This is a genomic window from Seleniivibrio woodruffii (assembly GCF_029267515.1).
In the GTDB taxonomy this organism is placed as follows: domain Bacteria; phylum Chrysiogenota; class Deferribacteres; order Deferribacterales; family Geovibrionaceae; genus Seleniivibrio; species Seleniivibrio woodruffii_A.
In genome coordinates this window covers 1-55,935 of record NZ_JAJUIS010000008.1, presented here as the reverse complement: position 1 = coordinate 55,935, position 55,935 = coordinate 1, and the positions used below count along the sequence as shown (strand labels likewise).

Sequence of the window (55,935 nt, the reverse complement as noted above, 5' to 3'; positions counted from 1 at the left end):
CCCAAAGATGTGAGTGTTCACCGTAAGGAGGTTTACGAGGCTATCAAAGAGGAGAATCTTCAGGCGGTTAAGAAAGAGAACCTCGTCTCTCTTGTGGATTTCTTTAAACAGCACAATACATAATTTAATCTTCGTTTTTTTCCCGTCCGTGGAAAAAAACGCCAACGCTCCAGTCGGCAATAGCCTCCCTGCGCTCACGCTCTGCTCACTCAGTCTGCTGAAGCATCCTTCGCTTGCTCCGCGGACTTCATCCGTGAAGTCTTATAATCTTCGTTTTTTTTCGTCCGTGGAAAAAAACGCCAACGCTCCAGTCGGCAATAGCCTCCCTGCGCTCACGCTCTGCTCACTCAGTCTGCGAAGTCTTATAATCTTTGTTTTTTTCGTCTGTGGGGAAAAACGTCAATGCTCTTTCAGCTCTGCCCGATATTCTGTTTGAAATTATCTGCGTCCGTCTCTTCGCCCATAAGTATCAGCTCGTCTCTTTCGTTAAGAACGAAATCACTGCCGGGGTTGGATATGGTCTCAAGACCTCTGTTGACAGCCAGCAGGTTCAGTTTATAGCGGAATCTGATATCCACCTCCCGCACGGTTTTTCCAGCCGCATTGGAACCGACCGGAACAGTCACCTTGTTCACACTCATATTTGCTATGGTCATGTTGTCGTCCGGACCGCCGGATATCATTTCTCCGGGTTTGCCCATTATTTCAGTTCTGATGTTATTGGCGAGATCTTCTATCTGTTCGCGTGGAACTCTGTATTTTTTGAGCACCCTTGAAAAGGTTTCGATGGATGTTTCATATTCCTCAACAACGACTTCGTTTGCACCCAGAGCTTTAAGCGCGGTGAACTCCGTCAGGTATCTGGTTCTGGCGATAATATATATGGTGGGATTTTCCCGTCTTGCCGTCTCCACTATCTTGCGGACACCCACAGGATCCGGCAGTGTTATCACCATCACACGGGCGGTTTTCAGACAGGCGTGCTCCAGAACGGCGGTCTGTGAAGCGTCGCCGAAAAAGATGGGTGTACCGTTGTGCTTCTCTTTTCTCACGGTGTCCGGGTTCATCTCGATAACGATATATTCGATACCTGCCTCTCTTGCCGCTCTTGCAGTGTTGCGTCCGTTCATGCCGAAACCGGCTATGATGATATGGTCTATAAGCTCTTTCTCAGGTTCTTTCTGCTCTTCGGAAAGGTATCCTCCGCGGAATGTCTGAGGCATAGGGAATCTGGCAATCAGTTCCGCAACGTGAGGTGCGGATATTATGAGGAATGGGGTGGATGCCATTGAAAGCACTGTCACTGCAATGAAAAAAGAGTATTGTTCAGAAGTGAGCAGACCGGATGATGCGCCCACAGCGCCCAGAATGAATGAGAATTCGCTAACCTGCGCCAGCGACATGCCCGCCAGAACGGAGGTGCGCACAGGGTATCCTATTATATTCACAACAAAGCCTGTTACGGCGAACTTGATGAGGATGAGCAGTATCAGGCTTGATATGGTCATTATCGGGTTATTTATAACAACTTCGGGATTAAGAAGCATACCTATGGAAACAAAGAAGAATCCTGCGAAAACGTCTTTAAATGGTATAACGTCGCCCAGAGCCTGCTGACCGTAACCTGATTCGCTCACCACTATTCCGGCGAGAAAAGCACCAAGCGCAAGAGAAAGACCTGTTTTAGAGGTCATCCACGCAACAAGCAGACATACGAGAACCACTGTTATCATAAACAGCTCTCGGCTTCTTGTCGCCGCAACCTGATAAAGGAGTCTGGGTACGAGGAACCTTGCAAATGCGAACAGCAGTACGACGACGACGACCGCCTTGCCGAGGATTATGCCAACATCGGAAAAATTGCCGCCCTGTCCGGCAAGCAGAGGAACCAGAAGCATCATGGGAATAACCGCTATGTCCTGAAATATCGAAACGGCGAGGGATATGCGTCCGTACAGCGAGTCCACCTCGCCCCTTGCCGCAAACACTTTAAGCATAATTGCCGTACCGGAAACAGCAGCCATCATACCTATCACTGCGGCGGTGTTAAGCTGATATCCGCCCAGATACGCGGCGCCTGTGAAAGCCGCAACGCACGCCGCAACCTGTAAGCTGCCGCCTATCAGGGCGGGACGCTTCAGTGAAAGCAGCGTGGAGAGGGAAAACTCTATGCCTATGGTGAAAAGCAGGAGCACAACGCCTATCTCCGCCATTATATCAACCTGTTTAACGGCGTGTATCAGCCCCAGACCGTTGGGACCCACAAGAACCCCGGCGAGAAGATATCCCATGATCTCAGGTATCTTCAGCTTTCCGCAAATGAAAAGAGCGCCGGCTGCAAACAGAAAAATAATGGTAATATCAGTCAGAATCGGTATGTGCATAAATTATCCCCCGATTTCCCAATATTAACTATGTGAAATGCTAAATCAACATAAAATGTTTTAAAATGGTAATAAAGTGTATAGAATGGTACAGGAGAAAAATAATGAAGATTAAAAGCGGAATCGGTTTCGATGCCCACAGGTTTGCGCGGGGGCGAAGGCTGGTTATCGGCGGTGTTGAGATAGATTATGACCTTGGACTGGACGGGCACAGCGACGCGGATGTTCTTATACACGCCATAGTGGACGCGGTAGCCGGTCCGGCGCTGGGCAGGGATATCGGGAATCTTTTCCCAGACAGCGATATGGCGTATAAAGGCATAGATTCGAAAATACTCCTTGCTAAAGCCGTTGATATGATACGGCAGGCGGGGTTTGAGATATCAAATGTTGATGCGGAGATAATCGCCCAGAAACCTAAGATGGCACCCCATATCCCTCTGATGCGCAAGACAATTGCGGATGTTATCGGGATAGACGTGCAGGATGTCACCGTAAAGGCGACTACCACCGAAAAAATGGGCTTTACGGGCAGAGAGGAGGGCATAGCCGCCCTTGCTACCGCCATAATTATTAAGGAGCAATCATGAAGCTGCTTGTGCTTGGAATAGGCAATCTTGTTATGAACGACGACGCAGCGGGGGTCATTGCCGCACAGGAACTGATGAAAGAGTTTCCGGAAAGGGACAATCTGCGCGTTATGGACGGCGGAACCCTTGGGCTAGATCTTCTGGTATACATAGAGTGGGCGGACAGGCTTGTTATAGCCGATGCGGTGGATTTCGGACTGGAAGCCGGAACCGTTGTCCGTGTTGACGGAAACGATATAGACGCTGTTTTTGAAAATAAACTCTCCGCACACCAGATGGGGATGAAGGATATGCTGGCTACGGCACAGCTTATGGGTGTGCGTCCGGCAGAGGTTATGCTGTACGGTATCCAGACTGCTTCCGTGGATATGGATATGACTCTCAGTCCGCAGGTTGAGGCGAATATCCCTAAACTTATTGAGAACATAAGGAAAGAAATAACTGATTTTCTTGCAAATAACTGATGAACTTTTTTACTCTGATACATTCTTTGTTAAGTGTTCGGGGCTGGTGATGTGAATTTCGAACAAAAAGAGTCATTTTAAGTTGATTAAATTCTGAATATGCGTAAATATATACAGTTATTTTGCGGCGGGTTGTTTAATGGAATATAAAGTTACAGTTTCGATAGTCTATTATGATACGGATCTTAACGTTTTTGCAGAAACTGTAAAAAGCCTGCTGAACAGTGAGTGCATATCCAAAATCTACATTGTCAATAATTCCGGTTTACCCCTTCCTGATTACGAGGATGGCGGACGCATAGAGGTTATCGACACCGAGCGAAACGTCGGTTTCGGCGCAGGACACAACCTTATCCTCAGAGACAGATACGAAAGTCTTGCCGATTACCACATCATATGCAATCCCGACGTATATTTTGAAAACGACGTGCCGGCAAAGCTGGCGGATTATATGGCTCATCATCCGGAGGCAGGACTCATCGTGCCTAAGGTGCTCTCTGCAAACGGTGAGAACCAGTATGCCGCAAAGCTGCTGCCAACGCCTGTTAATCTTGCTGTGAGGATGTTCAGCCAGTACCTGCCGGAAAACGTCGTGGAAAGATACGACAGCAAATATGAGCTTCGCGCATATGAAAGTGCTGAAAGTCTCAGGGTTGCAAATCTTTCCGGCTGCTTTATGTTTATCCGCAAAACTTCTCTGGAAAAAGCAGGATATTTTGACGAGCGTTTCTTCATCCTTATGGAAGACGTGGATTTTTCCAGACGCTTCAATAAAACCGCAGGCAGCTATTATGTTCCTTCGGTTTTCATATACCACCACAGAGGACGGGGTTCATACAAATATTTCCGCCAGAGGATGATACACATCAACTCCGCCATCAAATATTTCAATAAATGGGGCTGGATATTCGACGGCGAACGCCGCAGAATAAACGGCGGACTCATAGCCGCTCTGGAACGGTTCTGACATCAATCTTAATTTCTTGTTAATTCGCTTATAGCAAAGCGGATATTTCTGTTTAAAAGCAATTATGCTTGATTGGGAAACTGATAAAGTGTAAGATTATGTGTGTAGAATAACTGATTTCTCAGAAGGTGATACGGTGATAGGAATAACAAATGTCGCTTCATATTACGCACCTGACAAAATATCCAACTACGACAGGATGGAGAAATTTGCCATAAACGAATCTTTTATAGAGAAGAAGATTGGTATAAAGAACGTAAGAGTCGTGGATAAGAGCATTTCTTCTTCTGACATGTGTGTACTCGCCTATGAGAATCTCGATAAAAAGGTAAAAATAGACAAAAACGCAGTGGACTGTCTTATCGTTGTTACGCAAAATCCTGATTACAACATCCCTCACACATCCGCAGTTGTTCACGGAAAACTTGACATGCCTGAAAGCTGTGCATGTTTCGACATATCGCTTGGTTGCTCCGGATTTGTATACGGGGCGTCAGTAATTAAATCATTTATGGAGGAGAACGGTTTCAGAACCGGACTTCTTTTCACATCCGACCAGTATTCCAGAGTCATAGATCCTGAAGACAAGAACACATCACTCCTTTTCGGAGATGCCGCCGCCGTCACCCTGTTCACCGACAGCCCTGTTTACACTCTCGGAAAAATGTCGTTCGGTACCATCGGTAAAAAATATGAAAACCTTATCTGCCGAGACGGGGTCCTTTTCATGGACGGATTCGAGATATTCAACTTTGCATCCGCATACGTTCCTTTGGACTTTGAAAAGGTTCTCGCGGTAAACGGAATATCGGCTGAGGATGTGGATTGCTTCATGTTTCATCAGGGCAGCAAATTCATCGTTGATACTCTCCGCAAAAAACTTGGTCTTTCTCCGGAGAAGGTGGTTTTTGATATTGAGGACTACGGCAACACAGTGTCCTCAAGCATCCCTGTTATGCTTGAGAAAGTTATTGATAACAAAAATATTAACACTATTTTTATTTCCGGTTTCGGTGTCGGTCTTTCGTGGGCATCGGGAATACTGAACAGAGTTCAAGGAGCATAATATGACTGAACAGCAGTTTATCGAGGAACTTAAATCCTTACTGGATACAGAATATGACATAGAGACAGGCACGGAGCTTGGAGATATCGACGAGTGGGATTCACTTGCCGCCATGGCGCTTTTTACATTTCTTAAAGACGAGTTTGACATTACGGTGAAAGTGGCTGATCTTATGGCGCTTAAAAAGGTTTCCGACCTGACAGCTCTTGTTGAGGACAAGCTGTCTTGAAACTTTTTTCCTCAGACGATCTTTTTCTTGTTTCCGGAGCCAGCAGAGGTATAGGCAAAGCCGTTGCTTACAAACTCCTCGGTGAAGGCGCAAAGGTTGCCGCCATTGCAAGAGATGCGCAAAAGCTGGCAGACATGAAAGAGAACTCTCCATGTCCTGAAAATGTTTTTGTTTATGAAACAGATCTGACGGACACCCCCTCAATAGTGCCTCTTGTTAAGAGAATAGCGGCAGAGAACGGTCTTCTGAAAGGTATGGCGCATTGCGCAGGGATATCTCAGACCATAGCTTTTAATTCACAAAGGAACAGGGACAAGGAACTTTTCAACATCAACGTGCACGCCGGAGCCGAACTTGCAAGAGGTGTCATGGATAAAAAATGCACCGTTGGGAATGGCGCATCAATCGTTTTCATCTCTTCCGTGGCATCGGTGAAGGCTTTTCCCGGTGCGGTTGCATATGCGGCTTCAAAAGGTGCCTTAAATGCGCTTACGGTTTCGCTTGCCGCTGAGGCTGCCGCCAGAAAGATACGCGTTAACGCCGTTTTGCCCGGTTTTGTGAAAACGGATATGCTGGACGAACTGGTATCCGTTCACGGTGAAGAAATAATTGATAAAATAAACTCGCAGTATCCGCTCGGTATAGGCGAGGCGGAGGACGTTGCCGAGACTGTGGCGTTCGTCCTTTCGGACAAAGCGAAGTGGATGACCGGTTCGCTGATAAAGATAGACGGCGGCGGAACACTTGTATGAATAAAATAGCTTCCTCTGCGGATATCGCCGATACTGTAAAAATAGGGAACAACGTCGAGATAGGCGAAAACGTTGTGATACACGATTACGCCGTTATAAAGGATAATGTCAGAATAGGGGACGGAGCGGAGATATTCCCGTTTTCTGTCATAGGACGTTTGCCGAAAAGCGCCGGTGCGACCTCAAGAAAGCTGAACGACGATTTCGGATCCGTCTCGATAGGCAGCGGCTGTGTTGTCTCCCCCGGTGCTGTGATATACGCAGACGTGAGCATCGGAAACAATTGTCTCGTGGGGGACAACGCATCAATAAGAGAGGGCGCCGTCATCGGCAGCCGATGTATAATCAGCAGAAACGTGACTCTTAACTATAACGTTACTATCGGAAATGAGACGAAGATAATGGATAATGCTCATATAACAGGAAACTGCCGTATCGGGGACAGAGTCTTTATCAGCGTCGGCGTTGTTACTGTGAACGACAATAATATCGGTCGTGCAGGATATTCGGATGGTGATATAACCGGTCCTGTTATCGGCGATGACGTTTCAGTCGGTGCGTCCGCAGTGCTCATGCCGTCTGTTGTTATAGGCGACAATTCCATTATTGCAGCAGGCTCTATCGTCAAAAAGAACGTAAAGCCGTATTCGGTTGTTGCGGGAAACCCTGCAAAATTTGTGACAAAGGTTCCGGATTACCTGATAAACGGGTGACGTTTTTTCTTTCATCTTTGCGGGGATGTCTCCGCGTTTTCGCAACTAATGCCTGTTAATTCTAATTTATTCTATATTTATAACGGGTATTATAGTATAGTCTTATGATATGTGAGGGGCGGCAGATGCTTAGGTTCTTTTTGGTTTCCTTTTCGTTCGTTGCGGATGTTTTCAGGTCATGGCGCCTGCTTGTTCAGTTTGCGAAGAGGGATTTCAAATCAAAATATTTCGGATCTTATCTTGGTCTTCTTTGGGCGTTTGTTCAGCCGTTCATTACGATTATGATTTTCTGGTTTGTTTTTCAGGTTGGGTTCAAGTCCAAGCCCGTAGGTGACGTCCCTTTCCTTGTCTGGCTTCTGGCGGGTATGGTTCCGTGGTTCTTCTTTTCCGAGGCATGGATGAATGCCACCAACTCTATCATTGAATATAAATTTCTTGTAAATAAAGTTGTTTTCCGCGTGAGCCTTTTACCTCTGGTTAAGATCATGTCATCGTTTGTTATTCATGTTTTTTTCATCTTTGTGCTGTTCTTTTTCATGGCGGTTTACGGCATAGGGTTCTCGTTTTATAACCTCCAGATAGTTTATTACATATTTGCTATGCTGGTTCTTCTTCTGGGTCTTTCGTTTCTGACATCGGCGCTGATGGTTTTTCTAAAGGATATCGGGCAGGTCATAGGCATGTTTATCCAGTTCGGTTTCTGGGGCACGCCCATATTCTGGTCGCTGCATATAATTCCTGAAAAATACAGAATATTTTTTAAGTTCAATCCTGTGTATTACATAACCGAGGGATTCAGAGAGTCTCTGCTCTACCGTGTCGGCTTCTGGGAGCACCCGTGGTTGACGCTGAACTTCTGGGTTGTAACACTTATAATACTGATAGCGGGCACGGTTATCTTTAACCGTTTGCGTCCCCATTTTGCGGATGTAATATGACGAACGATATTGTTATTTCCGTCAGAAATCTGACCAAAGTATACAACCTGTACGACAGAACGAGGGACAGGCTCCTTGAAACGCTTCATCCTCTTAGAAAGAAGTACCACAAGGAGTTCTACGCGCTGAACGACATCAGTTTCGACATCGGCAAGGGCGAAACTGTCGGGATTATAGGAAAAAACGGTGCAGGAAAGTCCACTCTGCTTAAAATACTGACGGGAGTGCTCACCCCAACCGCCGGCGAAGTGGATGTTAAGGGGCGCATCTCATCCCTTCTTGAACTCGGTGCAGGTTTCAATATGGAATATACGGGGGTTGAGAACATCTACCTTCAGGGATCCTTCATGGGATACACCGAAAAGGAGATGGAAGGAAGAATAGACGATATCCTATCTTTTGCGGATATCGGCGATTTCGTTTACCAGCCCGTAAAAATGTATTCCAGCGGTATGTTCGCCCGTCTGGCGTTTGCGGTTGCGATAAACGTGGAACCTGACATTCTCATCGTTGACGAAGCACTGAGCGTGGGCGATATCCTTTTTCAGGTAAAATGTATGGCGAGAATGAGAGCCATGATGGAAAAAGGTGTTACAGTGCTTTTTGTCAGCCACGATACCTATTCTGTTAAGTCGCTGTGCAAGAAGGCTATCTGGATTGAAAACGGAACCATGAAGCAATACGGCGACGCGGGAAATGTTGTAAACAAATACATAGAGGCGCAGCATCTGAACATCAACAGCGAGCTTGAAGGCGATTCCGCTGTTCAGTCTGCCGATGCCGCTGATACATCTGTTTCCGGAAACGTCATACCTGTTGTTGTGGAGTTTAAAGAGAAGACCCTCGACCTTGCTGTTTCCCAGAGATACGGGGACGGCAGAGGGGCAATCAAGGGCGCGGTTCTTCTGGATGAAAATTTTAAACAGGTACATGAACTTGTCAGCAATCATGAATATTATCTGCAGGCTGCCGTGGAGTTTTACGAATCCATGCCGACGTTTGTGATAGGTTTTTCTCTGTCCAGTCTCGACGGAATAATGCAGCTCACATGGACCAACGCTCAGGATGGTATAACCTTTCCTCCGGTTGAGAAAGGCGAAAGCTACATTGTCACGGCTAAAGTGAAAATTCCGCTGAGAGCCGGTGTTTACACTTTTAACGTCGGTCTGGAGTATCCCGTGGATATAAATCAGTATCACCAGTTTTTAGATGTTATAATGAATTATGAATCAATAAAGGTGGAATTTGAATCACCCAGAAAGTGTTTCGCTTCCATGTTTTATAACGAAGGGACTTACTTTCTTGACAAGGTTGAAAGGTTATGAACGGCTATTCATTGATAGATCTCAGAATCATCGGGGATGAAAACGGTTCCCTGATAGCTCTGGAAGAGAACGGAAACGTTCCGTTTGATATAAAGCGCGTATATTACATTTTTAATACGAAAGTCGGTGTCAGGCGTGGTTTTCATGCCCATCTTAAACTGCGGCAGCTTTTAATCTGTACAAGCGGGAGCTGCACCGTTTTGCTGGACGACGGCAGAAAAAAAGTTGATGTTAAGCTGGATTCACCTTCTAAAGGATTGATAATAGAAGGTCTTTTATGGCGTGAAATGTATGATTTCAGCCCCGATTGTGTTCTTATGGTTCTTGCGGACGAACACTACAGGGAGGAGGATTACATACGCAATTATGATTCTTTCATGGATGAAGTGCAAAAAAACGGAATCTGATATAGATTTATTTTATCAACTGTCCGCTTTGAGGCGGCCGGTTTACTGGGTGGAGACGAGATGATTCCTTTTCTTGATTTACAGAAGATAAACTCCGTTTACAGGGACGAACTTATTGATGCCTGCCGCCGCGTAATCGACAGCGGATGGTACATACACGGAAACGAGTGCGCCTGTTTCGAGTCCGAGTTTGCTCAATATTGCGGTGTGAGGCACTGCATAGGTGTTGCAAACGGTCTGGATGCGCTCACTCTTATACTTGGAGCTTATAAAGAACTTGGGTTTATGAAGGACGGGGACGAGGTGATTGTTCCCGCCAATACATATATAGCGACAATTCTTGCAGTATCCCGAAACAATCTCGTGCCTGTTCCGGTTGAACCGGATTCCGAAAGCTGCCTCATCGATCCTCGCGCAATAGAGGAAAAGATAACTGCTGAAACCAGAGCGGTCATGCCCGTTCATCTTTACGGTCAGACCTGTGAAATGGATGAAATATCTGTTATTGCAAAGCGTTACGGGCTGAAAGTGATTGAGGACAGCGCTCAGTCCCACGGTGCGTACTTCGGCGGCAGAAGATGCGGCGGTCTTGGTGATGCAGGCGGGTTCAGCTTTTACCCTGGTAAGAATCTCGGCTGTCTGGGCGACGGCGGTGCTGTCACCACCGACGACGACGAGCTCAGCGAAGCCGTGCGAACCCTCGCAAATTACGGCAGCAAAGAAAAATACGTCAACATCTATAAAGGTTTCAACAGCAGACTTGATGAAATTCAGGCTGCGATGCTTCGTGTGAAACTCAGATATCTTGACGAAGAGACAGAAAAAAGACGCAGGACGGCTGAATATTACCTGCGGAATATAAAGAATGAAAAAATAGTTCTTCCGTATGTCAGAAATCCACAGGATCATGTCTGGCACCTGTTCACTGTCAGAACAGAGGAAAGAGACAGGTTTCAGGAATATCTGAAACAGAACGGCATACAGACGCTGATACATTATCCCATACCTCCGCACAGGCAGATGGCTTATCCGGAATGGAATGAAAGAAGCTATCCTGTGAGCGAGTCTATACATGCTCAGGTACTGAGCCTGCCCATTAGCAGTGTTCAGGAGGAAAGCGTGACTGAAAATATAGTGCGGGTAGTAAATGAGTATGAATAACAGCCCGCTGGTCAGTGTATTTATACTTTGCTTTAATCACGAAAAATATATCGGCAAGACCATTGAGAGTGTTCTTGGGCAGACTTACGGCAATATAGAACTTGTTGTTGTGGATAACTGTTCCTCCGACAGTTCGGCGGAAATAATTTCTGAATATGCCGCAAAGGACGGCAGAATAAAGTTTTTCCCTATGGAATACAACACCCTTGTTTCTTACGGTTCAAATTTTGCAATTTCCGAGTGTCGTGGTGAATACATATGCCCCCTTTCCGGTGACGATTATTTTGAGCCTGAAAAGGTGGCTGCTCAGCTTGACTTCATGCGGGAGAAAGGGCTTGACCTTTCGTTCACATGGATAAACGTTGTGGACGAGTCTGATGAGCTTATTGAGGAACATCCGGTAACGGCTTGGTTCAACAAGCCTGAACTGCTTGATGGTGCGGATATTCTGCGCAGCTATATAACGCAGGAGAACAGAACCAATGCGGTCACTGTTATGTTCAGGCGGACTCTTGTTGAAGACGGAACCATGTTCGACAACAGGCTTCTGCAAACGCAGGACTATGATATGTGGATCAGGCTGCTTCTCAGAACTGACAGGGCGGCAGTTATGCAGAGGAAACTTTCATGCTACAGGGTGATGAGCAACGGTGCGAATCTGAGCATGGGGCTGACGGATGCCAAAAAGAACAGGATTGATTTCGAGATGCTCCATGTTTTCAGAAACTTCTGTTTTTTTCCGGCATCTCTTATCGGTGTTCTTATCGGAGCTGACGTTTCCGAAAAGGACAAGCTGGAAAGACTTTACTGTTTTTTTGAACTTAAAGAGATAGATTACGGAAGATTTGCGGTGCTTCTGGAACAGTTTGACAGGCTCGGACACGACTGCGCTGTGAATACCGAACAGTTCGCTTTCTTTTTTAAAAAATACGCAGAGTTTAATTTTGCTTATCAGTCAAAATGTTCCGATGTTGATGCTGTCAGAAAGGAACTCGTGATCAGGGGTGAGGAACTGAGACAGGCGAAAGCTGAGTTGGATGCGACAAGCGCGTCTTTAAACGCCATATATAGTACTAAATTCTGGAAATTGTACCGAAAACTGGGCAGATTAAAAAAACTGATGACCGGAGCACTATAGGTCTGATGCCAGTTTTACCTTGACAAAGCTAAATCATATGAATTAGTGGTAGAGAGAGGTTTTTGCATAATATGAATATAGATATAAGTCTGATAATAACATTCCATCATGAAGGAACACTGGCTCATATAACTCTTAATTCCATAGAAAGATGTCGCAGGTTTGCGGAAAAAAACGGCATACGCTGTGAATACATATGGGTGCTGGACAATATTGACGAAGAAACCGGACGTGTGCTGGAGAATCACCCTGCTGACAGAGATATTGTTAAAATGCTGGAAGTGGACTGCAAAGATGCAGGGAAATCCAGAAACGAAGGTATCGCCGCCGCTTCAGCGGATACGATCGCGATATTCGACGGCGACGACCTCTATTCAGAAAACTGGATAGAGCGTTCCATGTACTATTTAAAGCAATATGGTGACAACGTAATTCTGCATCCTGAATATATGGTGACTTTTGATCAGATAAAGTGTTTCGGCAGACAGATAGACCAGACTGAAAACAAATTTTCCATAGACGGTCTTCTTACATCGAATTACTGGACGTCTGCATGGACTATCGCGCGTAAATCCGTATATCAGAAAGTTCCCTATGTCGGAACCCATGTGAAAGAAACCGGTTTCGCCTTTGAAGACTGGCACTGGAACTGTGAAACTGTGGCTGCTGGCTTTGTTCACCGTCTTACCCCTGAAACCGTAGGATTTTACAGACGCAGACAGGGAAGCAGGATAATGAGCGAGACGAGCGCCAACGGCATTATGAGACCGTCCGGCATTTTCAGCAAAGATTTCAATGGAGCGGGCGATGCGATATCTGCTTGAGTTGTTCATAATTCTAAAGTCCGGGATGTTCAGCAGTAAATATTATTACGAACAGTACCCTGATGTCAGAACCTCGAAATATCCCGCCATCGTTCATTTTATCGGCAAAGGCTGGAAAGAGGGGCGCAATCCCTCCCGATATTTTGACACATCCTTTTATCTTCAGTCAAACTCAGACGTTAAGAACGCGGGCATAAATCCGCTCGTTCATTACATAAGACACGGAAAGAGAGAGGGCAGGCTTCCTTTTGACGGTGCTGTGACACCGTCCGCGCCAATGGGCGACGGCGTTCCTATGCCCGAATGGATTGTTACGGAAATGAGGAACATGTCCTCTGAAATTTATCCTGAAATGACCCCTTCGCAGATCAAACTTGCGACTTATCACAACTATAAGCATCCGATAAATAAAAAACCAGGAGAGGTATACCGCGGGTTTCTAAAAAAATGCTCCGGTACTGCCTATACGCACTGTTTTGCGCTGCCATGGCTGAAAAGGGGCGGAGCTGACTATGTTGCTCTGCTGCATGTGCGTTTTGCCGCCGGACTGCCGGAGGGAAAGGTTCTTGTCATCCTGACAGAGCCTGGAGATTCCCCTTGGCTTGAAAGGCTGCCCTCCGGTGTGGACGTTATCGACGTTTCCAAAGAACTGAAAAGGATGACTGAAACTGAGATGGTTCAGGTACTTGCCAGACTGCTGCTCCAACTGGACATTCAGACGCTGCATATCATCAATTCCAGACTTGTCTGGGAAGTCGTGAAAAACTACGGGAATGCAGTCAGAAACAAGACAAAGATATTCGCTTCAGTCTTTTGTGACGATTACGACAGATATGGCGAACCTGTGGGTTATGCCAGAACCTATCTGCCTGTGTGCTACAGGCTGCTGACAAACGTTTTTTGTGACAACAGCTCTTTTCCGGCACTGCTCAGAAAGACATACGGATATCCTGAGGAACTGTTCAGAGTGCTCCATTCGCCTATAGCATCGGTGAGCTTTGCCGAAAGGAAGGCTCCGTCGAAAAAGGTGCTCTGGGCGGGAAGGCTGGACAGACAGAAACGTCCTGATATTCTTCTTAAAATAGTGGAAAAGCTGCCCGACGTCCAGTTTGACGTATACGGAGAACCGCTGCTTGAGAGCCCCAAGAATGTTATCAGTCAGTTGAAAAAACAGAAGAACGTAGATATGAAAGGGTCTTTCAACGGAGTTGAAGCTCTTGGATTTGAAGATTACGCACTCTTTCTCTATACATCACAGTGGGATGGTATTCCCACCATGGTAATCGCAGCCGCTCTTGCCGGTATTCCTGTTGTGGCGTCTGCTGTCGGCGGTGTCGGCGAGGTTATCTCTGGCGACAGGGGATATCCTGTCGCGGATTATGAGAACTCTGATAAATACGTTGAGGCGGTGAGAATGATTCTTTCGGACAGGAAAACAGCGGAAGCGAAAGCCGGGAAGGCTCTGGAATATGTTATGACTGTGCACACCGAGGATAGGTTCGGCGGCGAGCTACTGAACACTCCAGGATACGTTGCCCCGTCTCAGAAGCAACCATCAGGTGAAAGATGATCATCGGAAAGGGAATGATGGCTCACGCTTTTCAGAAATATCAGAGCGACAGTTCCGTGCTGATATTTGCCAGCGGTGTTTCCGACTCGCGGGAGAACAGGGAATCAGCGTTCAGGCGTGAGCAAGATCTGCTTGAAAATGCCCTGTCGGAATATTCCGGCTCCGTATTCGTATATTTCAGCACCTGCAGCGTTTATGATCCCTCTATGGAGGAAAGTCATTATGTCCGCCATAAACTAAGAATGGAGGAGCTGATAAGGCAGAATCATAAACAATTCTACATATTCAGGCTTCCGCAGGTTGTGGGTGCGACAGGAAGCCCGACCTTCGTCAATTTTCTTTTTAACAGAATAAGCTCGTCGGAGAGCTTTGACGTGTGGGAAAACGCAACCAGAAATCTTATAGATTCTGAGGATGTTGCGAAAATTGCAGGTTATTTCATAGATAACAGGTTGCGAATGAATGAAACGATCAATATCGCCTCTTCCTGTTCCCATCCTGTAAGTGTGTTTGTTGAAGTGATTGAAAAACTGCTGGGCAAGAAAGCGGTCTGTAATAAAATTTCCTGCGGAAACGCTTATTTTATTGATACGGATAGCATCAGGTCTGTCACAGAGCATTTGGGCATTTCTTTTGACGAAGGATACAACGAACGGATAATCAGGAAGTATTACATTAAATGAGTGAAACAGATAACACCGTAAAACAGAAGTCCGATTATATTTTCGGTCTTGATATAATGAGAGCGCTGGCGATATTGTTCGTTCTTGTGGGGCATACGCTGGAACATTCTCAGGTATATGAATGGATAAAACCCATAGGACGGTTTGCCGTTATCGGTGTTGAGATATTCTTTGTGCTGAGCGGTTTTCTTATCGGCACCATCATTGTGCGGCTGATAGAAAAAGGACGTTTCGGCACGATGAAGGACATCAGTACTTTCTGGAAACGCAGATGGATGAGGACGATACCCCTGTATGTCATAGCTTTGCTGGCGTTTCTTAATTTCGATTACCACGGGAAACATGACCTGACCTTTCATCCTGAGTATTGGCTTTTTATGCAGAACTTTGCATGGTCTATTCCAGACGATTTTTTTACGATATCATGGTCTCTTGCGATAGAGGAGCATTTCTATCTCTGGTTCCCTCTGATATTTCTTGCGGCTTACAGGTTTTCATCAAAGAGGATAGCGTTTTATCTGTCGGCTCTGTTTCTTCTGGCTGTTGCTATAGGTTACAGGCTGCACCTGCCGCATATGGACTATAACGCATGGAACTGGGAATCAAGAATGGTTGTTCTTGCCCGTCTGGATTCTATAATGTTCGGAGTTCTGATGGCGTATATAAATTTTTATCACGCCGATTTCTGGAACAGGATAAGGTCGCTGAGCGTCCTGTGGTTTGCTCTCATAGCTGGATTGTTCGTGTGGTATTATCTCGGAGCCGCAGGGATAACAGAGCGCTGGGTGCAGGTATTCGGCGTAACATTGCATGGTCTTCTGCTGGCACTCCTGCTGCCATATTTCAACAATATAAGGCGCGAACCTTCCGGTTATATTGAGAAAGCGGCTGCGTGGACGAGCAAGCTGGCGTATTCACTGTACCTTGGGCATATAATCTGTATAATTTTCGTTATAAAACTGCTTTCAGCGCTTGGAATATACGATTTTGTATATCCAAGACCCTACCTGCTCTATCCGGTTTTGTTTACCGCATACTATTCACTGGCTTTAACTACATACAGCTATGTTGAAAAACCGTTTCTCGATCTTCGCGACGGCGTAGTGTCCGGTAAAATGGTGAAAAAGTTTGCGCCGTTCGGCATCCTTTTTCTGTTTCTTATAGTAGATATAGTGCTGCTATGACCAACAAACTGAAACGTACTCTGCGCCCTATTTACAGAAAGGTGTCTTTTCTCCCGGGTATTTACAGAGCGCTGCGGAGATACGGAGAATACCTTTCTTCAGTCCCTTTCAGAATGATATCTTCACCTGATAATCTTAAAGCTACTGCGAAGCTCACAGAAAACCGTTTTTTATATGCCGGTGATTTTTTCAATGATATAACTTATGCGGAAGGTTTCGCCCCTGTTGATATTGATGTTTCCGTTGTTACATACAACAGTTCGGCATGGGTTGATAAATTTTTTGACAGTCTGGTGAACCAGAGCTATCCGCTCGAAAAGATTCGTCTGTGTTTCGTTGACCACAGCTCCGCAGACGATACTGTTGAGAGGCTTGAAAAGTATGCGGCGAAATATGCAGACGCGTTCGGTTCAGTAAAAATAATCGTTCAGGATAATCTGGGATTCGGTGCCGGACACAACAGAGCGATAAGCTCCGGCAGTTCTGATTTCTGTCTGATAACGAATATCGACCTTGTGTTTACTTCGGACGCTGTTTCCACAGTTGTAAAGCACGCCCTTGCAGACACAGGGGGAAAAGCCGCATCATGGGAGCTTCGCCAGATACCTTTCGAGCATCCGAAATATTACGATCCGGTGACGCTGGAAACTAACTGGTCTTCACATGCGTGTATACTGCTCAGAAGAAGCTCATATGAAGCGGTGGGCGGGTACGAACCGAAAATATTCATGTATGCTGAGGATGTGGAACTGTCCTACAGGTTCAGATCGGAAGGCTACGTTCTGAAATATTGTCCGGATGCTGTTGTGGAACATTTCTCATACGAGAAGGAGGGGCATGTCAAGCCTCTTCAATATGAATTGAGCACTCTGGGCTGTGCGTATGTGAGACTCAGATACGGACGCTTTGCGGACAGATTGCAGATAGTTCTTATTTATCTGATTCTGCTGTTTTCAAAAGAAAAATACAAAAATTCAAGAAAAGCTCTTTTCAGGAATATAAAGAAAATCATAAATAATTACAGCTATTTCAGAAGAACAAGACGCGTGCGGGAAGGATTTTACGCGCCGTTCAGAGGGATAGATTACGATTTTAAACGTAACGGCGGCTGGTACCAAATTGCTCTGCCGGACACTGGCAGCACCGTGAGTATCGTCGTGCGCACCTATAAGGGGCGTGAGATTCTGCTAATGCAGGCTCTCATGAGCATCTTTAACCAGACCTACGGAAATATTGAAGTGATAGTCGTTGAGGACGGCGGACAGACCATGGCACCGCTCATTGAGAGCGTCCGCAGCAGAATGAACGTTAAATATTTCGGACTTGAGAAGGTGGGAAGATCTGCGGCGGGAAATTACGGGCTGTCTGTGGCTTCCGGAGATTACTGCATGTTCCTCGACGACGACGATATTTTGTTTGCCGACCATGTTGAGGTGCTGATTGCGGCGTTAAACCGCAATGACGACCACGCAGCAGCATATTCTCTTACTTTCGAGATCCCTACGGTTTTTGAAGGTGATTCAAAAAGCTCTTATACTGAAAAGGAATACAGGTCGTTAAAAGGGTATTTGCAGGAATTCGATTATGAAGTACTTCTCGACCATAATTATTTTCCCATTCAGTCGGTGCTTTTCAGACGCACTTTATATCTTGAAAGGGGCGGTTTCGACGAGTCCCTGACATATCTTGAGGACTGGAACCTGTGGCTGAGATATGCCTATGGTAACAGATTTGTCTATGTTCCTAAAACAACTTCTCTCTATAGAGTCCCCGCATCGGCGGTTGAATCTGATTCAAGGAATATGCTGCTTAACAGGGCATATGGAGAGGCGAAAGAGAAGGCAGCCGCCGCTGTCGCAGAATATCAGAATTAAAAAGGCAGACCTAAGCCTGCCTATGATTTATCAGTGTTTAATGATTACCGCAAGAAAAGTGACGGGTGTTTCGCCGTCGTTAACGAGGCAGTGTTCCTCACCGTCTTTTGTTATCATCATATCGCCGGAAACAAGCTCATATTCCTGACCGTTGTCGATGGTCTTTGCTTTGCCGTCGAGCATCAGGTATATCTCCATGTCGCCTACGTGCTGGTGCATACCGATTGAGCTGTGAGGCTCAAGGGACATCATGGCAAAATTTGTTACCTCGCCTTTAAAGCCTGTTGCGGCTTCATATGCCAGTCTCAGGGCGCTTCCCTTGCCGCCTCTGGGTTTCTCCATTGTGGTTGCTTCCAGTCCTTCAACTTTAACTATCATGTATAGTCTCCTGTAGAGACTGCTTCATCGGCTTGTCTCCTCGCAGAGAAGTCTTTGCGAGGGCATCGAAGCAATCTGTGTTATTTATTCTCAATAATGTCTTTTGCAGCAATAAGCCCCGAAACGGATGCCTGTATGATTCCTCTGGTGATTCCCGCACCGTCCCCTGTGCAGTAGAGGTTGTCCAGACTGCTGCATTTCATTTTCGCGTCTACCTTTATGCGCACGGAATAGAACTTGACCTCGACACCGTACATGAGCGTGTTGGGATCTGCCATGCCTGGCATAACCTTGTCGAGCTGTTCAATGGTCTCTTTCAGGTTGTGCAGATATCTGTAGGGCAGGACGAACGAAAGGTCTCCCGGAAGAGCTGTTTTCAGTGTCGGAACAACGAAATTTTTGCGGATGCGGCTCTCTGTGGATCGTCTGCCGCGGATGAAGTCGCCGTATCTCTGCACGATAACGTTGTCACCGCTGAGAAGGTTGGCGAGGTTGGCGATGTACTGTCCGTATTTGACAGGCTCGTCGAAAGGTTCTGTGAATTTGGTTGAAACCAGAAGCGCAAAGTTGGTGTTATCGCTCTTTTTGTTCTTATAGCTGTGTCCGTTAACGGTGAGCAACCCGCCCGCGTTCTTTTCAATGGATATGAATCCGCCGGGGTTGACGCAGAATGTACGCACCTCGTCCTCGAACTCGCTGGTGTAATATTTGATTTTAAATTCATACAGATTATCGGTAAATCTGTCGGTTACTGAACGGGGTACTTCCACGCGGATTCCTATGTCCACTGGATTTATTCCGTTCTCGATTCCGTATTTACGGACAATATCCTGCATCCAGCCGTTGCCGGAGCGCCCCACGCCAAGGATAACCTTGTCGTAGTATTTGCGCACCTCTTCGCCGTTTTCTATAACGACAATGCCTTTAACTTCGTCATTTTCGACTATCAGGTCGGTGACTGGCGTTTCGCAGTAAAGATTTATGTTGTCGGACTGTTTGATCATCTCGTTTATGCGTTTGATGAAAAGCAGACAGTTATCCGTGCCGAGGTGGCGTATCTTTGCGGGAATAAGTTTCAGCTTGTGTCTGCTGCACTGGTATTGCAGGTCTTTAGTGGTTTCGTAATCAAATCCGGAGTCTGTTTCCAGCACTCCGCTGATTGTTTTCCACATATTGTCCGCTTCGTCTATGTAATTTTCCAGAACGTCTTCGGGCATATAGTCAGGCAGCCAGCCGCCGTACTCTGTTGTAAGCGTCAGTTTGCCGTCGGAATAGGCTCCTGCACCGCCGAAACCTTCCATAACCTCGCTTCTGCTGCGTTTTTCGATATCCTTGCCTTTTTCAAAGATATCCGCATGGATATCCGGATGTTTCATAAAGTTGTACGCGGCGGTCATGCCAGCGCTGCCCGCTCCGATTATCGCTACTCTCATAATTAAATCCTTTTTATCTCGGCGCTGAAAGTGCCGTTGTCTATGGTGAGAACCGCATAGGTGTGAAACGGTTCTGTTCTTTTGTTCGTAGGGCTTCCGGGGTTGAGGAACCACACGCCGCTTATCTCGCCCCAGAAGGGTTTGTGTGTATGCCCGAAAACAATTATATCTGCATCAGGAAAGGTATACAGCAGACGGTTTTCTATGCCGGACGGGTTTCCCATGCCGTGCGCCACGCCAATTTTTACCCCTTCAAATTCAAGAAGACGTTTTTCCGGCAGCCGTTCGTCGTTGTAATATGGGTCCATGTTTCCCTTAACAGGGTAAACCAGAGGGCACGCAGCCATAAGCTCGTTTATAAGCTGAAAACTCACAATATCTCCCGCATGGATAACGGCGTCGCACAGCTTTGCCTCTTCAATGACCGCCTGCGGCAGTTTTGCTATTGAATCAGTGTGCGTATCTGATATGATAAGTATCTTCATTTGACAAATATCTCTTCGAAAATGGTTGTTGTCAACACATAAAAGATTTATGATATGGCTTAAATATTTGTAAATTATTCGGGATAAGGCATGAACGTACCTTTCTTTTCACAGTTGAAGGCGTTGGTTGACGAATGCGGATTCAGAGCATATCTGGTTGGCGGATGCGTTCGGGATGTCCTGCTGAAAAGATCCGTTGCCGACGTAGATCTTGTGTGTCTTTCCCATGATTACAAAGACTTTGCATCTGCTGTGCGTGTGCTTTTGCCTTCCGCATGGGTGGAATTTAAAGACAATATACGTCTTGTCTGCCCCGATGCAGAGCTGGACATATCAAAGCCAAGAGGTAAAACCATTGAGGAAGACCTGCTTATGCGGGATTTCACTGTTAACAACCTTGCCATGGATTTTGACGGGAACATCATCGGCGACCCTGCGGATATCTATGCAGGGGTGATACGCCATGTCGGAGAGAGTACTTTCAGCGATGACCCGCTCAGGATGCTGAGGGCGTTCCGTTTTCAGGCGCAGCTTGGGTTTGTGATAGCGGATGAGACAATGAATAAGGTATCCTCCGAAAAAACAATGATTGAGCGTTCCGCGTCTGAGCGTATATTACAGGAATTTTCAAAGCTGTTCAGTGGGCAATATGCCGGTATTGCTGTCTGCTCCATGAATGAAAGCGGGCTTTACGGCGAGATTTTCAAAGGGCTTAAACTTTCAGCCGCAGCGGTGGAGGCGGCAAAACTGTCAATGGGCGCCGAGTTCTTTTTTGCGGCTCTGGCTGCGGAACAGTCTGACGCCAAACGTTTTGTCGAGGAGATAGGGCTTTCACACCGCTCTCTCAAAAACGTTCTCAGAACTGCTGAACTTGCAGGCAAGCTGACGGCAAACAGCGTTGAGGGCGACTCTTTCGCTCTGCGCAGGCTGATATACGAGTATCCCGACGAGGTGCGGGATGCACTGCATATTTACGGACTGCTGGCGGCACGGGACAAAGTTGAAGTATGGGATATTGAAACCTATGTTCACCGTGTTATGATAGAGATGGGCTATGTGGACTTTGAAACGCCAATGAAGATTAACGGCGGACTGCTTATGGCCATGGGTGTTCCTGCCGGCAGGATGATGGGTGAGATAATCGCCGACGTGCGCCCCAAACTCGCTTCAAGGGAACTCATGACCCTTGAGTGTGCAGAAAAGTATATTAAAGATAAATATTTATAGAGGCTGATATGAAATTTTGCAGATTTCTGGACGGACTGGCAGAGAAGAAAGGAATTGTTGACGGAGAGATTATCCGCGAGATAGAGGGTTCGTTCTTCGGCGAATACGTTGTTACGGACAGGGTGCGCGATGCGAAAACAGCACAGTATCTGCCGCCTGTGTATCCTTCAAAGCTGGTGTGCGTCGCCCGCAACTATGCGGAGCACGCAAAGGAACTGGGCAACGAAGTGCCGGAAGTCCCTATGATATTCATAAAGCCCTCCACTGCCGTCACAGGACACGGCGGAGAGGTAGTCTTCCCGCGCACAAGTCAGCATGTGGACTATGAAGGGGAACTTGCTGTTGTGATAGGGCAGAAATGCAGAAAAGTTAAACGCGAACACGCGGAGAGCGTAATTTTCGGATATACCTGCATCAACGACTATACGGCAAGAGACTTGCAGAAGCTGGACGGAAAATTTGCCCGCGCCAAAGGTTTTGATACCTTCGCGCCCATCGGTCCCGTGATAGAGACAGATTTCGACTGGAAAACAGCCCGCATAAAAACTTTCGTAAACGGCGAACTGAAACAGAACGGAACAACGGACATGATGATAAACGACGTTCCTGCTCTGATAGAGTTTATGAGCGAGATAATGACCCTTATGCCGGGCGATATCATAGCCACAGGTACTCCGGCAGGCATCGGCAGCGTTAAACCGGGCGACGTTGTGGAAGTTGAGATTGACGGCATAGGAAGGCTCACAAATACTATAGTGAAAGATGGAAAATAAGATAGACTGTCTTCTGTGCGGCACCTGCTGTACGGCGTTTGACATAAAAGAGATAGACAAAAAAGCGGGTGAGCGGTGCAGGTATCTGTCACCGGAAAACCTCTGCACAATATACGAAAAGAGACCCTGGGGCTGCAAAGGCTATAAGCCTGACGAGCTCTGCGTCCTTGTCAGCACTCTGAAAGACGAGGAAAAGGTCGCAGTCTACAGAAATATTTACGGGGTATAGATGTATCTTGGTCTTACAGGCAACATTGCCAGCGGAAAAAGTACGGCGGCGATGTTCTTTGAAAAACACGGCTGTCACTGCATCGACACGGACGAGATAAGCCGTATCGTAATGCGTCCCGGCGAAAAGGCGTACCTTGGCGTTGTGGAGGCTTTCGGACGCGAAATAGTCAGAGAGGATGAAACCCTTGACAGGGCGAAGATTCGTGAAATAGTTTTCAATAACCCTGAAAAACGAAAAGTTCTTGAAGGCATTGTCCAGCCCGCGATACTGGAATATGAGAGCAAAGCCGTTGGCGGCATAAAAGGCAGAAACGACAAAGCGATAATCATAACCCAGGCTGCGCTTACGGTCGAATCAGGCAGCTATAAACGGTTTGACTGGCTAATCGTGGTTTATACAGACCCTAAAGTGCAACTGCAAAGGGTTATGAAGCGCGACAGCATCACGCAGGAACAGGCGAAAAAGATAATCGACGCGCAGATGTCCATTGAAGAAAAACTGAAATACGCAAACTTTGTAATAGACAACTCCTCCGACATCGACAGGCTGGAGAGGGAGGTAAGACGGGTGATTGAGCTTATAAAACTTATTGGGAAATGCACAAAAAGCAAACGGGAGAGGGTATGCACGAACTTGGAATAGCAAACAGTCTCATTGAGATTGTGCTGGAAAACGCGAACGCCAACGGCGCAAAGGTTGTGCGCAGCGTCACCGCAAAGATAGGCAGGCTTGCCGCTGTGGACAGCGAAGCGCTGAAATTTGCCTATGACGCCATTAAAGAGGAATATCCCATGATAGCGGAGTCCGTTCTTGTCATAGACAACGTCCCCGTGACGGGAAAATGCAATAAGTGCGGCGCGACGGATACGTATGACGAAATGTTCTTCGCATGTTCAAAATGCGGTTCGTATGAAGTGGAACTTATTACAGGCGAAGAACTTACTGTTTCAGAAATCGAGGTGGACTGATGAAAACCGTTAATATTCAGGAAAAAATACTCACCAAAAACGAGATGAAAGCGGCGGAACTGCGTGAAAAGCTGAAAGGTGTTGCGGTTCTTAACTTCGTTTCATCCCCAGGCAGCGGAAAAACCTCACTGCTGGAAAAGGTTCTGGTGATGCTGAAAGATAAATATAAAATTGCCGTTGTTGAAGGCGATCAGCAGACAACCCACGACGCCGACAGGATAAAGGCGACAGGCGTTGAAGCGTTTCAGGTGAATACCGGCAATGCGTGCCACCTTGAGGCGATAGACGTTGAAAGAGCTCTCGGCTCGCTGGGTTATGACCTTGACCTGCTCATCATTGAGAACGTCGGCAACCTCGTTTGCCCCGCGGAATATGACCTTGGTGAAGACGCGAAGGTCGTTCTTCTGTCCGTTACCGAGGGGGATGATAAGCCGGCTAAATATCCTGTTATGACCCGCGCAGGCTCAGCTTATATCATTAATAAAATTGACCTGCTCCCCTATGTTGATTTCAGCGTGGACAAGTGCATCGAATATGCAAAGGGTATCCAGCCGGAGCTTGAGTTTTTCACCACTTCATGCAGAACTGGCGAGGGACTTGATAAGGTGGCTGACTATATCGAAAAAATGACAAAAGCGAAAAAAGGCTGATATGCTCACAGTCGGCATAGACGAGGTTGGCAGAGGATGTCTGGCGGGACCTGTGGTTGCCGCCTGCGTTATACTGCCGGAGGATTTTTCAGATACGCGGCTTATAGATTCCAAAAAAATACCTGAGAAACAGCGCCGTCTGCTGGACGGTGTTATCCGTGCAAATGCGCTGGCAATCGGTATCGGTATGGTGGACAATTCCACCATCGACGAGATAAACATTCTGAACTCCACAAAGCGCGCCATGATGGATGCTCTGGGGCAGATAACCATTGAGTATCATAAAGTTATCGTGGACGCTGTTGACCTTAAAGACGTTAAGGTGCCTATGGAGCACCCTTTCAAGGCGGAGGACAAGTTCCAGTGCGTCGCCGCTGCGTCAATCGTTGCAAAGGTTTTTCGCGATGCACTTATGACGAAGATGCACATCGAATATCCCGATTATGACTGGTATTCCAACAAGGGATACGGCACGAAAAAGCATACTGATGCCATAAAGAAATTCGGGCTGACTCCGCTGCACAGAATCAGCTTCTGCGGGAATTTCATCTGATGCTCGGACTGGGACAGAGCGGCGAGAAACGGGCGGAAAAATATCTGCTGTCAAACGGGTATGACGTTCTTGAGAAGAACTACCGCTGTAAATTCGGCGAGATAGACCTGATCGCCCAAAAGGACGGCGTTCTTGTGTTTGTCGAGGTGAAGACCAGAAGCGGTTCAGGCTACGGGATGGGTTTCGAATCGGTGACACGGAAAAAGCAGGAAAAGCTGCTGCTGACGGCGCAGACCTATATGGCCGGCAGAAAGCCTATGCAGGCGCGGTTCGACGTGATATCTATAGATGAAGGCGAAATCACCCATATTAAGAATGCGTTCGGAGCATAACGGCATTTCTGCTTGAAAATTCGGGTCTTGATGATATAATCCTACACCTTTTATAAAATTGGAGAATCTCAATATGTACACACTGGCAGTTTCGGTTGCAATTTCAACAGCTCTTGCGCTTATACTCTATTTTCTCACATACAGCATCTTCTGGCCGATTTTTCTGTTCGTTGTGGGCGTGCTGGGAATCAATTTTTTCGTGGGCAAAAAGTTCATGAACAAGCTCACGGATCATTTTAAAATGGTTGAGAAGGACCTCACCGCGGGACGCGCGGACAAAGCCATCGAAAAGCTGAAGGAAGCGTATCCTTACGGCAAATGGCAGTTTTTCGTTAAAGAACAGATAGATGCGCAGATAGGTATCATCCTCTATACAAACCAGAAGTTCGATGAAGCCGAACCCTATCTGAACAACGGTTTTACAAAAAACTGGATGTCTATGGCTATGCTGGCGGCTCTGAGATTTAAAGAGGGCAATTTCGAACAGTGCTGTAAGATAATGGATAAGGCTATCAAAGGCTCTCCGAAACAGGGCTTTTTATACAGTCTCTACGCACATTTCCTTATGGAAAAGGGCGATAATGACAAGGCTGTGGTAATACTTTCAAAAGGTGCGGATAAAAACCCGCTTGACGAAAGACTGCAATCAGCTATGGAAGCCGTTAAGAACGGTAAAAAACTTAAAATGCAGAACTACGGCAACCTGTGGCTCCAGATGCACCTTGGCGCTAAGATGCCTCAGGGCGCAAAACCCTACCAGCAGTTCCTTGCCAACCAGAGAATGGGCAAGAGAAGGTAATATTGAAAGATATTCAGAATCAGCGGGATCACAGAAATCTCGACGTTGACCGCGTCGGCATAAAGGATATCCGCTACCCAGTTGTACTCTCCGACCGCGACAAGGGCAAACAGAGCACTGTTGCCCGTATCAATATGTATGTGCGCCTGCCCCACAATTTCAAAGGCACGCATATGTCGAGGTTCGTCGAGATACTCAGCCGCCATTCAGAGGACATAAACCTTTATTCCGTCGGTCATATTCTGGACGAGATGAAGGAACGGCTGGACAGCGAGGAATCATTTATTGAACTTTCGTTCAACTATTTTCTTATGAAAAAGGCTCCTGTCTCCGGTCAGGAAGCCATGATGGATTACTATTGTGAATATTTTGGATCTTCCGGACCCGACGGACGCGACGCAGTGATGTCTGTCCGTGTTCCGGTAATGACCCTGTGTCCCTGCTCAAAAGAGATTAGTCAATACGGCGCGCATAACCAGCGCGGCTATATAACGATTTCCGTCCGTATGAAAAAACTTATGTGGATTGAGGAGATAATAGAGATTGCCGAAAGCTCGGCATCATCCCCGGTCTTCCCCCTTCTTAAACGCGAGGACGAAAAATACGTCACCGAAAAGTCGTACGAAAACCCGACTTTTGTCGAAGATGTTGTGCGAAACGCCGCCACAAAGCTGATGGCAGACGACCGCGTTGTGTGGTTCGAAGTTTCCAGCGAGAATATGGAGAGCATACACAATCACTCGGCCTATGCCAGTATCACCCGCGACAAACGCATCTGATTTTTGGCGTTTCTAACACATCGCATTTCTTCGTTGCAGTCAAAAAATATTGCTCATGTACACATTCGTACACTGCGCATATTTTTTATCCTTCGCCTTGAACTGCTCGGTTATAAACACCAAAGTTTGGAACAGCTCACATACTAATATGTATGGTGCATCTTCCTTTTTCTCAAGGGAGGCTTATTCACCTCTGAGGGTTCGCGAGACTCTATCTCGTCTTCGTGAGGAGCGGTAGCGACGCGGCGATCTCAGTACGCAAAAAAAAGCCGCGAATCTTTCGAAACGCGGCTTTATATTTTCAGGTTATACCTTTCTCAGTCTATTCTCAGTACCATACCGGGGCGGATGCCTCTGCCAACGCCGTTAATCCTTTTGATGTCGTCAACGGTGGTTCCGAATTTCTTAGCGATTGCCCAAAGGTTGTCGCCGTTTCTGACTTTATATTTGGTGGATCTTGCAGCGGTTGATGAAGCCTGTCTTGCTTTTCCTGATGTTGATGGAACCGTAAGCACCTGACCGACCATGATATTGTTTCCTCTGATGCCGTTTGCTTCTCTTATGTCGGCAACTGTTGTTCCGAATTTCTTGGCTATGCGGAAGAGGTTTTCGCCGGATCTGACTTTATATTTTACTGATGTGCTTGCTCTTTCTGTCTGAGTTTTAAGAGGCTTCGTGATGGCGATGCGTTTGTCTTTGTCGCTGTAGTAGGTATCGGAGATGACGAGTGACTGTCCGCGGCGCATACGTCTGGGCGCCATATCGTTGTTAAGTGCGGAAAGTTCATCGGGAGTGAGACCGTATCTGGCTGCGATGGCGTTAAACGTTTCGCCTCTTCGTACTATGTGTACTTTCGGGTTGTATCTTTTAAGCTCGCCTGCAAAGTCGGAGTTAAGCTCTTCGTCATAAATCTGCGGTATCGGAACAAAAACGTAAGTATCTTTCATTACACGGTTAACAGTGAACCCGTTGGCTTTTTTGAGTTCTGCCGATTCCAGTCCGTATTCGGAAGCGATTGTGTCAAGACTTTCGCCCGCTTTCGCTTTAACAACGTAAAACTGCGCAAGTTCTTCGTCTGTGACGTGTTCCAGCTTGCTTTCAAGTTCAAGACGCTTGCCGTATGGGACACGCAGAACGTATTCGTCAACGGGGGGAGTCATGGGGGTCATAAGTTCGGGGTTGAGCTCGCGCAGTGTTTCTATATCCGTGCCGAGAAGATCAGCGATCACATACAGGTTGGACTGACTGTAAAGAGTGACCTTTTCATAGAGCATGGGGAGCCCGTTCGGTGTATCGAAACCAAATTCCTGATAGTTGCGTGCAAGATAGCGCAGCGCAAGAAATTTTGGTACATAGTCTTTTGTTTCCGGTCGGAGATATGTTTTCTCCCTGCTGGAAAGTTCGTAGAAATCGTTTGTGCCGTAGCGTTTTATAGCAGTGGTTATTTTGCCCTGTCCTGCGTTGTATGCGGCAAGAGCCAGATACCAGTCTCCGAGATTGTTGTAAAGGTCTTTAAGGTGACGAGCGGCTGCTCTTGTGGCTTTTTCGAAATCACGTCGTTCATCAACCCAGAAGTCTGTGTCCAGACCGTACATTCTGCCCGTTCCTTTCATGAACTGCCACATGCCGCAAGCGCCTGCGTGGGATGTGACGGAGGGGTTGAACCCGCTCTCTGTGAAGGGGAGATATGTGAGGTCGTCCGGCACGCCCTCTCTGCGGAAAATGTCACGGACGATATAAATGTACTGGTTGGAGCGGTTCAGCCATTTCTGGAAAATGGTGGAATATCTGTTGGTAAAAAGGTTTACATATGCGTTGAATCGGTCTTCTTCAACAAGGGCAATGGTGTCATATTTGCCGTATTCGGAATCGCTCTGGTCGAGGTGGAACTCGGTCTGCTTTTTAAGTACGTCATATATAACGAGTTCTCTTGAGTTTATATCATCAAGGTAATTCGGCAGGGAAAACTTTTCAAACCCGTCCGGAGCTGTTTCTTCCGGCTGGTTGAGAAAAAGCGGTTCGTCCTGAATTTTTGTTGATTTTGCTGTGGATGAAGAGAGGTCGTCGGTGTCTGCGGGGCGCGGTGAAAGTGGGGCGCACGCTGCGAAAGCAAACAGTGAAATTATCAAAACTATGTATTTATTCATAGGGCAGCCTTTTTTAATGTAATGAATGTTTCAGCATACATAAAAAAAACCTTTAATGCAAGAATTAAAACCGTTTTATACCATTCTGTACGATGGAATACTTTCTGTTAATCTCTGTCATAGCCGCTTTTTTCTGTGCCAGAGTCAGTTTTTTGCATCTCACCAGTCTGGCGAGCGAAACGAGACGTATGGATTCGATGAACATAATGTTCTTGCTCAACTGGTCGTCGGTGACGGCGCGGCGTATTATAAGTTTTTCCTGTATATAGTGAATATAATGTTTTGACGCTATGCGGAGCCAAAGGTCGTAATCCTCGCAAACGCGCATATTGCTGTCGAAAAAGCCGCAGGTTAAAAAAATACTGCGGTGCATGGATGCACTTGAAGGGCTGATGCGGCACATGTCCAGAATTTTTGAAAATATCTGCCCGCCGTATTTTGCATGTTTGTCCGTCTGGTTGACGAATCTGTCGGTTTTGAACCAATATTCATCGGAAAAGCAGAAAAGCCATCCTTTCTGAAATATTTCGTTGTGCTTTTGCAGCTTCGCTGGCAGCCACACGTCGTCGGAATCAAGAAAAGCTATATATTCGCCTTTTGCTGCGCGTATGCCGGTGTTTCTGGCTGCGCTGACGCCCTGATTTCTGTCGTGACGTATGTAGTTTATCAGGCTCATGTATGGCTTGAGACACTGTGCGACAGAAAGATCGGAACCGTCATCCACAACTATTATTTCATAGTCTTTAAACGTCTGACAAAGAACGGACTCGATCGCAGTGCGAAGAGTGTCTGTTCTGTTGTAAACGGGGATGACGACGCTGAATTTCATACAGGTCTCTTCTTGTCTAATTTGGTTGAGAACACCAGAATGGTATTTGTCTTGTCCACTCCCTGAACGTTGCGTATCTTTTTTATCAGCTTTGAAAGGCTGTCGGTGTTTCTGGTCACAACGTGCAGAAGAAAGGTGAAGTCACCTGTAACATGGTGACAGCCAAGGATATCTTCGTCCAGATTCTGAATTGTTATTTCAAAGTCGTCAATGTGTTTCGCGTTGTCGATGGAGATGCCTATGAAAGCGATAACATCATATCCGAGCTGTTTGTAGTCAATATCAACGGTATAGTTTCTGATTATCCCCAGAGATTCCAGTCTTTTTATTCTGTCAATAACGGAAGGGGATTTCATATCAGCCGCTTTTGCAATGTCCGCATATGAAGTTCTGGCATTTTTCACAAGCATGTTCAAAATCAGCTTGTCTGTTTCATCAATGTTATGCTGACGCATACTACCTCCGGGATGTTACGCCGTTCTTATCACAAAAGCTGTCAAGCCCGCAAGCGGAACAGCGCGGGGAAACGGGTCTGCATATTTCGCGCCCGTATGCCACAAGTATCTCGTTGATTCGTATCCAGTATTTTTTCGGCAGATGCTTTCGCAGCTCTGTTTCCGTTTTTTCGGGCGTTTTTGTTTTCACATAGCCTAATCGGTTAAAAATGCGGTGAACATGAGTATCAACGCATACTGCCGGTTCGCCGTAACCTTCGACAATGACAAGGTTTGCGGTCTTTCTGCCGACACCTTTAAGCGTCACCAGAGTGTCTATGTCGTCGGGCACTTTTGAATTATACTCATTTATTAATATTTGACAAATGTTTAAAATTGTTTTTGCTTTTGTTTTGTAAAATCCTGCGGGATATATGAGTTTTTCTATCTCTTCATTAGAAAGTTTCAGCATGTCCGCCGGGTTGTCTGCCTTCGCAAAGAGCCGTTCGGAGGAAGCCAGAGTAACCTCATCCTTCGTGCGCAGGCTGATAAGACAACTCACCAGAACTCTGAACGGGTCACGTTTCGTCTGTTTGGATATTTTTGTGACGGAAGGCTCGTCCATTTCGATGTACGCCTTTTCCAGCAGGTCGTACACTTCTTTTATGTCAGACCTCTTCATCAAGGTACTCTCTAAGTTTAGGGCTGATGTACATGTCAGAAAGGTCGAAAGTTTTTATGGCGCGCGCCAGCATAAGCAGGCGGTAGTCCTTCGCCGCTTTTCTGTCCAGAATAAACTGGTATTTACCGTCGAGCTGGCATAAACCGCCCTTTGCCCGCGTAGATTCATAGCGCAGGCGGATGCCCAACTGCTGTGCCAGTGTTTCAAGCTCCGCAAGGAGCGTATCAACCTTGTTTGCTGCCATTTTTCTCCTCTATGCCCATGTACCAATATATTACAGATGCTCCGGCGACACAAAAGAAAAATGCAGTGAAAAATACAGGCTTCAGTCCCATGTGGTCAAAAACCAGACCGGAGACGAAAGAACCAGCCACCGTGCCCAGTCCGTAGCCCACGCCGGAATAGATGGTCTGTGCTCTGAGCCGCAGTCCTTCCGGGAGTTTCGTGCGGAAAAATTTCATTATGCTTATGTGGAAGGTTCCATATGCAAAACCGTGGAAAGCGGAGAAAAAGAACAGCAGAAAGAGGGAATCCGTGACTGCTGTGGCAAAATAGCGCACGCCGCCAAGGAGCATTGAGAATATCATTATATATTCAACGCGCATGGCTTTCAGCACCCGTTCCTGATTGTACATGAAGAACATCTCGGCAAGAACACCCGTCGTCCACATGTATCCGGCATAGGTCTGCCCGAAACCCGCTTCTGCAACCTTTATGTTGAAGAAATTGCTTAAAAAAGCGTATGACGACAGATATATGGTGACTCCGGCGAAGAAAATTTTTAACTGCGGGCTGAGTTTTTTTTCATCTCTGCCTCTTGGCTTGAAAATCCCCGTGTCGTAATCTGCCAGCAGAGCCGGAACTGCCGAAAGGAGACTGAAAACTGTATAGAGCAGGATGAATGCGCCTGCTCCGAAGCTGTCAAAAAAGAATCCGGTGGCAACGGATGTCACTATGAAGCCTGCGGAGCCGAATATCCGCATCCTTCCGTAGGGTATGCGGTCGTTAAGAGACGATGCGAAACTGTCTATTACAGGCAGAATCCCCGTACGGGACAGCGCGAACACAGCAAGAAGAACAGCCGTGAGCGGCTTATTGTTTATGAAATATATCGGCACGAGTGCGAACGATGAGACGATTATTCCCGTTACCATGAAAAGTCTGCGCCGCTTCACACGTGTGAAGATATCCGCCCATAGGCTTGTGCATGTGAACGATACAATGGGGAGTATGGACAGGAAAATTCCTATCTCGGTGCCTGTGTAGCCTGATTGCTTGAAGTAGAAGCCGAAATATGGATAGATTATCCCAAGAGTGCAGTAGTGCAGGAAATAGTATGCGGCGAGCACGGGAATTAAAAATTTGTCCCGCGCCGCCGCTTTATCGTTTGAATCGTTACTGAGCAAGGGGTGACATTGCGCGGAGTTTTTCCACGCTGGATTTAATCATGTCCACGGCGCGGTTAATCTCCTCTTCGGTGTTGAATCTGCCGAAGCTGAAACGGATGGAACCATGAAGGTCAACAGGGTCAACCCCAATGGCGTAAAGAACATGTGACGCATCAACACTTTCGGAAGTACACGCGCTGCCTGTGGAGCAGCATATTTCGTCAGCGTATATCATGAGGGCTTCCGCCTCAATGTATTTGAAAGCTATATTGGTAACGCTGCATACCCTTTTTTCCCTGCTGCCGTTGACATAGGTTTTGGGTATCTCGTTAAGAATCCTGTTTTCGAAAAGGTCGCGCAGATGTCTGATGTGCGCGGTTTCTTCGTCAAGCTCATCCATGACTATTTCGCAAGCCTTTGCCAGACCGATGATATTGGGCACGTTTTCTGTGCCTGCCCTCAGTCCGAATTCCTGGCTTCCGCCGAAAACGAGGGGTACCATATCGTCTTTGAGGTTTTCGTCAACGTAGAGAACGCCTATGCCTTTGGGTGCGCATATCTTGTGACCGGAGAAGGTAAGCAGGTCAACGCCGAGCTCGCCAACGTCTATCTTCATTTTGCCCATAGCCTGAACTGCGTCGGTGTGGACGAATATCTGATGTTTTTTTGCTATGTCGGATATTTCGCGGATTGGCTGTATAGTGCCTATCTCGTTGTTGACCAGCATGATTGAAACAAGGATAGTGTCGCGTCTGATAGCGTTTTTGAAGTCTTCAATGCTGACCAGACCCTCCTTGTCCACAGGCAGGTAGGTCACTTCATATCCGTGTTTTTCCAGATACTTGCAGGTTTGCAGAACCGCCTTGTGCTCGATGGCGCAGGTGATGATGTGTTTGCCTCTGTCGGCAAATTTCTCTGCGATGCTTCTGATTGCCATGTTGTCGGATGACGAGCCGCTGGCTGTGAAAATTATCTCATGGGGTTCCGCGCCGATGGATTTCGCTATTGTCGCGCGGGCTTTGTCAACATCCTCACGGACGACCCGTCCGAGCGAGTGGATGCTCGAAGGGTTGGCAAATTTTTCTTTGAAATATGGAATCATCGCTTCAAAGACCCGCGGGTCAATGGGCGTGGTAGCGCTGTAGTCAAGATAAATTGACATCTTTCCCTCCTGTTGCCTGTCTCTTTAGGTCATATATAGTAATATTCTCAAGGTAATTGTCCACAGTTTTTTTCAGTCCGCTCCAAAGCCAGTTTATTCCGCAGTGGTCAAAGTTGCCGCACACGCTTTCGTTTGTGCAGTCCGACACCGAAACCGGACCGTCCATGGCGTATATAACCTCTTTCAGAGTTATCATATTCGCAGGTTTGGCGAGGATGTATCCTCCCTGTGCGCCCCTTGAACCTTCGACGATTTTGCTTTTTTTCAGCTTTATGAATATCTGTTCGAGATATTTGCGCGAGATGTCCTCGTGTTCGGCTATCTGTGTAAGGGTGACGGGTCTTTCGTCGCCGCCAAGCAGAACAAGCGCAAAGATGGAACGGATGGCATATCTGCTTTTAGTCGTTATTTTCATACTTTTCCAGCTTCTTTTTGAGATTGTTTATCTCTGATTCCATATGGCACATTCTTGTCGCCATGTCTGTTATAGTCCTTGCCACGGGGTCCGGCAAAAGGTTATGGTCGAATCTTGCGGACTGTTCCTTTCCGTTTGTTACTATTTTTCCGGGGATGCCAACGACTGTTGCGTCTTCCGGCACCTCCTTAACAACGACGGAGTTGGAACCTATCTTCGCATTTTTGTGCACTGTGAACGAACCGAGCACCTTTGCTCCTGAACCTATGACAACGTTGTCTTCGACGGTGGGGTGACGCTTCTTTTTTTCAAGGCTGACACCTCCGAGAGTCACTCCCTGATAGATGGTTACGTCGTTTCCGACCTCGGCAGTTTCGCCAATGACAACCCCCATGCCGTGGTCGATGAAGAACCGCTTGCCGATGGTTGCGCCGGGGTGAATCTCTACACCGGTGAGAAATCTGCCCAGATGCGAAAGCACCCTTCCTATGAGAAACATTCTGCGCACCCAGAACCAGTGTGCCGCTCTGTAAAAAATCATGGCGTGCAGACCGGGATAACACAGCAGAATTTCAATCTTACTCTTCGCTGCCGGGTCGCGTTCAAAAACGGTGTTTATCTCTTCTTTTATAGTGGTTATTATTCCCATATCCTAGCTGCCTTGTAGTAATTATATTTAAAATAAAGCCCTGCGTTACACAGGGCTATATGAAAATTCGTTTTTTGCCGTTAATTACGCATCAATTGCGTCAACAGGGCATACTTCTGCGCAGGCGCCGCAGTCTGTGCAGGTGTCGGGATCGATAACTCTGCAGTCGTCGCCTTCGCTGATAGCGCCCACGGGGCATTCATCTTCGCATACGCCGCAGTTTGTGCAGCTGTCGTTGATAGTGTAAGCCATATCATACCTCCATAATGTCTTCTAAGGGTTTAATAAGGTCTAAGTACGCTATTGTCAATAAGAAAAAGGTGCCAACCTCCTATTGAAAACCATTTTCAGAAAAAACATGACTTTTCACCATATTTTTCAGTGTCTTGAGATATTTTATGCTGAATATTTTTTTTTGATGTGGTACAGTGTTCATCCTTTAATAAGGCAAAAAAGGAGAATAGCAATGGTTGAAAATATAATGTTCGCAAAGCTGGTTTCAGGCGAAACCATCATCGGTATCAAAGACGCAGCCGCAGGCATGGTTAACGACGTTGTTCTTGTTCAGGCAATGCCTACACACACTGGCTCACTTCAGATTGCCATAGTTCCATTCGGTTTCCCTTTTGAGGACGAGGTACGCGGAAGCATCAGACTCGACCATGTCGTTTACGAATATAAAGAGACCCCCGCAGACCTTGCGAACAAATACATAGAAACAAAATCCAACATCAGAATAGCCGGAAACCTTGGCGGTCTCGGCGGCAAATCCGACAGCGGGCTTATTCTTTAATATGAAAGACCGCTGGTTTCTGAAAGAGCGGCGCGAAAGATTTAAAGACGCCGTTCTTAAAATTGAGCATCGGGATTTTCACTTTTCAAAAAACGGACAGACGGGCACATTCACCGTTGTCAGCATGAAGGACTGGGCTGTTATAATCCCTGTTACTAAAGAGGGAAAGTTTATCCTTGTGAAGCAGTTCCGTGTCGCCACGGGAGAGGTTACATACGAGTTTCCCGGCGGCGCTCTTGAAGCGGGCGAAGATGCGGATTCGGGAGCGCTTCGCGAGCTCACCGAGGAGACAGGGTTCACGGGAAAGTTGACCCTTCTGTCAAAAATGCGCCCCAACCCTGCATTCATGGACAATTTCTGCTATGCTTATCTTGCGGAAGGGTGCGAAAAAGTGAAGGAACTGAATCTTGACCCGTTCGAGGACATTGAGCCTGTGGAGGTCACGCGGCAGGAGCTTGAAGCTATGATTGCCGACGGAACCATCCTGCACAGCATACCTCTGGCGGCATACGGCGTTTTCAAAGCTAAAGGATATTGATTTCGTTTCAGATTGCTTCGGGCGATGCCCTCGCAAAGACAATTGCCGTCTCTGCGAGGATCAGGGCGACACGGCAGTCTCATTTTTGAGGATTAATTTTCATGCCTGATTATTCAAAAGAACTTAACGCGGAACAATATGCGGCGGTGGAACAGACGGAAGGTCCCCTGCTGGTGCTTGCCGGTGCAGGCACAGGTAAGACCCGTGTGATAACCTACCGTATCGCTCATCTGATAAACAATCTGGGTGTTGCACCCCAGAATATACTTGCCGTCACATTCACAAATAAGGCGGCGGGAGAGATGAAGGAACGTATTCTTAAACTAGTTGACAGACGGGATTCCGACATCTGGATAGGCACCTTTCACTCCATCTGTCTGCGCCTTCTGCGCAGGGACGGACACCTTATAGACCTTGGCGCCGGATTCGGCATACTGGATCAGGACGACAGACTGTCCGTAGTCCGTGATATCGTGAAGGGTCTGAACATAGACGTAAAAAAATATCCGCCGAAACAGTATATGTGGCGCATCAGCAATTTTAAAAACACCCGCGCATACGTTGACGAACTGAACCCCGGCACCGACCCTTTTTACATGATGGAAGACGTTTTCAAACTCTATCAGCAGAAGCTGAAAGAGCAGAATTTTATAGATTTCGACGACATGCTGGCACTCACAATCCGCATGTTCCGCCGCAACCCCGACATTGCTCAGTATTACAGGAATATGTTCAGGTATATCCTTGTTGACGAGTATCAGGATACCAACGATATCCAGTTCCTGTTTCTGAATATTCTGTCTGGCGACAACGGCAACATCTGTGTTGTGGGCGACGACGACCAGTCTATCTACGGCTGGCGCGGTGCGGATATCCGAAACATCCTTGAGTTCGATACCGTTTACCCCACGGCAAAGATAGTCCGTCTGGTGGAAAACTACAGAAGCCGTCCCGTCATTCTGACTGCGGCAAACGAGCTTATCCGCAACAACAGTATGCGCAAGGGAAAAGACCTGAAAGCATTCCGCGATGAGGGCGGCATGGTGCAGGTTATGCCGGTTTCAAACGAAACCGCCGAGGCGGAGTTCGTTGTCAGCAACATAAGGGACTATATCGACAAGGGAGTGCCTGCGGACGAGATAGCCGTTCTTTACAGAACCAACGCACAGTCGCGGAACTTTGAAGTGTTCCTGAACAGGCTCAACCTGTCATATAAAGTCATAGGCGGCATAAGTTTCTATCAGCGAAAAGAGATTAAGGACATCCTCTGCTATTTGAGGCTTTACGATAACCCTTACGATTCAGTTTCCTTCACCAGAAGCGTGAAGGCTCCTCCCCGCGGCGTGGGCGAAACTGCTGTGGACAGCATAACCGCGTATGCTTCGGAAGAGGGTATAAACCTCATCGAGGCGTGCAAACGTTTCCTCCCTCAGATGCGCGGTGCCCAGAGAAGGGGTATGGAACCGTATCTTATGATATTCGAAGAGCTTTCCGTTACGCCCAAAATAAGTGATATGGTGAAGCTGGTCATAAACATGACCGACTACGAGGCGTTTATCAAGCGTTACGAGGACGAGCATGAGGCGGAAAAACGCATCGAAAACATAAACGAACTTTATAACGCGGCGGTGATGTTTGAACAGGCACTGCCCGACGGCAATATAACCGATTTCCTCGCGGCAACGGCGATTACCACCTCTGTTGACGAGGCGGATTCCGCACCCGCCGTAAAACTCATGACCATCCATTCCGCGAAGGGGCTTGAGTTTGAGAACGTTTTCCTTACAGGGCTGGAAAACGGGCTGTTCCCTTTGCAGGGCAGTCTGGACGAACCTGCACAGCTTGAGGAGGAGCGCAGACTCTGCTATGTCGGTGTAACCCGTGCGAAACAGAACCTCCACATGACATACGCATCCACAAGGATGGTTTACGGAAACCGTATGCCGCAGCGCCGCTCAACTTTTCTGGACGAGATGGGTATCGTCGGCATGAAGGCGGCAGCTCCTAAGCGTCCGGTTCCGGGCTATATAAAAGAGGAACGCAAAGCCGCCGTTTCAGCAAAAGAGGTTAACGGCATCAAAAGCGGAAGCAAGGTTTTCCATGAAAAATTCGGAGAAGGTATGGTTGTCGCCATCGCCGGAACCGGAGACACAGCCAACGCTGACGTGTTCTTCAAGGCGACAGGACTAAAAAAAATACGCATAGGCTTTTTGAGGCTCGTATGAAAATTTTTTTAACGGCATTATTGACCTTCGTCTCTTCCGTGTGCTTTGCACTGCCCGACGGTTTCGTATATCTGAGGGATGTTGTACCGGATATTTCATATGATATCAGATATTTCGGATATCATAACTTTGTCGGTGTTCCTGTTGAAGGTTACGACGAACCGGAGTGTGTGCTCACCGCTCAGGCGGCGCAGGCACTTAAAAAGGTGCAGGCGGAACTTAAAACTAAAGGGCTTGGGCTGAAAGTTTACGACTGCTACCGTCCGCAGACAGCCGTTGATCACTTCGCAAGATGGGCGGAGGACATCAACGACACGAAGACCAAAGCCGAATTTTACCCGGATGAACCTAAAGAGACACTTTTTGTTCGCGGTTTCATCGCACACAAATCGGGACACTCCAGAGGAAGCACCGTTGATCTGACCGTTATTCCATTCGGAAGCAAACCGAAAGAGAACTTTATCCCGTATAAAAACATGAAGCGCTGCGACGCGCCCGCCGACAAACGCTTCGGTGATAATTCCCTTGATATGGGAACGGGTTTCGACTGTTTCAGTCCCCTTGCCGCAACTGATAATCCCGATATAAAAGGTATTCAGCGGAAAAACAGATACATTCTGAAAAACGCCATGGAAAAGTACGGTTTTTATAACTACGACAAGGAATGGTGGCACTTCACGCTGAAAAACGAGCCGTTCAGCGATACCTATTTCAACTTCCCGTTGAAATAGTGTCGTTATTTTCCGGTTTTTTCTATTAAATATTTTATCCATCAAAATCAGCATCTTAGCGTTTTCCGAATAACGCATGAAGCGTTATTATATTGATAATTAAGAAGAAATTCTGTTGACGTGTAGCGAATGCCGATCTATATTTTGTTTATCAAATAAAGCACAGGAGGTTCGTTATGAAATTCAGCGCCAGAAACGTACTTGAAGGAAAAGTTAAAGAGATAAAAGAAGGACCCGTTAACGTTGAGGTGGTTGTTGAGCTTACAGGCGGTCAGGAAGTGGTTTCCGTCATTACAAAAGCGTCTTCCGACAACCTTGCACTTGCTAAAGGCAAAAAGGTTTATACCATTATGAAGGCGTCCTCAATCATAGTAGCAGTAGACTGATTCTGCCGCCGCTTATAGCACATCACATCCCTTCGTTGTTTGTAAAAAATCTTTCTTGTGTACTTCTGTGTACACGTCAAAAGATTTTTTACAAGCCGCCTTGGGCTGTTCGGCTCTAAGCAGCGCCTGTTAGTTAGGCAGGTTCCATGTAACGCATGGTTAAAATGCTTGCATCTAAGCAGCAAAAAAGAGACCTTCCATAAAAACACAAATAAGAACTAAAAAGGCACGGTTTTACGTGCCTTTTTTTATATCTTTCTTACAGAAGGGTTGAACGCTTTTGTGTAAACCAGAACCCTGTCGCCGGCGGCTAAATCGTGAGCCTCGGAGTGTGTCGCCACAACATGCCCGACCTCAGTTCCTATTGAAAGGGTGAGAATGTAAAGGCAGTCCGCCTTTTCAACCTTTAAGACCCGTCCTGTGAATTTGAATTTTCCGCTTATGGTGTTGTCGGTGAAGACCTCTTCGGGACTGCCAACGTTGGTGATAACTCCGTCGTCGAGAACGTATACCTTGTTTGCCAGTTTAAAAACCTCGCCCTTGTCATGGCTTACAAGTATGGTGGTCACTCCGAGGGTGTCGTGTATGGTTTTAAGCTCGTTTTGCAGAGTATTCCGCATATCTGCATCAAGTGCCGCAAAAGGTTCGTCCAGAAGCAGAATCTCCGGCTCAGCAGCAAGCGCCCTCGCAAGCGCCACCCTCTGGCGCTGTCCGCCGGAAAGTGTCGCAGGTTTTCTGTCTTTCAGCTCCGTCATGCCGACCATATCTATCAGTATATCCACGTTTGACTTGTTAACCGATGCGTAATCAACGTTTCTGCGTACCGTCATATTTGGAAACAGCGCATAGTCCTGAAAAACGAAGCCGCATTTACGCCTGTTTACCGGAATATTTATTTTATTCTTTTTGTCATACCATGTTTTGCCGGATATTTTTATAACGCCGTCGTCGGGGTCTGTAAGCCCTGCCAGAAGACGCATTATAGTCGTCTTACCAGCGCCGGATTTTCCGAACAGCGAGCAGAATCCTCCCTTTTCGATATCCACTTTAGCGTGCATATCGACCTCGCCGGAGGCGGTTTTTATACGTTTTACAACGTCAATTTCAATCATATTGTCTTTCCGCTTATCTTTCTGTTGACCATGTTGACTGTCACAAGCACGAGGAAGGCGAGAACAAACAGAACCGCCGAATAGAAGTGTGCCGTACCGTAGTTCATTGCTTCCACCTGATCGTAAATTGCAATGGATGCCACCCTTGTCTGGTCGGGAATACTTCCGCCTATCATAAGAACCACTCCGAACTCGCCGACGGTGTGGGCGAAGCTGAGGACGATGCCTGTGATAAGCGACGGTTTGATATTGGGCAGAACCACACGGAAAAAGGTTTGAAATTTTGACTTGCCGAGGGTGTAAGAAGCCTCTTTAAGAGAGACCGGCAGCGCTTCAAAGCCTGCCTGAACAGGCTGCACCATAAATGGCAGACTGTATATCACCGATGCAAGGACAAGACCTTCGAATGTGAAGACCAGCCTGATATTAAACTCTTCCAGAATACTTCCAAGAGGACCGTGGGGACCCATGAAAACCAGAAGATAGAAACCCAGAACCGAAGGGGGCAGAACTATCGGCAGTCCGGTTATTGATTCCACTATGGATTTTCCTCTGAAATTTACAGATGACAGCCAATATGCAAAAGGAATGGCTGTGACAGCCAGAAGAAATGTTGTCACAGCCGCAAGTTCAAATGTCAGGATAAGCGGAGATAGAAGCTCTCGCATCTAGTCTCTCCTGCCTATTGCTATTTCGTTTGCCTTAACAAGGGCGGTGACCTCTTTTCCGACCGCAAGTCCGAGCCTGTTTACGGATTTTGTCGTAATCACCGATGTTATCCCCGTACCGAAGTCTATGGAAAGGCTGGTGAATATATCACCTTTCTCCATCGCCGTTATGGTGCCTTTAAACCTGTTGTTCAGACTGAGCTGACCTATCTCGCCTGCGGCGATTATTACCTCCGTTTCCTTGAACAGGATGTTCAGCGAATTTCCCTCTTTCAGATAAGCAAGCTCGCCGGGGCTGTCGAGAATCACAGCAGTGACTTCCGAGCCGAAAGTTTCAAGCTCGCAAAGGATAATCTGACCGGAGGTTCGGTAATGGAGAACCTTTGCCTCTAGCTGATTCATTTTGCGTAGCCGTATTTCTTCATGATCTCCGCGCCTTTGCCTTTCATCAGATATTCCATGAATTTCTGGGATTCGGCAACGTCGCCTGTTTTAAGAATTACACCGCCCTGTTCGATTGGTGCATAAAGTTTTCTGTCAACATCGAACCATGCGCCTGCGTCTTTAACTTTACCGCTGGCAAGGTGTGATTTAGCAGCAAAAGCTGCGTCGGCTGCGCCTGTCTGGATGTATGTGTCCATCGTGGAGATGCTTTCGCCCTGTACGATTCTGTCAGCGACAGTGTCGTATACGCCGGCTTTTTTCATAGCTTCAACAGCTGCTCTGCCATAGGGTGCTGTTGCGGGATTTGCTATGGCTATTTTTGCATATTTGGGATCTTTCAGATCGGAAAGTTTTTTTATGTCGTATTTTTTAGACCAGAGAACGAGAAGCCCTTCCGCGTACATAACGGGTTTGTCTGTTGTTAGACCTGCTTCATACGCTTTCTGAGCGAAGCTCATATCTGCGGCAAGAAAGATGTCGAATTTTGCACCGTTGATTATTTGGGCAACAAGTTTGCCCGAAGCACCGTAAACGGCTTTAACTTCTGTGCCTGTTTCAGCTTTGTAGGCTTTTCCGACCTCTTCCAGAGCGAACTGAAGGTTTGCCGCTGCGGAGATGTTCAGCTCTTTTGCGAAGGCAGTTGTTGAGAGAGCCAGCGCAAGAGCGATGATCAGGAGCTTTTTCATAATTTCACCTCATTATTAAAGCGGAAGCGGTTTTGAAAAGTGCAAATATCTCTCTTCCCGGTGCAAGACCGAGTTTTTCAGAGCTTGCGGTTGTGATGTTAAGTTTCAGCACAGTGCCGTATGCAGTCTTCAAGATAACTTCCGTCATATCCTTTTCAGGGGAGACCGACTCGGTAGTTGTTTTAAGGATGTTTCTGGCGCTTGTTTTCAGTTTGTCGCTATCCACAAGTATGATATCTTTTGGGTTGACGAATATAGAAACTGTTTCGCCTGGTTTAAGGTCGGAGTCCAGCATTGTTCCTGCAATGATGTTGCCGTTGTCGGTTTCGGCAAGGGCATAGGTGTCCGCGATGGATTTGATAACGCCGCCCAGTTTGTTTGATTCCGTAAGTGTGCCGAGATACATCATGTGCAGCCGGCTCAAGTGGTTATAGGTTTTAATAAGTTCCAGTCCGGATTTGGTAAGGGTTGTACCTCCGCCCCCTTTACCTCCGGTCTGCCTCTCCACCAGCGGTGTGCCGTATATCTCGTTCAGCAGGTTTATACTGTCCCATGCCGCTTTATAGCTCATTCTGATGCTCTCTGCGGCTTTTTTAATGGAACCGGTAGCCTGCACCAGTTCAAGCAGTTTTATCCTGCCGTGTCCTGCAATTCCGTTTCCGTTGATATCTATCCAGAGTTTACCGTCTATTTTCATAAGCGTTATGTAACACAGAACATAACGCATTTGCAAGAGAAAATGTTAAAACTTAGTTAAGGTGTTTTAGTCTGATGAACGTTCGGTTATAAGAACGCGTATGAAAGCCGCAACAGGAAGGGCAATGATCATTCCGCCGATGCCGAATAGCGATCCGCCAGCCATAAGCGCAAATATTACAGCAGTGGGATGCAGTCCCAGAGAGCCGCCTATGATTTTAGGCGTTATAAAGTTGCCCTCAAGAAACTGTACTACGGAAAAACCGATTATAACCAGAAGAGGGTGGAGCATGTCCGCGTATTGAAGAGCGGCGAGAATAACGGATGTGGAAAAACCGACGATAAATCCGAGATATGGAACTATGCTGAGTATACCGGAAACCGCACCCAGTATGACGGCGGGTTTAACCCCGGCGATGAGCAGAACTATTGTATACAGCACTCCTAGTATCATGGCGACTATTATCTGTCCTCTGAAATATTTTGAGAGTATTTCGTCAAACTCTGAGTAGTAGCCTTTAAAATCCATCTTAAACTTGTTGTTCAGAAATTCCAGCGCGCGGGCAAGTATCTTATCGAAATCTTTCAGAAAGTAGAAAACAAGAATGGGAATCAGAGCGATATTGAGCAGCACTCCTGTGACTTTTGTAAAAGAGGACATTATGGAGGACATGCTTGAAAATATCTCGCGGATATAGTCGGTGCTGCGGGACGCTATATGCAGCTTGACTGCTTCGACGTCAAGCTGGATGTTCAGCAGTGCTGCTGAGTGCTGGAGGAATCCGAATGCGGAATCAATATAGTTCTGTGAATTGTTCGCAAGATATTGAAGCTCCGATGCGGCAACCGGTATCAGCCATGCAAGAAACAGGGAGATGAGGGCAGCGGCTATTGCCATCATGACGAGAATGGTGAGATATCTGGGTATCCTGCGTGCCTCAAAGATATCAACCACAGGATCGAACATATAAGCTATGAAAAAAGAGATGGCAAAGACCGTGATGATGGTCTGGAGTTTGAACAGCAGGACTATAACGCCTACACCCAATGCAGCTATAAGAAGGTTTTTGTAGTTTATTTCAAGTTTGATGATGCTCATGAAGCATTATATAACACAAAAAAATCAAGCCCGACAGAGAAACTGTCGGGCTTATTTTCTGTTAAACCTCGCGGATACCCATTTTGCGCAGGATGTCTTCCAGCAGACACCATTTTGTGAAAGCGGACTGAAGCAGGTTAAGCCCCACAAAAGCCGCCAGTGCCAGCCACCATTTATTGTCAGTGGCAACTGTCAGTCCGACACTCAGAAGTATGAATATGCCGGGTACAAGTCTTAAAATATCCTTAATGGACATTGTATTCCTCCATTCTGTGTTTTTTATCCCAAAACCTCTTATGGAAAAAGTACATAAGAGGAATAATAAGCAGTGTGAGCACCGTTGAAACAACAGCACCCGTGATAAGCGATACGCCGAGACCTGCGAATATCGGGTCGGGCAGCATGAACAGCGCGCCTGTTATAACCGCAACAGTGGTCAGTACCACGGGGCGCGTTCTTATGGCTCCTGATTCTATTACCGCCTCGCGCAGTGTTCTTCCGTTCGCCAGCGCGTGCTCAATGAAGTCTATCAAAAGCACCGCGTTGCGCACCATGATACCCGCCAGTGCTATGAAGCCTATCATACTGGTGGCAGTGAAGAACTGCCCGAATATGAAGTGACCGGGTATGATGCCCAGAAGGGAAAGCGGAATGGGTACCATCATGATTAGCGGTGTTGCGAACGAGCGGAACCAGCCAACCAGCACAAAATACATGAGCACCAGAACCGCCGCAAACGCAAGTCCGAGGTCGCGGAACACTTCATAGGTAATCTGCCACTCGCCGTCCCATTTGACGGAGGGCAGGTCGTATGTGTCCGGCTGTCCTGTCCAGTACTGTTTAACGTCAAGCCCGTGCCATTTTATCTGCGACATCTTCTCTTTCATGCCCAGAATGGCGTAAACGGGGCTTTCAATCTCTCCTGCAACGTCTGCTACGACGTAGGTGACGGGCTTCATGTTCTTATGATAAACAGCTTTGTCCTTGAGCTTCTGGCGTACTGTAACAAGCTCGCCGAGGCTGACGGGCTGACCGCTCATGGAGATAAGGTTTATCTCCTGAAGGGTCTCTATCATATTTCGCCTATCTTCGGGCAATTTGATAACAATATCAACGGGTTCCCTGTCCTCTTCCGTGTGGAGAATACCCACCTTGGCACCCTGAAGAGCCATATAAAGGGTTTTTGATACCATCTCGGCAGAGATCCCCATCACAGCCGCCTTCTGTTTGTCAACCTGAAGGTCGTACTGCATCATGTCGTCCTCTTCGTAAGTATCAATGTCCACAACGCCTTTCGTTGACTTGAACACACCGAGAACCTGTTTTGCTATGTCGGAGCGGGTCTTTTCGTCGGGTCCGTAAATCTCAGCAACCAGTGTTGAGAGAACGGGGGGGCCGGGCGGAACTTCCGCAATCTTTATGTTTGCGGCGTATTTGCTGCCTATCTCCTGAACTGGTCTGCGCAGCTTCTTTGCCATCTCGTGGCTGTCCAGATTCCTTTCGCTCTTGTCAACGAAGTTCACCTGAATGTCTGCTACGTTGTGCCCGCGCCGCATGAAATAGTGGCGCACCAGACCGTTGAAGTTATACGGTGATGCGATACCGGTATATATCTGATAGTCTTTAACTTCGTCCACTGTAGCCAGGTATTTTCCAACCTCGGACGCAACAAGGTTTGTACGTTCAAGTGGTGTTCCTTCGGGCATATCTATAACTATCTGAACTTCGTTCTTGTTGTCAAACGGCAGCATCTTCATTACCACAAGGTTTGTGGGGATGAAAATGAATGCGCCGAAAAAGAGCGAAAGAATCACGATGGTAAAGATTATCCTGTTGCGCGCGCTGTCTATCAGTGCGGAGAACGTTCTGTTGTATATCCTGTAAAGTTTTGTCGTTTTTACGTATGCCGCTTCATCCTCAACGGGTGCCTCAACACTCTTTGCAGCGTGTCCGGCTAGCAGTTTATATGCGAGCCAGGGGGTTATGATAAGCGCCACAAAAAGCGAGAATATCATAGCCAGCGAAGCGCCTATGGGCATTGGCTTCATGTAGGGGCCCATAAGTCCGCGTACAAACGCCATGGGGAAAATTGCTACAATGACCGTTACGGTTGCAAGTATGGTGGGATTACCCACCTCGCCGACTGCATAAATAGCCTTTTGCAGCAGGTTTTTAGCGCCAAGCCGGAAGTGCCGTTCCATGTTCTCCACAACAATGATGGCGTCGTCCACCACCAGTCCCGCAACGAATATGAGGGCGAACAGAGTTACCCTGTTCAGTGTGTAGTCGAACATGAAATAGACGAAGAACGTCAGTGCAAACGTCACCGGAAGCGCCACAAAAACAACCGCTCCGGCACGCCAGCCCATTGTTAAGCTCATAACGAGAATAACTGCAATGATGGCGCCTACAAGGTGTTCGATGAGGGTCATGACCTTAACGAAGGCTGTGTCGCCGTAGTTTCTTGTAACCTCGACGTTGACATCCGAGGGGATTATGTAGCCTTTAAGTGCGTCCAGCTTATGCAGAACCGCATCGGAAACCACCACGGAGTCGCTGCCCTGTCTCTTTGAGATTGAAAGGGTTACGGCCGGATAGCGTTCCATGTCTTTAGACGCTTTGAAGCCCATCAGAAGGAAATGGTCGGGAATTTCAGGACCGTCGGTTACGGTGGCAACGTCCTTCATATAGACTGCTTTGCCCTGTGAAACGCCCACAACCATATTCCTGACAGCTTCCGCATCCTTATAAAATCCGCCTGCGCTGACGTAGAGAACCTTGTTTTTCTTGGTTATCTCGCCTGTGTTAAGGGACATATTGCTCATTTCGACGGCTTTGAACAGCCTGAACAGGTCAAGGTTATAGCTTTTCAGCTTTTCGATGTTCGGCTCTATGCGCACCATGCGCTTATAGCCGCCGATTATATCTGTTTTCGATACGTTCTCAACTTCCTTGAGGTTCTTTTCAACCTCGGAAACTATGCGTCTCAACTGGTATGAATCGTATTTGTCCGACCAGAAGGTGAACGCCATCTGCGGAACGTCGTCGATGGACTGCTTTTTGATGAGCGGAGGCTCCACGCCGTGGGGCATCCTGTCCATGTTGTAATCTATCTTGTCTTTCAGCTTGGTTATGGACTTTTCCTCGTCCTCGCCCACCTTGAAACGGACTATAACCATGCTCATGTCGTTCATGCTGGTGCTGTAGACGTACTCGACTCCGGGTATCTCCCAGATTATGTCTTCAAGCGGTTCTGTCACTGATTTTTCAACGTCTTTCGCGGTTGCGCCCGGATAGGGGACGAGTATATCCACCATCGGAACCACTATCTGGGGTTCCTCCTCTTTGGGCGTCATTATTATGGACACCATTCCGATGAACAGCGTAGCTATCACCAGAAGCGGCGTTATCTTCGACGTTATGAACGCCGAGGCTATCTTTGACGCAAGATTCTTTTTTTCGGGATATTCCATCACTCAGCCTCTAAGATGTCGCCGGATTTCAGTATTGCGGCGTTTTCGGAAACAACCTTTTCACCGGAGGAGAGACCTGAGAGTATCTCTGTGAACCCGCCGAAATCGCGTCCGGTTTTAACAACGCGCATATCAGCCTTTCCTTTGTCTTCAACGAACACCATGGTGAGCTGTCCGCGTGTGACTATTGCGGACGAAGGAACGGCTATGACCTTCTCCTTGCCTGTGATGAAGCGTACTTTGGCAAACATGCCCTGCGCCATTTTTTCACAGCCGGAGAGCTTTACCTTAAAGTTGCCTGTTGCCGGGTCGATATCGGGGCTTATTTCAAGAACGGTGCTGTCAAACTCGTCGCCCAGCGAGTCTATGGAGACCACTGCTTTTGTGCCGAGTTTAACTTCTTCTATCATATTCTGGCTGATGTACGCCACGACAACAGGGACGTTGTTGCCTATTTTAAGGACGGGGCTGCCTGGGTTTGCAAGGTTGCCCGCATCCATGTTCTTTTCAAGTACGATGCCGTCAAATGGTGCCCGAAGCTGGGTGTATGACAGATATGTGTCCACTTCGCTTTTCATGGCTCCCGCCTGACCGGACTTTATCTTTGCCTGCTGAACCTTTTCCGCAGCAAGGTCAAGGTTCTCCTTTGCGACCTTATACTGAGATTCCACCTGATCGAATTCCTGTTTTGAAACGCTGCTGTTTCTGATGAGGTTCACATACCTGTTGTATGTCTTTTCCGCCAGGTCAAACTCTGACTGAGCCATTTTATAGCCTATATTTGCCTGACGCAGCGCGTTCTGTGTTTCCATTTCGCCTGAGGCTGCAAAAGCCATCTTCTGCTCAAGTTCGCCGCTTTTTATAACGGCAAGGAGCTGTCCTGCCTTAACCTGCTGTCCGGGGGTGACAAGTATCTGTTCAACATAGCCTGTGACCTTTGGGATGATGATCGCTGTCTTGTCGCTGGAGACGGTGGCTGTGAACACGCGTGTTGCGTCCACGTCCGATTCGGAAACGGAGTGGAGTTTCACCTTTACGGTTGCTGGTGCAGGGGCAGTTTCCGTTTTTTTGTCATTTCCGCCGCACGCCGTCAGAAGTGCAAGAATTGCTGCCGAGGCAATGAACTTACGAAGCATTTTAATCCTCTTAATTTTATTATATTCAAATATTATAATATTTAGTGCACAGTTTTCAAGCCGTTTGTTTTAAAAATGAAAATGAGACTGCTACGTCCTTGCAGTTATTGCAGTGGCGCAGCAGTCTCTTTAAATTTTAGTGTAAATCTCCGGCTGCCAGATGAAGTCCCGCTTTCTCAACTATCTCCTGATATTCGGACATATAGAGCGAAAGCTCAGCCTGCTTCAGGTCAACTTCCCTGTCCAGCAGCTCAGTAACCTTCGAAAGACCTTCGTTAAACCTGTTTTCCGTAATAGCGAGCGCCGTTTGCGCTGCCTCAACACGTTTTTTTGACGCCTCGATCTGTTTGGATGCGGCTATAACGCCGTAATAAGAATTCTTTATCTCGGATTTTATTTCGAGTTTTTTGTCTGATATCTGGTGCATAAGGGAAATCTGTCTGCTCTTTGTTTCGGCAATTTTGTTATAATCGCCGAAGCCTTTGAACAGGTTCATATCCGCCTGAATCCCGTATGTCGTACCGTCTCCGTTGTCGCCGAGGAACTTGTCGTCGTTGCGCTGATAGTCCGCAAAGAGGTAAACGGAGGGCAGAAGAGCCGCCTTTGCCTTTTTGGTTTCATATCCTGCCGCGTCCAGATATTTCTGCATAGCAGAGAGATCCTGCCTGTTTTTCAGTCCAGTAGCGGTATATTTGGAAATATCCTCGGAGAATTCCAGTTCCGGTGTCGTCCAGACGACCTTAACGGGTTCATCGGAGTCAAGAAGCCTTTGCAGGTTGCTCATGGCAACCGCGTGCTGCTTTTCGGCTTCTTTGACCGCCTGTTCGTTCATAAGCATGTAGCTTTCAGATACCATCAGGTCGCTTTTAACGATGAGACCGTTGTTGAAAAAGTCTGCGGCGTTCCTGTAGTATCTTTTTGTGCGTTCGTATGAGTGGTTTGCGGTGTCCAGCGCCTTTTCAGCGAGAGCCAGCCCGTAAAACGCCATGTGCAGATTATACAGGGTGAACTGCGTCGCCCGTTCTGTCTGCATACGGCTTGCCTGATAGGCTTTGTCCGCCTGTTTTATGCCGTAATAGATCTGTCCCTGCATAAATATCGGCTGCATAACCTGAACCTGTGTGGTATAGGTTGTAACGGTGTCGGGGCTTGCCATATTGTTCATGAAATAGTTCATGTCGAACCTGCCCTGCTTTGCCGTGGCAAATGCAGCGGTGCCCGGTTCATCGGATTTCATGAGAGTCTGGTGCAGGCTGATATTTGGAAGATAGCTGCCCACAGCCTGATTTTTGACGTAGCCTGCCGCTTCTTCGTCCGCCTTATATGATTTTATGACGTTCGAATTTTTAAGCGCCATCTCCTTTGCCTGAGCAAAGGTGAGTGAAGCCGCGTGTGCCTGTGCCGCAAAAAGCAGCGCAAGGCTTAGTGTGAACCCTCGCACGGGGAAACGCATCCTGTCTTCTCCATAAGTTCTTTAATCATAGCTTTGATGCCGTCGTCGGCGATGCTGTAGCAAATGCTGGTTCCGGACCTTTTGCCTTTGATCAGCCCTTTGTTTTTGAGTATTGCAAGGTGCTGACTTGTGGTGGCCTGAGGGATATCAAGCCCTTTACAGATTTTGGTAACGTTGCACTCGTTGCTCATGAGACCAACCATCAGTTTGAGTCTGATAGGGTGACCTATTGCCTTGAGCTTCTCGGAGTACATTGCGAACCATTCTTCCATAATAAAAACCTCCAAAGAAAAATGAATATATGAATATTATGGACAAGACTTATATATGTCAACCTTAAACTTGCATTTAACAGATTCAAAACGTTATCTTTTTTCATTTTACTGCGTTTGGTGAAAAAACCGTGAAGAATTGATGTTTTCGCGTTAAATTCTGATTGATTAAATTAATGTGTCTGGCATATTACTTAGATGGAAATAATCAGGGACATATCCTCTTTTCAGTCGGACAGAAATATGGTTGTCAGTCTTGGCAACTTCGACGGGGTGCACGCGGGGCACGCGCGGCTTATACGCCGCACTGTGAGCCTTGCAAGGGAAAAGGGGCTGGAAAGCGCACTTGTTACATTTGAGCCGCACCCGCTTAAATTTTTCGGCGCGGACGTGAAACTTATATCCACGCTGGATATGAAGATACGCGAATTTGAAAGGCTTGGAGCGGATAAGCTGTTCCTAATGAAATTTGACGAGCATCTGGCGGGCATAAATCCTGAGATATTCGTCAGCGAGTTTCTGGTGAAAAAGATGCGTGCTTCGTTCATCGTGGTAGGGTATGACTACCGCTTCGGACGGGGCAGAGCCGGTTCATACGAATATCTGGTGCATCTCAGCAGCAGGCTCGGATTCACGGCTGTTCAGGTGCCTAAGGTGGTTGTGGACGGCGTTACGGCATCCAGCACAAATATCCGTAAGGCTCTTCTGGCCGGGGATGCGGATTCTGCTGCGCAGCTTCTGGGACGCAGTTTCACCATAGGCGGAACTGTGGTAAGGGGCGACGGCATAGCCACCGGAATAGGTTTCCCGACAGCAAACATCGAGCCTGTCAACGAACTTATACCCATGAACGGCATATATGCGGCAAGGGTGCACACGGACGGCGGCGTTTATAACGGCGCGCTCTATATAGGGGAACGCCCCACAGTGGGCGAAGGACTTAAAAAAAGGGTGGAGGTCAACCTGTTCGGCTATTCGGGGAACCTCTACGGAAAATACATCGAAGCTGAAGTGATTCACTTCATGCGTAGCGACAGAAAATTCGGGTCGGTGGATGAGCTTAAAACTCAGATTATGACCGACTGCGACAACATAAAGGTGTTTTTTGAAGGACAAAAATAAGAAAATTTCATTTATCAGCCTTGGCTGTTCAAAAAATCAGGTGGATCTTGAATATCTCATGGGTTCAATCAGGGACGAGGGGTATGAGATAACCCATGTTCCGGAAGATTCCGACGCAATAGTGGTTAATACCTGCGGATTCATCGAACCTGCCGTGGCGGAAGCCATCGACAACATACTGGAAATGAGCCGGCGCAAACAGAAGGACGCAAAACTCATAGTCACCGGATGTATGAGCGAGCGCTATAAGCTGGAACTGCTCAAGGAGATGCCGGAGATAGATTTCTTCACAGGCGTGGGCGAACTTGATAAGGTAATAGGTTTCCTGAACGGCACGGGCGAGCGCCCGAAAAACTACGGCACATCCCGCCTTATCGCCAATACGCCCTATTTCGCGTATCTCAAGATATCGGAAGGGTGCAACAACAAATGCTCATACTGCGCTATACCCGGCATCCGCGGTCAGCTTGTCAGCCGACCCGCAGAGGACATTCTGGCGGAGGCTGAAAACCTCGTTAAGCAGGGTATTAAAGAGATAATAATTATTTCACAGGACAACACAAAGTACGGAACCGACCTATACGGACGGAAAGAGATAGTGCCGCTGCTGAAAAAAATTGAGAACATTGAGGGCGATTTCTCTGTCAGAGTGATGTACATGAACCCCGACGGAGTGGACGACGAGCTTATTGAAACTATATGTTCTTCGCATAAGATACTGAGCTATTTCGATATTCCTGTTCAGCACTACAGCGCGAAGATGCTTAAAGCTATGAAACGGAAATCCGACCCTGAAATGATAGACAGGGTTTTCACCGCCATAAGGAGGAAAGACCCCGATAGTTTTCTGCGCACCACTATGATCGTTGGGTTTCCCGGAGAAACGGATGCGGATTTTGATGAGCTTGTTGCTTTTCTGAAAAAGCATAAGCCTGACTTCGCAGGTTTTTTCCCCTACTACAGGGAAAAAGGCACCTCCGCTTATAACCTTGGAATGCCCGCCGGCAAGCGTGAGGTGAACAGGCGCATAAAGGTTTTACAGAAACTCCAGAAAGAGAATACCAATACACGCTTGAAATCCATGAGAAAAGACGACATAATCGCCTACGTTGAGGGCGAAAGCGAGGAATCGGAGTTCATTCTTCAGGGCAGAGCCGTTTTTCAGGCTCCTGAAATAGACGGACGCACCTATATCATCGGCGGACTCGCCGACAGAGGTTTCGGTCCATACAGATGCAGAATAAAAAGAATCGTTTACCCCGACATTTACTGTGAAATAACAGACAACATATGGTGATATGATGAAAAAACTTCTTGTCTTCGTGCTGGCTGCCGCCACACTCTTTGCGTGTACGAAACCCCAGCCCCACCTCAATGCCGACGAAAGTATGCAGAAAGGTCTGGCTTATTTTCAGAAAAAGAACTACGAAGATGCCATTCCGATGTTCGAAAACTCCATTATGGAAGCTGAATCACCGGATATGGCTGCAAAAGCACAGCTTTTCCTCGCGGATTCTTATTTCCTGAGCAAGAGATACCCCGAAGCGATACCCGCCTATCAGCAGTATCTTGACGTTTACGGTTCTTCCGAAGACGCAAACACCGCGCTTCTCAGGCTTGGGCTTTCACACTATGCCCTCATAGACAAGATGGACAGGGATATGTCCGCGGCGGAAGGTGCCCTCAAGAGCTTTACGACATTAAGGGAGAAAGACCCCGGTTTTTCAAAAGAATTCAAACTTACCGAAAAGATTGTTGAACTTCGCAACATGCTTGCAGACCGCGAACTTTATGTGGCGAAATTCTATATCCGCATAAAAGAACCGCAGGCGGGTGTAAAGAGACTGGACTACATCATAGAAAGATACAAGGACACCAACGCATACGAGGACGCACTCTATGAGTACGGGCTTTACTATGCAGCACAGGAGGGCAAAGAGAACGATGCCCTCAGATATTTCAACCAGCTCATGAAAGAGAAGCCCGACACAAAATATGCAAAGGACGTTGCGAAACAGCTTGTATCACTTCTCGACAGGGTTCAGAAGAGACTGGAAAAGAAGGGAGCTTAACGAAGATGCTTGACATTAAATATATAATCGCAAATCAGGACATAGCGCGGAAAAAGACCGCAGACAGAGGTGCTCAGTTTGATTTCGACGGGCTTATGGCTCTGGATGCGGAGCGCAAAAAACTGCAGGCGAAAAACGACGATCTGAAAAGCGAACGCAACACCGTCAGCAAAGAGATAGGCAAAATCCGCAAAGATGGCGGCGATATCTCCGAAATTCAGGAGAAGATGCGCATTGCGGGCGACGAGATAGACGCCAACGACAGGATCCTAGCTGAGATTCAGGCAAAGATGGAGGATATGCTCCTCAACCTGCCGAACCTTGTTAAAGACGAAGTACCTGTGGGCAAAGACGAAACGGAGAATGTGGTCAGCAAGACTTGGGGCGAACCGAAAAAATTCTCCTTCGAACCGAAAGCCCACTGGGATATAGCCGAAAACCTGAAAATTCTGGATTTTGAACGCGGAACAAAAGTTGCGAAATCAAGATTTACCGCATACATGGGTATGGGCGCGAAACTGGAAAGGGCGCTCATCAACTTTATGCTGGATACCCACGCACAGCGCGGATACAAAGAGGTGCTTGCACCCTACCTTGTGAACGCCGACGCAATGCGCGGAACAGGACAGCTCCCCAAGTTTGAAGAGGAACTCTTCAAATGCGAACGGGACGGACTGTACCTTATCCCAACGGCAGAGGTTTCCGTTACAAACCTTTACAGCGGAGAGATAATCTCCGAAACGGAACTGCCTATCCGTCACTGCTCATATTCCGCATGTTTCCGCAGAGAAGCCGGTTCACACGGAAAGGACGTGCGCGGACTCATCCGTCAGCACCAGTTCAACAAGGTTGAGCTTGTTAAGATAACAGCTCCCGAAGATTCAGAAGCGGAGCTTGCGGAACTCCTTGATTCCGCTGAAAATATACTGCGCACGCTGGAACTGCCCTACAGAGTTATGACACTCTGCTCAGGCGATATAGGTTTTTCATCCGCAAAAACTTTCGACATTGAAGTGTGGCTGCCGTCTGCGAATACCTACAGGGAGATTTCCTCCTGTTCAACGTTCACAGACTATCAGGCGCGCCGGGCATCCATACGCCTCCGCAGAAAGGACGGCAAAAAGGTCGAGTTTGCCCATACGCTGAACGGTTCAGGACTTGCAATCGGCAGAACGCTTGTTGCCGTACTTGAAAACTATCAGAACGAGGACGGCTCAGTTACCGTTCCAAAAGCACTCAGACCATACCTCGGCGGTCTGGAAGTGATAACCGCATGACGACACTTTACATAGCGGGCACAAGCATCAGCGGCGAATATACAGGTTCGCCGACGTATCTTTTTGAAGTAGTTGAAAAATGCTCCCTCATCGTCGGTGAGGACAAACGCAATCTGGGCAGAATGCTTGCAGCGTCAGGCTTCCGAGACAAAGAGCAGATGCTGCTGAACGAACATTCTCTCGACCGCGATAAGGAATTTCTGCTGGATATCTGCAAAGGACACGAGAACGTACTCATAATGAGCGATTCCGGCACGCCTTGCGTTGCCGATCCCGGATATGATTTTGTGAATATGGCATGGAACGCGGGATTTAACGTTATCTCAGTCCCCGGACCTTCATCAATAACTGCGGCTCTGTCCGTTTCCGGATACTTTTCCGAAAGATTTCATTTCATGGGATTTCCGCCGAAAGAGGGCGTCCAGAGAAAGAAATTCATGGACAGGGTTATGAACAGCAGGGACACTGTCGTGCTGTTTGAAAGACCGTACCACGCAAACCAGCTTATCGAAGAGGTTGTCTTCATCGACCGCCCCATGAGCATGTCGTTTAACCTCGGCATGGCTGACGAGAAGACTTATAGGGGAAGTGCGAAGGAGATAGCTGCGGCGATACCTGACAAGGTCAAAAAACCGTTTGTACTTGTGATAGCTGGAAGTTTCCGCTCATAACGCATCGCATTTCTGCGTTCACTCAAAAAAATATTGCTCATGTACTATGTTTTGTACACTGCGCATATTTTTTTTCGTACGCCTTGAACTGCTCGGTTCTGAACGGAAAGTTTAGATTAAGACTGTTGCTTACGTTAAAATATATGTCTCTGCGAACCCCATAGGGTTGAAGCAGGCTCTCTTTTCTCTATACGACATCACTTACGAATGATTAATAAAAAAGGCGACCCGCAGGTCGCCTCAGGTTGTTGACAAACCCCATGTAATTGCAAATACATGGGGTTTTTGTTATTGTATATAATGCTTAAAGAAACAGAAGACCAATTTGAAACGGAACTTTACCTGAATATTGATGATCTTGTCCCTCATGATCATCTTCTTCGCAAGATAGCTAAGAGCATCGACTTTCGTTTTATAGAGGCAAAGACGAAAGACTTATACAGCACAACCGGTCGCCCCGGTATCCATCCTGTAATATTATTCAAGATGCTCTTCAT

At 47.2% G+C, this 55,935-nt stretch carries 63 protein-coding genes and 1 pseudogene (1 of these 64 only partly in view); 39 read left to right on the top strand and 25 right to left on the bottom strand.

All coding sequences use genetic code 11. The features are described 5' to 3' along the window. Nucleotides 1-123, top strand: partial view of a carbon storage regulator CsrA gene (gene csrA / locus Q7P67_RS09590; RefSeq protein WP_303851747.1) — the 3' portion only. It extends 108 nt beyond the left edge of the window; only the last 123 of its 231 coding nucleotides appear in the window; its start codon lies beyond the left edge, outside the window; its stop codon occupies nt 121-123. Nucleotides 124-410: 287 nt separating this feature from the next. Here the strand turns inward: csrA and Q7P67_RS09585 are convergent, their stop codons facing one another. Continuing rightward, nucleotides 411-2,384 (bottom strand): monovalent cation:proton antiporter family protein, encoded by a 1,974-nt coding sequence (locus Q7P67_RS09585; RefSeq protein WP_303851746.1) that lies wholly within the window; start codon nt 2,382-2,384, stop codon nt 411-413. A 104-nt stretch (nt 2,385-2,488) separates the two neighbouring features. Between Q7P67_RS09585 and ispF the strand changes: the two genes are divergently transcribed. The 17 genes from ispF (at nt 2,489) to Q7P67_RS09500 (ending at nt 18,269) form a co-directional block, all read left to right on the top strand. Then, nucleotides 2,489-2,974 carry a 2-C-methyl-D-erythritol 2,4-cyclodiphosphate synthase gene (gene ispF, locus Q7P67_RS09580; protein WP_303851745.1) on the top strand — a complete coding sequence of 162 codons (486 nt, stop codon included), beginning with the start codon at nt 2,489-2,491 and terminating at the stop codon, nt 2,972-2,974. Then, nucleotides 2,971-3,438: a HyaD/HybD family hydrogenase maturation endopeptidase gene (locus Q7P67_RS09575; protein WP_303851744.1), complete on the top strand. Its 468-nt coding sequence runs from the start codon at nt 2,971-2,973 to the stop codon at nt 3,436-3,438. The genes ispF and Q7P67_RS09575 overlap by 4 nt, the downstream gene beginning before the upstream one ends. Nucleotides 3,439-3,577: 139 nt before the next feature. After that, the gene (locus Q7P67_RS09570; RefSeq protein ID WP_303851743.1) at nt 3,578-4,405 is read left to right on the top strand and encodes a hypothetical protein; all 828 of its coding nucleotides are present in this window, start codon (nt 3,578-3,580) and stop codon (nt 4,403-4,405) included. A gap of 136 nt (nt 4,406-4,541) precedes the next feature. Next, entirely contained in the window at nt 4,542-5,471 is a 930-nt protein-coding gene (locus Q7P67_RS09565; protein ID WP_303851742.1) for a ketoacyl-ACP synthase III, read from the top strand. A gap of 1 nt (nt 5,472) precedes the next feature. After that, a complete protein-coding gene (locus tag Q7P67_RS09560; RefSeq protein WP_303851741.1) occupies nt 5,473-5,700 on the top strand; it encodes an acyl carrier protein in 228 nt (75 codons plus the stop codon). Continuing rightward, nucleotides 5,697-6,452, top strand: a complete 756-nt coding sequence (locus Q7P67_RS09555) for an SDR family NAD(P)-dependent oxidoreductase (protein WP_303851740.1) — start codon at nt 5,697-5,699, stop codon at nt 6,450-6,452. Before Q7P67_RS09560 ends, Q7P67_RS09555 begins: the two co-directional genes overlap by 4 nt. Then, entirely contained in the window at nt 6,449-7,165 is a 717-nt protein-coding gene (locus Q7P67_RS09550) for an acyltransferase (protein WP_303851739.1), read from the top strand. Before Q7P67_RS09555 ends, Q7P67_RS09550 begins: the two co-directional genes overlap by 4 nt. Before the next feature lie 125 nt (nt 7,166-7,290). Continuing rightward, on the top strand, nt 7,291-8,103 hold the full coding sequence (locus Q7P67_RS09545) for an ABC transporter permease (RefSeq protein ID WP_303851738.1): 813 nt from the start codon (nt 7,291-7,293) through the stop codon (nt 8,101-8,103). After that, entirely contained in the window at nt 8,100-9,428 is a 1,329-nt protein-coding gene (locus Q7P67_RS09540; protein WP_303851737.1) for an ABC transporter ATP-binding protein, read from the top strand. The genes Q7P67_RS09545 and Q7P67_RS09540 overlap by 4 nt, the downstream gene beginning before the upstream one ends. Then, nucleotides 9,425-9,835, top strand: a complete 411-nt coding sequence (locus Q7P67_RS09535; RefSeq protein ID WP_303851736.1) for an FdtA/QdtA family cupin domain-containing protein — start codon at nt 9,425-9,427, stop codon at nt 9,833-9,835. The genes Q7P67_RS09540 and Q7P67_RS09535 overlap by 4 nt, the downstream gene beginning before the upstream one ends. Nucleotides 9,836-9,895: 60 nt before the next feature. Next, the gene (locus Q7P67_RS09530) at nt 9,896-10,996 is read left to right on the top strand and encodes a DegT/DnrJ/EryC1/StrS aminotransferase family protein (protein WP_303851735.1); all 1,101 of its coding nucleotides are present in this window, start codon (nt 9,896-9,898) and stop codon (nt 10,994-10,996) included. Beyond that, on the top strand, nt 10,983-12,134 hold the full coding sequence (locus Q7P67_RS09525; RefSeq protein WP_303851734.1) for a glycosyltransferase family 2 protein: 1,152 nt from the start codon (nt 10,983-10,985) through the stop codon (nt 12,132-12,134). The genes Q7P67_RS09530 and Q7P67_RS09525 overlap by 14 nt, the downstream gene beginning before the upstream one ends. A 71-nt stretch (nt 12,135-12,205) precedes the next feature. Then, nucleotides 12,206-12,958, top strand: a complete 753-nt coding sequence (locus Q7P67_RS09520; protein ID WP_303851733.1) for a glycosyltransferase family 2 protein — start codon at nt 12,206-12,208, stop codon at nt 12,956-12,958. Between the two features lie 25 nt (nt 12,959-12,983). Further along, nucleotides 12,984-14,528 (top strand): glycosyltransferase, encoded by a 1,545-nt coding sequence (locus Q7P67_RS09515; protein ID WP_303851732.1) that lies wholly within the window; start codon nt 12,984-12,986, stop codon nt 14,526-14,528. Next, on the top strand, nt 14,525-15,211 hold the full coding sequence (locus Q7P67_RS09510) for an NAD(P)-dependent oxidoreductase (RefSeq protein WP_303851731.1): 687 nt from the start codon (nt 14,525-14,527) through the stop codon (nt 15,209-15,211). Before Q7P67_RS09515 ends, Q7P67_RS09510 begins: the two co-directional genes overlap by 4 nt. Continuing rightward, entirely contained in the window at nt 15,208-16,395 is a 1,188-nt protein-coding gene (locus Q7P67_RS09505) for an acyltransferase (RefSeq protein ID WP_303851730.1), read from the top strand. Before Q7P67_RS09510 ends, Q7P67_RS09505 begins: the two co-directional genes overlap by 4 nt. After that, a complete protein-coding gene (locus tag Q7P67_RS09500; protein ID WP_303851729.1) occupies nt 16,392-18,269 on the top strand; it encodes a glycosyltransferase in 1,878 nt (625 codons plus the stop codon). Before Q7P67_RS09505 ends, Q7P67_RS09500 begins: the two co-directional genes overlap by 4 nt. Nucleotides 18,270-18,299: 30 nt before the next feature. Here the strand turns inward: Q7P67_RS09500 and Q7P67_RS09495 are convergent, their stop codons facing one another. The 3 genes from Q7P67_RS09495 to Q7P67_RS09485 form a co-directional block, all read right to left on the bottom strand. Beyond that, a complete protein-coding gene (locus Q7P67_RS09495; protein WP_303851728.1) occupies nt 18,300-18,647 on the bottom strand; it encodes a cupin domain-containing protein in 348 nt (115 codons plus the stop codon). 80 nt (nt 18,648-18,727) lie between these two features. Continuing rightward, nucleotides 18,728-20,080 (bottom strand): NAD(P)/FAD-dependent oxidoreductase, encoded by a 1,353-nt coding sequence (locus tag Q7P67_RS09490; protein WP_303851727.1) that lies wholly within the window; start codon nt 20,078-20,080, stop codon nt 18,728-18,730. 2 nt (nt 20,081-20,082) lie between these two features. Continuing rightward, on the bottom strand, nt 20,083-20,565 hold the full coding sequence (locus tag Q7P67_RS09485; RefSeq protein WP_303851726.1) for a metallophosphoesterase: 483 nt from the start codon (nt 20,563-20,565) through the stop codon (nt 20,083-20,085). A gap of 90 nt (nt 20,566-20,655) precedes the next feature. Here Q7P67_RS09485 and Q7P67_RS09480 point away from each other — a divergent pair, with 90 nt between their 5' ends. From Q7P67_RS09480 to folE2, 10 genes are all read left to right on the top strand, one after another. After that, complete coding sequence (locus tag Q7P67_RS09480; protein WP_303851725.1) at nt 20,656-21,792, top strand: hypothetical protein; 1,137 nt, start codon at nt 20,656-20,658, stop codon at nt 21,790-21,792. A gap of 8 nt (nt 21,793-21,800) precedes the next feature. Continuing rightward, nucleotides 21,801-22,565, top strand: a complete 765-nt coding sequence (locus Q7P67_RS09475) for a fumarylacetoacetate hydrolase family protein (protein WP_303851724.1) — start codon at nt 21,801-21,803, stop codon at nt 22,563-22,565. Beyond that, entirely contained in the window at nt 22,555-22,794 is a 240-nt protein-coding gene (locus Q7P67_RS09470; protein WP_303851723.1) for a YkgJ family cysteine cluster protein, read from the top strand. The genes Q7P67_RS09475 and Q7P67_RS09470 overlap by 11 nt, the downstream gene beginning before the upstream one ends. Then, on the top strand, nt 22,795-23,439 hold the full coding sequence (coaE, locus tag Q7P67_RS09465; protein ID WP_303851722.1) for a dephospho-CoA kinase: 645 nt from the start codon (nt 22,795-22,797) through the stop codon (nt 23,437-23,439). Next, entirely contained in the window at nt 23,421-23,765 is a 345-nt protein-coding gene (locus Q7P67_RS09460) for a hydrogenase maturation nickel metallochaperone HypA (RefSeq protein ID WP_303851721.1), read from the top strand. Before coaE ends, Q7P67_RS09460 begins: the two co-directional genes overlap by 19 nt. Next, on the top strand, nt 23,765-24,415 hold the full coding sequence (hypB, locus tag Q7P67_RS09455) for a hydrogenase nickel incorporation protein HypB (protein WP_303851720.1): 651 nt from the start codon (nt 23,765-23,767) through the stop codon (nt 24,413-24,415). The genes Q7P67_RS09460 and hypB overlap by 1 nt, the downstream gene beginning before the upstream one ends. A 1-nt stretch (nt 24,416) precedes the next feature. Further along, nucleotides 24,417-24,968, top strand: coding sequence for a ribonuclease HII (locus Q7P67_RS09450; protein ID WP_303851719.1), 552 nt, complete (start codon nt 24,417-24,419; stop codon nt 24,966-24,968). Further along, on the top strand, nt 24,968-25,300 hold the full coding sequence (locus tag Q7P67_RS09445; RefSeq protein WP_303851718.1) for a YraN family protein: 333 nt from the start codon (nt 24,968-24,970) through the stop codon (nt 25,298-25,300). Before Q7P67_RS09450 ends, Q7P67_RS09445 begins: the two co-directional genes overlap by 1 nt. A gap of 73 nt (nt 25,301-25,373) precedes the next feature. Continuing rightward, the gene (locus Q7P67_RS09440) at nt 25,374-26,099 is read left to right on the top strand and encodes a M48 family metallopeptidase (RefSeq protein ID WP_303851717.1); all 726 of its coding nucleotides are present in this window, start codon (nt 25,374-25,376) and stop codon (nt 26,097-26,099) included. 2 nt (nt 26,100-26,101) lie between these two features. Next, nucleotides 26,102-26,878: a GTP cyclohydrolase FolE2 gene (gene folE2 / locus Q7P67_RS09435; protein WP_303851716.1), complete on the top strand. Its 777-nt coding sequence runs from the start codon at nt 26,102-26,104 to the stop codon at nt 26,876-26,878. A 317-nt stretch (nt 26,879-27,195) separates the two neighbouring features. Here folE2 and Q7P67_RS09430 read toward each other — a convergent pair whose 3' ends face one another. The 10 genes from Q7P67_RS09430 to Q7P67_RS09385 all read right to left on the bottom strand — a co-directional run bounded on the left by Q7P67_RS09430 (nt 27,196) and on the right by Q7P67_RS09385 (nt 34,836). Beyond that, entirely contained in the window at nt 27,196-29,025 is a 1,830-nt protein-coding gene (locus tag Q7P67_RS09430) for a LysM peptidoglycan-binding domain-containing protein (RefSeq protein ID WP_303851715.1), read from the bottom strand. A 64-nt stretch (nt 29,026-29,089) separates the two neighbouring features. After that, nucleotides 29,090-29,854 (bottom strand): glycosyltransferase family A protein, encoded by a 765-nt coding sequence (locus Q7P67_RS09425; protein WP_303851714.1) that lies wholly within the window; start codon nt 29,852-29,854, stop codon nt 29,090-29,092. After that, nucleotides 29,851-30,309, bottom strand: a complete 459-nt coding sequence (locus tag Q7P67_RS09420) for an Lrp/AsnC family transcriptional regulator (protein WP_303851713.1) — start codon at nt 30,307-30,309, stop codon at nt 29,851-29,853. Before Q7P67_RS09420 ends, Q7P67_RS09425 begins: the two co-directional genes overlap by 4 nt. 1 nt (nt 30,310) lies before the next feature. Beyond that, nucleotides 30,311-30,970, bottom strand: coding sequence for an endonuclease III (nth, locus tag Q7P67_RS09415; RefSeq protein ID WP_303851712.1), 660 nt, complete (start codon nt 30,968-30,970; stop codon nt 30,311-30,313). Next, nucleotides 30,957-31,214, bottom strand: a complete 258-nt coding sequence (locus tag Q7P67_RS09410) for a hypothetical protein (RefSeq protein WP_303851711.1) — start codon at nt 31,212-31,214, stop codon at nt 30,957-30,959. Before Q7P67_RS09410 ends, nth begins: the two co-directional genes overlap by 14 nt. Beyond that, nucleotides 31,195-32,376: an MFS transporter gene (locus Q7P67_RS09405; protein WP_303851710.1), complete on the bottom strand. Its 1,182-nt coding sequence runs from the start codon at nt 32,374-32,376 to the stop codon at nt 31,195-31,197. Before Q7P67_RS09405 ends, Q7P67_RS09410 begins: the two co-directional genes overlap by 20 nt. Beyond that, complete coding sequence (locus Q7P67_RS09400) at nt 32,366-33,520, bottom strand: cysteine desulfurase family protein (protein WP_303851709.1); 1,155 nt, start codon at nt 33,518-33,520, stop codon at nt 32,366-32,368. Before Q7P67_RS09400 ends, Q7P67_RS09405 begins: the two co-directional genes overlap by 11 nt. Further along, entirely contained in the window at nt 33,504-33,935 is a 432-nt protein-coding gene (locus Q7P67_RS09395) for an Rrf2 family transcriptional regulator (RefSeq protein WP_303851708.1), read from the bottom strand. The genes Q7P67_RS09400 and Q7P67_RS09395 overlap by 17 nt, the downstream gene beginning before the upstream one ends. Then, nucleotides 33,919-34,584 carry a serine O-acetyltransferase gene (gene cysE, locus Q7P67_RS09390; RefSeq protein WP_303851707.1) on the bottom strand — a complete coding sequence of 222 codons (666 nt, stop codon included), beginning with the start codon at nt 34,582-34,584 and terminating at the stop codon, nt 33,919-33,921. Before cysE ends, Q7P67_RS09395 begins: the two co-directional genes overlap by 17 nt. A gap of 84 nt (nt 34,585-34,668) precedes the next feature. Further along, entirely contained in the window at nt 34,669-34,836 is a 168-nt protein-coding gene (locus Q7P67_RS09385) for a 4Fe-4S binding protein (RefSeq protein ID WP_303851706.1), read from the bottom strand. 214 nt (nt 34,837-35,050) lie between these two features. Here Q7P67_RS09385 and Q7P67_RS09380 point away from each other — a divergent pair, with 214 nt between their 5' ends. The 5 genes from Q7P67_RS09380 to Q7P67_RS09360 all read left to right on the top strand — a co-directional run bounded on the left by Q7P67_RS09380 (nt 35,051) and on the right by Q7P67_RS09360 (nt 39,257). Then, nucleotides 35,051-35,377: a hypothetical protein gene (locus Q7P67_RS09380; RefSeq protein WP_303851705.1), complete on the top strand. Its 327-nt coding sequence runs from the start codon at nt 35,051-35,053 to the stop codon at nt 35,375-35,377. A 1-nt stretch (nt 35,378) separates the two neighbouring features. Next, nucleotides 35,379-35,915 carry an NUDIX hydrolase gene (locus tag Q7P67_RS09375; RefSeq protein WP_303851704.1) on the top strand — a complete coding sequence of 179 codons (537 nt, stop codon included), beginning with the start codon at nt 35,379-35,381 and terminating at the stop codon, nt 35,913-35,915. 101 nt (nt 35,916-36,016) lie between these two features. Further along, entirely contained in the window at nt 36,017-38,140 is a 2,124-nt protein-coding gene (locus tag Q7P67_RS09370; protein ID WP_303851703.1) for an ATP-dependent helicase, read from the top strand. Continuing rightward, the gene (locus Q7P67_RS09365; protein WP_303851702.1) at nt 38,137-38,871 is read left to right on the top strand and encodes a M15 family metallopeptidase; all 735 of its coding nucleotides are present in this window, start codon (nt 38,137-38,139) and stop codon (nt 38,869-38,871) included. The genes Q7P67_RS09370 and Q7P67_RS09365 overlap by 4 nt, the downstream gene beginning before the upstream one ends. Before the next feature lie 176 nt (nt 38,872-39,047). Further along, nucleotides 39,048-39,257 (top strand): molybdopterin-binding protein, encoded by a 210-nt coding sequence (locus Q7P67_RS09360; protein ID WP_303851701.1) that lies wholly within the window; start codon nt 39,048-39,050, stop codon nt 39,255-39,257. Between the two features lie 248 nt (nt 39,258-39,505). Here Q7P67_RS09360 and Q7P67_RS13445 read toward each other — a convergent pair whose 3' ends face one another. The 11 genes from Q7P67_RS13445 to Q7P67_RS09305 all read right to left on the bottom strand — a co-directional run bounded on the left by Q7P67_RS13445 (nt 39,506) and on the right by Q7P67_RS09305 (nt 50,296). After that, nucleotides 39,506-40,369 (bottom strand): ABC transporter ATP-binding protein, encoded by an 864-nt coding sequence (locus Q7P67_RS13445; protein ID WP_369696017.1) that lies wholly within the window; start codon nt 40,367-40,369, stop codon nt 39,506-39,508. Beyond that, nucleotides 40,366-41,037: a molybdate ABC transporter permease subunit gene (gene modB, locus Q7P67_RS09350; protein WP_303851700.1), complete on the bottom strand. Its 672-nt coding sequence runs from the start codon at nt 41,035-41,037 to the stop codon at nt 40,366-40,368. The genes Q7P67_RS13445 and modB overlap by 4 nt, the downstream gene beginning before the upstream one ends. Next, complete coding sequence (locus Q7P67_RS09345; RefSeq protein ID WP_303851699.1) at nt 41,038-41,439, bottom strand: molybdopterin-binding protein; 402 nt, start codon at nt 41,437-41,439, stop codon at nt 41,038-41,040. After that, nucleotides 41,436-42,167, bottom strand: a complete 732-nt coding sequence (gene modA, locus Q7P67_RS09340) for a molybdate ABC transporter substrate-binding protein (protein WP_303851698.1) — start codon at nt 42,165-42,167, stop codon at nt 41,436-41,438. Before modA ends, Q7P67_RS09345 begins: the two co-directional genes overlap by 4 nt. A 4-nt stretch (nt 42,168-42,171) precedes the next feature. After that, nucleotides 42,172-42,864 (bottom strand): TOBE domain-containing protein, encoded by a 693-nt coding sequence (locus Q7P67_RS09335; protein ID WP_303851697.1) that lies wholly within the window; start codon nt 42,862-42,864, stop codon nt 42,172-42,174. Between the two features lie 66 nt (nt 42,865-42,930). Next, a complete protein-coding gene (locus tag Q7P67_RS09330; RefSeq protein WP_303851696.1) occupies nt 42,931-43,962 on the bottom strand; it encodes an AI-2E family transporter in 1,032 nt (343 codons plus the stop codon). Between the two features lie 61 nt (nt 43,963-44,023). Further along, entirely contained in the window at nt 44,024-44,218 is a 195-nt protein-coding gene (locus Q7P67_RS09325) for a DUF2892 domain-containing protein (protein ID WP_303851695.1), read from the bottom strand. Further along, on the bottom strand, nt 44,208-47,435 hold the full coding sequence (locus Q7P67_RS09320) for an efflux RND transporter permease subunit (protein WP_303851694.1): 3,228 nt from the start codon (nt 47,433-47,435) through the stop codon (nt 44,208-44,210). The genes Q7P67_RS09325 and Q7P67_RS09320 overlap by 11 nt, the downstream gene beginning before the upstream one ends. Beyond that, entirely contained in the window at nt 47,435-48,571 is a 1,137-nt protein-coding gene (locus tag Q7P67_RS09315) for an efflux RND transporter periplasmic adaptor subunit (protein WP_303851693.1), read from the bottom strand. The genes Q7P67_RS09320 and Q7P67_RS09315 overlap by 1 nt, the downstream gene beginning before the upstream one ends. A 136-nt stretch (nt 48,572-48,707) precedes the next feature. Beyond that, nucleotides 48,708-50,024: a TolC family protein gene (locus Q7P67_RS09310; protein ID WP_303851692.1), complete on the bottom strand. Its 1,317-nt coding sequence runs from the start codon at nt 50,022-50,024 to the stop codon at nt 48,708-48,710. After that, nucleotides 49,994-50,296 carry a helix-turn-helix transcriptional regulator gene (locus Q7P67_RS09305; RefSeq protein ID WP_303851691.1) on the bottom strand — a complete coding sequence of 101 codons (303 nt, stop codon included), beginning with the start codon at nt 50,294-50,296 and terminating at the stop codon, nt 49,994-49,996. Before Q7P67_RS09305 ends, Q7P67_RS09310 begins: the two co-directional genes overlap by 31 nt. A gap of 198 nt (nt 50,297-50,494) precedes the next feature. On the opposite strand from Q7P67_RS09305, the gene ribF reads away from it, so the two are divergent. The 6 genes and pseudogenes from ribF to Q7P67_RS09275 all read left to right on the top strand — a co-directional run. After that, nucleotides 50,495-51,418 (top strand): riboflavin biosynthesis protein RibF, encoded by a 924-nt coding sequence (gene ribF / locus Q7P67_RS09300; RefSeq protein ID WP_303851690.1) that lies wholly within the window; start codon nt 50,495-50,497, stop codon nt 51,416-51,418. Further along, nucleotides 51,402-52,715, top strand: a complete 1,314-nt coding sequence (rimO, locus tag Q7P67_RS09295; RefSeq protein WP_303851689.1) for a 30S ribosomal protein S12 methylthiotransferase RimO — start codon at nt 51,402-51,404, stop codon at nt 52,713-52,715. The genes ribF and rimO overlap by 17 nt, the downstream gene beginning before the upstream one ends. 1 nt (nt 52,716) lies before the next feature. Next, the gene (locus Q7P67_RS09290) at nt 52,717-53,490 is read left to right on the top strand and encodes an outer membrane protein assembly factor BamD (protein WP_303851688.1); all 774 of its coding nucleotides are present in this window, start codon (nt 52,717-52,719) and stop codon (nt 53,488-53,490) included. 5 nt (nt 53,491-53,495) lie between these two features. Next, nucleotides 53,496-54,767, top strand: a complete 1,272-nt coding sequence (gene serS / locus Q7P67_RS09285) for a serine--tRNA ligase (RefSeq protein ID WP_303851687.1) — start codon at nt 53,496-53,498, stop codon at nt 54,765-54,767. Then, on the top strand, nt 54,764-55,438 hold the full coding sequence (locus Q7P67_RS09280) for a 16S rRNA (cytidine(1402)-2'-O)-methyltransferase (protein WP_303851686.1): 675 nt from the start codon (nt 54,764-54,766) through the stop codon (nt 55,436-55,438). The genes serS and Q7P67_RS09280 overlap by 4 nt, the downstream gene beginning before the upstream one ends. Before the next feature lie 300 nt (nt 55,439-55,738). Next, a pseudogene (locus Q7P67_RS09275) lies at nt 55,739-55,935 on the top strand (IS5/IS1182 family transposase); the annotation flags it as partial.

Bases quoted from the DNA above. Each gene is read 5' to 3' on its own strand.
- Q7P67_RS09585 (WP_303851746.1), bottom strand. From the start codon at position 2,384: ATGCACATACCGATTCTGACTGATATTACCATTATTTTTCTGTTTGCA.
- ispF (WP_303851745.1), top strand. From the start codon at position 2,489: ATGAAGATTAAAAGCGGAATCGGTTTCGATGCCCACAGGTTTGCGCGG.
- Q7P67_RS09575 (WP_303851744.1), top strand. From the start codon at position 2,971: ATGAAGCTGCTTGTGCTTGGAATAGGCAATCTTGTTATGAACGACGAC.
- Q7P67_RS09570 (WP_303851743.1), top strand. From the start codon at position 3,578: ATGGAATATAAAGTTACAGTTTCGATAGTCTATTATGATACGGATCTT.
- Q7P67_RS09560 (WP_303851741.1), top strand. From the start codon at position 5,473: ATGACTGAACAGCAGTTTATCGAGGAACTTAAATCCTTACTGGATACA.
- Q7P67_RS09550 (WP_303851739.1), top strand. From the start codon at position 6,449: ATGAATAAAATAGCTTCCTCTGCGGATATCGCCGATACTGTAAAAATA.
- Q7P67_RS09545 (WP_303851738.1), top strand. From the start codon at position 7,291: ATGCTTAGGTTCTTTTTGGTTTCCTTTTCGTTCGTTGCGGATGTTTTC.
- Q7P67_RS09540 (WP_303851737.1), top strand. From the start codon at position 8,100: ATGACGAACGATATTGTTATTTCCGTCAGAAATCTGACCAAAGTATAC.
- Q7P67_RS09535 (WP_303851736.1), top strand. From the start codon at position 9,425: ATGAACGGCTATTCATTGATAGATCTCAGAATCATCGGGGATGAAAAC.
- Q7P67_RS09530 (WP_303851735.1), top strand. From the start codon at position 9,896: ATGATTCCTTTTCTTGATTTACAGAAGATAAACTCCGTTTACAGGGAC.
- Q7P67_RS09525 (WP_303851734.1), top strand. From the start codon at position 10,983: ATGAGTATGAATAACAGCCCGCTGGTCAGTGTATTTATACTTTGCTTT.
- Q7P67_RS09520 (WP_303851733.1), top strand. From the start codon at position 12,206: ATGAATATAGATATAAGTCTGATAATAACATTCCATCATGAAGGAACA.
- Q7P67_RS09515 (WP_303851732.1), top strand. From the start codon at position 12,984: ATGTTCAGCAGTAAATATTATTACGAACAGTACCCTGATGTCAGAACC.
- Q7P67_RS09510 (WP_303851731.1), top strand. From the start codon at position 14,525: ATGATCATCGGAAAGGGAATGATGGCTCACGCTTTTCAGAAATATCAG.
- Q7P67_RS09505 (WP_303851730.1), top strand. From the start codon at position 15,208: ATGAGTGAAACAGATAACACCGTAAAACAGAAGTCCGATTATATTTTC.
- Q7P67_RS09500 (WP_303851729.1), top strand. From the start codon at position 16,392: ATGACCAACAAACTGAAACGTACTCTGCGCCCTATTTACAGAAAGGTG.
- Q7P67_RS09495 (WP_303851728.1), bottom strand. From the start codon at position 18,647: ATGATAGTTAAAGTTGAAGGACTGGAAGCAACCACAATGGAGAAACCC.
- Q7P67_RS09490 (WP_303851727.1), bottom strand. From the start codon at position 20,080: ATGAGAGTAGCGATAATCGGAGCGGGCAGCGCTGGCATGACCGCCGCG.
- Q7P67_RS09485 (WP_303851726.1), bottom strand. From the start codon at position 20,565: ATGAAGATACTTATCATATCAGATACGCACACTGATTCAATAGCAAAA.
- Q7P67_RS09480 (WP_303851725.1), top strand. From the start codon at position 20,656: ATGAACGTACCTTTCTTTTCACAGTTGAAGGCGTTGGTTGACGAATGC.
- Q7P67_RS09475 (WP_303851724.1), top strand. From the start codon at position 21,801: ATGAAATTTTGCAGATTTCTGGACGGACTGGCAGAGAAGAAAGGAATT.
- Q7P67_RS09470 (WP_303851723.1), top strand. From the start codon at position 22,555: ATGGAAAATAAGATAGACTGTCTTCTGTGCGGCACCTGCTGTACGGCG.
- coaE (WP_303851722.1), top strand. From the start codon at position 22,795: ATGTATCTTGGTCTTACAGGCAACATTGCCAGCGGAAAAAGTACGGCG.
- Q7P67_RS09460 (WP_303851721.1), top strand. From the start codon at position 23,421: ATGCACGAACTTGGAATAGCAAACAGTCTCATTGAGATTGTGCTGGAA.
- hypB (WP_303851720.1), top strand. From the start codon at position 23,765: ATGAAAACCGTTAATATTCAGGAAAAAATACTCACCAAAAACGAGATG.
- Q7P67_RS09450 (WP_303851719.1), top strand. From the start codon at position 24,417: ATGCTCACAGTCGGCATAGACGAGGTTGGCAGAGGATGTCTGGCGGGA.
- Q7P67_RS09445 (WP_303851718.1), top strand. From the start codon at position 24,968: ATGCTCGGACTGGGACAGAGCGGCGAGAAACGGGCGGAAAAATATCTG.
- Q7P67_RS09440 (WP_303851717.1), top strand. From the start codon at position 25,374: ATGTACACACTGGCAGTTTCGGTTGCAATTTCAACAGCTCTTGCGCTT.
- Q7P67_RS09430 (WP_303851715.1), bottom strand. From the start codon at position 29,025: ATGAATAAATACATAGTTTTGATAATTTCACTGTTTGCTTTCGCAGCG.
- Q7P67_RS09425 (WP_303851714.1), bottom strand. From the start codon at position 29,854: ATGAAATTCAGCGTCGTCATCCCCGTTTACAACAGAACAGACACTCTT.
- Q7P67_RS09420 (WP_303851713.1), bottom strand. From the start codon at position 30,309: ATGCGTCAGCATAACATTGATGAAACAGACAAGCTGATTTTGAACATG.
- nth (WP_303851712.1), bottom strand. From the start codon at position 30,970: ATGAAGAGGTCTGACATAAAAGAAGTGTACGACCTGCTGGAAAAGGCG.
- Q7P67_RS09410 (WP_303851711.1), bottom strand. From the start codon at position 31,214: ATGGCAGCAAACAAGGTTGATACGCTCCTTGCGGAGCTTGAAACACTG.
- Q7P67_RS09400 (WP_303851709.1), bottom strand. From the start codon at position 33,520: ATGTCAATTTATCTTGACTACAGCGCTACCACGCCCATTGACCCGCGG.
- Q7P67_RS09395 (WP_303851708.1), bottom strand. From the start codon at position 33,935: ATGAAAATAACGACTAAAAGCAGATATGCCATCCGTTCCATCTTTGCG.
- cysE (WP_303851707.1), bottom strand. From the start codon at position 34,584: ATGGGAATAATAACCACTATAAAAGAAGAGATAAACACCGTTTTTGAA.
- Q7P67_RS09385 (WP_303851706.1), bottom strand. From the start codon at position 34,836: ATGGCTTACACTATCAACGACAGCTGCACAAACTGCGGCGTATGCGAA.
- Q7P67_RS09380 (WP_303851705.1), top strand. From the start codon at position 35,051: ATGGTTGAAAATATAATGTTCGCAAAGCTGGTTTCAGGCGAAACCATC.
- Q7P67_RS09375 (WP_303851704.1), top strand. From the start codon at position 35,379: ATGAAAGACCGCTGGTTTCTGAAAGAGCGGCGCGAAAGATTTAAAGAC.
- Q7P67_RS09370 (WP_303851703.1), top strand. From the start codon at position 36,017: ATGCCTGATTATTCAAAAGAACTTAACGCGGAACAATATGCGGCGGTG.
- Q7P67_RS09365 (WP_303851702.1), top strand. From the start codon at position 38,137: ATGAAAATTTTTTTAACGGCATTATTGACCTTCGTCTCTTCCGTGTGC.
- Q7P67_RS09360 (WP_303851701.1), top strand. From the start codon at position 39,048: ATGAAATTCAGCGCCAGAAACGTACTTGAAGGAAAAGTTAAAGAGATA.
- Q7P67_RS13445 (WP_369696017.1), bottom strand. From the start codon at position 40,369: ATGATTGAAATTGACGTTGTAAAACGTATAAAAACCGCCTCCGGCGAG.
- modB (WP_303851700.1), bottom strand. From the start codon at position 41,037: ATGCGAGAGCTTCTATCTCCGCTTATCCTGACATTTGAACTTGCGGCT.
- Q7P67_RS09345 (WP_303851699.1), bottom strand. From the start codon at position 41,439: ATGAATCAGCTAGAGGCAAAGGTTCTCCATTACCGAACCTCCGGTCAG.
- modA (WP_303851698.1), bottom strand. From the start codon at position 42,167: ATGAAAAAGCTCCTGATCATCGCTCTTGCGCTGGCTCTCTCAACAACT.
- Q7P67_RS09335 (WP_303851697.1), bottom strand. From the start codon at position 42,864: ATGAAAATAGACGGTAAACTCTGGATAGATATCAACGGAAACGGAATT.
- Q7P67_RS09330 (WP_303851696.1), bottom strand. From the start codon at position 43,962: ATGAGCATCATCAAACTTGAAATAAACTACAAAAACCTTCTTATAGCT.
- Q7P67_RS09325 (WP_303851695.1), bottom strand. From the start codon at position 44,218: ATGTCCATTAAGGATATTTTAAGACTTGTACCCGGCATATTCATACTT.
- Q7P67_RS09320 (WP_303851694.1), bottom strand. From the start codon at position 47,435: ATGGAATATCCCGAAAAAAAGAATCTTGCGTCAAAGATAGCCTCGGCG.
- Q7P67_RS09315 (WP_303851693.1), bottom strand. From the start codon at position 48,571: ATGCTTCGTAAGTTCATTGCCTCGGCAGCAATTCTTGCACTTCTGACG.
- Q7P67_RS09310 (WP_303851692.1), bottom strand. From the start codon at position 50,024: ATGCGTTTCCCCGTGCGAGGGTTCACACTAAGCCTTGCGCTGCTTTTT.
- Q7P67_RS09305 (WP_303851691.1), bottom strand. From the start codon at position 50,296: ATGGAAGAATGGTTCGCAATGTACTCCGAGAAGCTCAAGGCAATAGGT.
- ribF (WP_303851690.1), top strand. From the start codon at position 50,495: ATGGAAATAATCAGGGACATATCCTCTTTTCAGTCGGACAGAAATATG.
- Q7P67_RS09290 (WP_303851688.1), top strand. From the start codon at position 52,717: ATGATGAAAAAACTTCTTGTCTTCGTGCTGGCTGCCGCCACACTCTTT.
- serS (WP_303851687.1), top strand. From the start codon at position 53,496: ATGCTTGACATTAAATATATAATCGCAAATCAGGACATAGCGCGGAAA.
- Q7P67_RS09280 (WP_303851686.1), top strand. From the start codon at position 54,764: ATGACGACACTTTACATAGCGGGCACAAGCATCAGCGGCGAATATACA.